Raw genomic sequence first — 54,702 nt, forward strand, 5'->3', positions numbered from 1 at the left:
CCGAGCGACACCGTCCGTCCAGGGCGCCCTGGCATCGGGTACACGGGCGGCCCGCGCGGTCCTGGACGACCTGCGGTCGGGCACGGCCTGAGGACGGTTCTCTCGGTACTCCGAACGGCCGTGCCGACGTCCCGTGGCGTGCCCTGCCGGGGCGATGCGGCTCCTGGAAATGGCGGCGCTTCCGCCGCTTGAGATGCCGGCCGCGAAACGGTACGCGCACAGGAGCCTCCGACACCATCCGCTGAAACAACCCCCACAACCCGTCCGGCACCAGACGCTCGGCAACCGCCACCACGCCTCGCAGCCCACCGACCCGTAGGAAGCGTGCCGTAAACGCGACGCCTTGCGATGACAGGCCATGGCAGGATCACCGGATGTCCAACGATGTTGCCTATCCCGTCTTCCGCACCCCTGACCCGGCACTCGCCCTGCGCACCGCGCGCCGTCTCATGGAGTTCGGCCGCTGCGAGCATTCCGAGGTCTCCGCGTACGCGGAGCTTTCCTCCGTCGCCGAGGTGCGGCGGATGGCGAAGGCCATGTCCCAGGGACGATTCTGCGGGGCATCTGAACTGGACGAATTCGAAGGGGTGCCGTTCGAGGACCAGCCTGCTCTCGTCGTCGGTGTCGAGGCGAGCGGCTTGCCGACCGAGGAAGCCGCGTTCGAGGGGCGGCTGCCGGTGGAGTGGGAGGTGTGGAACCTGCCGATCGGCAGTATCGAGGCGGATCTGACCGCGGCGATCGGTCCGAATGTGGGCTTGATCAATTGGGATGCGCTGCAATGGCCCGCCGCTCCCGAGGCCGGATTCCACGGCGAGTCCAAGCATGCCGAAGTGACGCTCCTCTTCAACACCGACACCCGCGAGCTCGATGAGCCCGCCGATGACCACACCGTCCTCGTCCACGTCCGCAGTGCCGTCGTCGACGGCCGCCAGAGAGACGAGCCGTATGCCCACTGGCTCGCCGCGCAGGTGGGCCTCACCGTCATCGGGCCCGCGCAACGGTGCTGAAGGAACCCGCCAGCCCTCGGGAACAGCTCCCACAACTCGTCCGCTACCAGCTGCTCGACGATCCCCGCCGCGGCCTGCCGGCCCCCGGCCGCCGGCGGCCCGAATAGGCCGGGCCGATCAGCCGCTCAGCACTATCGTCTGCGGACAAGAGCCTTACGCCCCGGGGGGGAAGTGCCTTGAGACAACGGATTCTCACGAGCGTCGGCGCAGTCACGCTGCTGGTGACAACGGCCGGTTGTACGTCGGGCACGGAACAACTACGGGACTCCTCGAAGCCCGCGGCCGTGAAGTCCTCGGCCACGACACCGTCGGCGGCCGCCCAGCGGGCGTACGACAAGATGCCGGCGCGGCCGCTGGGCCGGGCGGCGGTCAGCGGCCGTGACCACGCCTTCCTGCGGGAGGCGTTCGCTATCCAGATGCCGGCAGGACACAAGGTTCCACCGGCCGACGAGGTGGCCGTGATCCGACGCATGGACGCCAAGAACGGGGATCTGGCCTGGATGTCCGACGGGCGCACCTTCTGCTACGGCAAGATCCGGGAAGGTTACAGCTCGCTCAGCTGCGGCCAGCTCCCTGAGGAGCCGCCGGCGCCCGGACTGCTCTTCGCGATCTGGGGCGAGCCTGACCGGGTGACCAACGGGGAAAACAACGACGAGGTCCGTGTCGTGGGCTTCGTGATCGCCGAGGGCGGTCCGGCACGGTTCGACCACGTGAGGCGGAGCAAGGGGACGGGGCCGGTGCATCAGGCGGTCGCGAGGTTCCCTTCCGGTCGTATGGTCACCTTCCTGACGATCGACCGTGCCTATGGGCCCATCGACCCCGAGGCGGAGATCTGCAGGAGTGACCGGAAGATCTGCTTCCCGTCCGAGGACCTGCCGCACTGACCCGGCGGCGGTGCGCGGCCGTCAGCCGCGTACCGCTCCGCGAGGCCCTGCGCTCTGGTTCAGTCCCACCAGAGCGACCACACCGTCGAGCGGGCCATCGTGTCACCGGTCTTCACCGCATCGTCCACGGTGTCGTGGCAGTAGGCGCGCAGCTCCGCGGCGGCCTGTGCGGCGCCCCGAGGATCCAGGGGCGGCCGGTCGACGACCAGCTCCAGGTAGGAGCCGTAGGCGAAGAAGAGCTCGGCGCTCCACCGCTCGTGCCAGCGGCGCAGGAGCGCGGAGGTGTCGAGGGGCGTCAGGCCGCGGTCGCCGTACCCGGCCCAGCCCCACGTCGTGTAGACACGCGGCAGAAGCACCGGAACCTCGTGGCCACCGCGCGCGGCCACCAAGTTCACCCACCGCCAGTCCTTCTCGAAGAACTCCCGGGTGCCGCTCGCCCACTGCGACACCCCCGGCAGCGGCCGTTCCACGGCCGGTGCGAGCAGGGGTGCCAGCCGGTCGGGGTCGTAGTCGGACCGCCAGAGGTCGAAATCGTCGTCCACGCCTGCGACCTCCTCCACCGCCCACCGGCAGGCCGACACCACTATGGACGCCGCCCTCGCGTCGTAGTCCTGAGACGCGGCTTCGCCGACGCACCGCTCCAGCACGTCGGCATCCCACGCCTCATGCCCGTGCCACTCCGTCGCATCACTCGGCGCGCTCAACGTGACGTACGGCCACCAACCGGTCCGGTCATGCCTGCCGCGCCACTCCTCCCACACCGCACGGGCCTGCTCGCGGGGCACGCGGACGCCAAGGATCTCGACACGCGCCGCGGTCACAGCCCGCTCGGCCTCGGCGGCGGGAAAGGACATCCGCAAGCGGTGAAGGAGGTCATCGGAGGAGACAAGCGGCGCGCGGAGGAACGATGTCATGAGATCAGGACCCTAGCCGATCCCGGCATGGTGGGCCCTTCCTCACTGCTTGCAGGAGTTCAGAACGCGTCTGCCCGCCCCCTTCGCGCGAGGCACAGGTTCGGGCGCCTCCTGTTCCGTATCGCCAGGGTTCGTGCTCGTCACCAAATGAGATGACGTCCAAAGCGCCTCGTTCAGAGGTCCGTGGCCCCCGGATAGTGGTGGCGAAGCTCGCTGAGTACGCGCTCGTCGACAGCCCTGACGTCCCACAGGGAACTGTCGAATTCGGTCAGGACGACCACCAGGTCATCCCCGGCGAACCCACATGCTTCGGCGTCGATCAACTGCAGGAAGGGGGTCGTCAGCGACAGAAGCGTCAACGTATCGATGCCGGAGTCGGCGGACCGACTCTCCATTTCGGCACAGCGAGGATCGACGATCTCGTCGAGTTCGACGCGCCATGTCAGGTCCAGGCCGCAGCTGCCGAGGCGAACCAGCAGCTCGGCCAGGGTCACGTAGTGCCTTCCGTGCCAGGCCGGAAACGTGATCCCCTTCATCTTTGCCTCTGCTTCGGCTGTGTAGCGCGACATGCGCCCCCCTTCGTTCAGCGAAGACTAAAGCGTGTTGCAGAAGGTGGTGTCCGGGCAGGTCAGGGCCGGGTTTGTGGCCGGTCTGGTCATGCGGCGAGGGCGAGGTTGTGCATGTGGGCGACGGCCTGGACCGCGTGGTGGAGGCCGCTGCCGCGCTGTCGGCAGTCGCGGAGGATCTTGTAGTGCTTCATGCGGGCGAAGGCGTGCTCGACGCGGGCCCTGATCCGTCGGTGTTCGGCGTTGTCCTCTTCCTCGCCGGGCAGCAGGGCCCGTCCGGGGCGTTTGCGGTGGGGGACGACGAGTCCGGTATTGATGTAGGCACCGTCGCCGAGGACGGTCACGCCGTCGCACTGGCCGGCCAGGCCAGAGTCCCGCCACGCTTTCGCGTCCGCGGTGTTGCCGGGCACCGGCCGGGCCGCGGCGATGACCAGTTTGGTGTCGGCGTGGATGATGAGCTGCACGTTCACCGAGAACCGGTAGTTGCGCGAGGACGCACCGACCTTCCGGTCGCGGACCGGGACCAGGGTGCCGTGCACGCTCCACAGCCGCTCGGCCGCGTCGGCAAGACGGGTGGCCGGCTCGATCGCGAGCAGCGGCCGCAGCCGCTGGACGACGCGGCACGCCGTCGCCGGCGAGACGCCGAACAGCGGCGCGAGCTGCCGCATGACGAGGTTCGCACGGTAGTAGACGGCGGCCAGCAGAACCCGGTCCGCCGACGGCAGACACCACGGACGGCCACCACCGGGCCCTTACCGCCCCGCTCCGCACGACCTTCAGCAGACCCGTGAACTTCTCCACTCACAACGGCTCAGCAAGCCCTCAACACCCCACACATACAAGGGAAACGCCCGGGTCGGAACCTTCTGCAACACGCTTCAAGGGGTGACCCGCTACGTCCTGGAGGGGCCCTGTCGGGGTTCGAAAAAGGTGCCGATCCCGTGCGATCAGTCTGTGTACGGTACCGGCGTGATCGACACTGATTGCGCTCGTTTGGGTGCGGAGGCCGCGCGGCGATTGGCTGAGGCGGACTGCTGTGAGATGGCTCCAGGGCTCACGGACGAAGAGTTCAGCCGGATCGAGGCGACCTATGGGTTTGAGTTCTCCCCGGAGCATCGTGCCTTCCTGGCCGCAGGGTTGCCGATTGCCTCGCCTCCCGAGGAAGGCGCAACGTGGCAGCAGCCCTGGCCCGAATGGCGTCACGCGGATGCAGACGACCTGCGCCATCGGCTGGACTGGCCGGCACGAGAAGTGCTGGGCGACGTCGCTCACGGCAACTGGCATCCGGCCCTGGGGGTACGCCCCGCCACCACTAAAGGGGCCGTGGAGACGGCCCGAGCGGTACTCGCGCAAGCGCCGCGCCTCGTTCCCGTATGCGCGCACCGGTTCGTGCCTGCGGGTCGCAATACTCCGGGACATCCGGTCTTGTCGGTGTGGGGAACCGACATCATCTGTTGCGGCCGTGATCTTGCCGACTACATCGACCACGAGTTCGGCGAGGTGGACAAGAACGCGCCTTGGGCTCCGAGACAAGCAGGCCGGCGGCCAGCATCGTAAGTCGCAGCCGGAGTTGTGGCGGTCGCCGAACGAGCATCCCGCGGGGGTCTGAACGGCCGTCCTGTGATGCGGAGCGGGGCCGGGATCCGGGCCGGGAGATGCGGGCTGTACTCGCGCACACCTGCGGCATTCCGTGCGCGCCCCGCGATACTGACATCGTGCGCATCGAGAGCTGAGTGGCCTGGGGGGCAGTAGTGGTTGAGTTTCGCGTGAGTCGAGTGACCCCGTTCGTGGAGTGGAGGCAACCGGCGGTCGCTGCCCGCGTCTACGCGACATGCGCCACGCCCCTCGGGGAGGCGGCCCTGATCCGTGAACGTGGCCCGCGCACGCGTCCCGAGGATCACGCGGATGCGGTGGAGAGCTGGACGGTGTCCCTGCGGGACGGAGAGGCCTCGCTCACGGTTCACCGGCTCGCGGCGGACCCGTTGTGGTTGCGGTGGCGGATCTGGAAGGGGTTCGAGGGGGAGGCGGACGGCGAGCCGTTCCGGTTCGGCGGCACGTCCGCCCTGCGGCGTTCCCGCCGCTCGGTCACCTATGAGGGGACATCGATCGATGTGCGCATCGTGCCGCGCGCGTTCAGTCTCCGCCTTCTTGAGAGAGGCGAGGAGGTCGGGTTCCGCTCCTTCAGTGATCGATGGGTGCTGCCGGACCCCACGGATCACGCCGTGCTCGCCATCTGCCTCTTCGAGTGGGCCGGATTGGAGGACCTGCTCAGAACGCCCCTTCTTCGGGACTTGTGACGGGCGGGCGCGGGGCTTGGTCGTCAAGCGCCGGCACCGCACCCCGGTCCGACCGGCGCGTCCGCTGCACCGGCGTGCCCGCCTCCACCGTCTCGCGCGGGCGTCGAGCAGAATGACGCCATGGCATCGCGCATCTCGTCCCCGAAGGAGTCCTGGCGTCGCATCGACGCCTGGCTGGCTGCTCACGCGACGGCCGATTTCGTCGTGCTGAACCCGCCCGCTTCACGGGACGACATCGAACGTGCCGAGCGCGTCCTCGGGATCCCGCTTCCCGCTGACCTTGTCGAGTCGCTGCGGTGCCATGACGGCGTCAGCAGCTGGACGACGCTCCTGCCGGAGCAGTCACCGCTGCCGGTGCGGGGCATCGTGGAGCACTGGCAGATGTCCATGGGTGTCGCTGCGGAGAACGACGGGCTGACCCGTCGGCCCTGGGACGACGAGCCCTGGTGGCATCCTCTGTGGATTCCCTGGGCGGAAAGCGCCGACGGCGGCGCGCAGGTGATCGACCAGCGCCCTGGTGCGCACGCGGGCCGCCTCGGCTGGGCAGGCCACAGCGGCGGAGGCGACTTCTCCGATACGTGGCCCGATCTGGCGAGCGTCCTCCACGCCGTCGCCGACGCACTCCACGAAGGTGGTGGGGTACGCGGGATGTATCCGTACCTCACCAACCGCGGCGGGCTCTGGTGGGACGAGGAGAGCTGTACGGAGCTCAACGGAGAACCGCTGCGGGAGGCGCCCGTCGGGACGGCCTGACCGGCGCGGGTGGAGTGGGGTGCCGTGCCTCAGGAGGTCCGATCGGGCCCGTAGTCGATGACTTCAGGGGCAGGCGTGGCCGGCCGTCCGGTGACTCATCCACACCGCCACATCGCAGACGCGCAGGGCGCTCACCGTCTCCGGGAGGCCCGCTGTTCGCCGCACGTCGAGGAGTCGGTGGTGCAGCGCCGCGTCGTCCTCGCGCAGCGCGGTCCGGAGGGAGAGCCAGAAGGACTCGGGACGGCCTACCGCGCAGCGGACGACGCGGTCGTAGACGGGGAGCAGTCGGGGGCGCTTGCGGGCCAGGAGCTTTCCGGCGATCACCCAGTTGACCCCGTGCTGTTCGCACAGCAGGTTCCAAGCCTGGTCGGCCGCTGAGCCCTTGGACAGGTGGAGCGCGTCGGCGTCGACCATGTCGACGTCCGTCGGAATGGCCCGCAGCAGGTCGGACAGCCGTCTGCCGAGATCGCCCTCCAACAGGTCCAGCGCGACGGGCGCCGGCACGACGACGGACAGCGTCTGCACCGCGATCAGGTCCTCCGCCGTGATCCGGTCGGCGGTCTCAGGGCGGTCTCCCCCACCGCCCAGTGACTCGAACCGGGCTCCGGTCAACGGGACTTCACCGTCCGGCGCATCGTTGCCGAAGTAGCGCCGCAGGTCGGCGACGACACGCTCGGAACCCAGGAGACTATGCAATTGCTGCGCCAGCGGCGACGACGACGCGGTGCCGGTATCGATGTCGGTATCGGAAACAGTCATGGAAGCTCCGTCCTTCTTCGGGTCCGTCGGATCTGCGCTCGGGCGCCGAGCGCGGACCATCGCGTGAGGGGGGGCGCCCTGGCGTCGCCATTGTCGCCGCTCTTTCCGCGCCTTGAGGGAGAATCCAGGCTCCAGATCGCTGACGAAGCTGACGAAGGGGCATTGCCGGCCGTGAGGAACACGCTGAATCTGTGGCGTCAGGAACTCAGAGACGTACCCGAGTCCGTCTGGGAACGGACGGAGCTGGAGGTGCTGATCCTCGCGGACACCGGACTCACCGCGCTCCCTCCGGACATCGGACGGCTCCGCCGGCTGAGGACGCTGGACCTCGGCCACAACGCCCTGTCAGCGGTTCCCGAAGAGATCGGCGCCCTCAGCGAGTTGAGCGACTGCCTCTATCTGCACGACAACGCACTGTCCCGGCTCCCCGACTCACTCGGGCGTCTGAACCGTCTCCGGTACCTCAACGTCGGCGAGAACCGCCTCACCATCCTGCCGGACACCATCGGCGCGATGACCGGGCTCATCGAGTTGCGGGCGCAGCACAATCGGCTCACCGCGCTGCCCGACTCCCTCGGAAGCCTGCGATGCCTGCGTGAGCTGTGGCTGCGAGGCAACGCGATCGAGGACTTACCGTCGTCGACGGCCCAACTGCGGGAACTGCGCCACCTGGACCTGCGCGAGAACGCTCTGTCGGAAGTGCCCGCACCCCTCGCCGGTCTCCCCCGGCTGCGGCAGATCGATCTGCGCAGCAACCGTCTCCGCCGACTGCCCGACTGGCTCGCCCGGATGCCCTCGCTGGAGAAGCTTGACCTGCGCTGGAACGAGGTCGACCCCTCCCTGCCCCTCGTGGGTGAGCTGGAGCGACTGGGGTGTGTCGTCCTGACCTGACCCGACCTGACTCGACCCAATCCGACCTGCCCCGCCCCGTCGACAGATGCGCCGTCGGCGGGCACGGGGACGCGTACGAGCACACGGGCGCGGGCACGGCTTCAGTGACAGCGACTCATTCTCCCCTACTCGGGGATGATCGCCGTCGCCTCGATCTCCACGAGGGCACCCGGACGGGCGTGGCCCGCGGTGGTGACGACGGTGACGGCCGTGCGGTGGTCGCCCCATACGGAGCGCGACGCCGCGAATCCCGTCTCGGCGTCTACCCCGTCCACGAGGTAGATGGTGAGCTTGACGACGTTCTCCGGGCCGGTGCCGGAGGCCGCCAGCACAGTCAGCACGTTGCGCAGGGCCTGTTCGGTCTGCGCCTCGATGCCCTCCAGCAGGTTTCCGTCGCTATCCGTGCCGAGTTGACCTCCGACGTAGAGCGTCCGGGCGGCGGGCGCGATGACGCCCTGCGCGAAGGCCGGGTTGTAGTGCAGCTCTTCGGGGTCGAGGTGGGTCGTCTTCACGGTCATGGACAGTCTCCTCGTTGCAGGTACAGCGTTCGGTTGCGGGTGGGCGTCACCCGGCGGAGCCGGCGCCCGCATACCGATCGGCTTCCCCAGACTGCCTCACCCAGGCGCCGAGGGCCGGTAGGCCGTACGCGTACGTTGCACAGCGTGTCGGCGCGAATGCGGTGCGCGCACGCGCGCCGCACACAGGGGCCGCGCGACAGCCGTGGGCCGTTCACCCTCCCTCCCCGCGGACGACGCAGCCTGTAGACACTGTCTACGACGGCTGGTAGACAATGTCTATGAATACTGAGGGGTCCCTGCGTGAGCGACTGGTCGACGCCGGTGTCGAGCTGGTGCTGTCCGAGGGCAGCGCATCGGTCGGTCTCCGGGAGATCGCCCGCCGGGCCGGGGTGTCGCACGGCGCTCCGCGGCGCTACTTCCCGACACACCGCGCGCTGCTGTCGGCCATCGCCCGCAGAGGTTTCGAGGAGCTGGCCGCGCGATCCGCCACGGCCACCGCCGGGAGAAACGCACCTCGCGAGGAACTGGCGGCTCTGGCCCGGGTGTACGTCGCCTACGCACGCGATCGCCGCGGCATGTTCGAGCTGATGTTCCGTCATGATCTGCTCGACAGCGCCGAAGAGGGCGGGTCGCCAGACGGTCCTCGGCTGCGGGAGCTGACCCTCCCGATGTTCCAGCGCAGCACGGAACTCGTCGCCCGGTGTCGGACAACGCCGGCTGAGTCGTCGGCCGCGATCACCGCCGCCGCCCTGTGGGCGAACGTGCACGGCATCGCCCAACTGTGGTCCTGGCGCAGCCTGCGCCTCGCCCTCGGCGACCAGGGCCCCGACGGCCCCGACGATCCCGACGGACCCGACCGTTTGATCGAGGCAGCGCTGGACGCCCATCTCGGGCCGGTGGCCTCCTGACCGCCGCCGGAAATCCGCGGCATTCGGCCTCGCCTTCCGACGGCGCGACCGGGCGGCGACCGTCGCGGCGCACGGCGCCGTTCCGCCGCAGGCGCGACCCGGCCCGCAGCATCCGCTCGCCGCGAGCGCGGCACAGAACCCATGGGGGAACGCATCGATGTATCAGCACCTGAAACACCTGGTCGGGCCGGTACTGCGCACCGCAGTACGGCTCGAAGCCATGGGCCTGGAGAACGTGCCGCGGTCGGGCGGCGTCATCCTCGCGTCCAACCACCTGTCCGTCGTGGACTCCACGTTCCTGCCGCTGGTGCTGGACCGGCAGGTCACCTTCATGGCGAAGGCGGAGTACTTTGAAGGCGGCCCTTGGCCGACCCGGATCATCTCGTCCTTCATGCGGGGCAGCGGGCAGGTTCCGGTCGACCGCGACGACCAACGAGCCGCGGTCGCCTCGCTCGAAGCGTGTCTGCGGGTGATCGAGGACGGCGGCCTCTTCTGCATCTACCCCGAGGGCACCCGGTCCCCGGACGGCCGGCTCTACCGGGCCAGGACGGGCGCGGCCTGGCTGGCCCTCCGATCCGGCGCGCCGGTGGTGCCCGTGGCCATGAGCGGCACCGATCGCGTCCTGCCGCCCGGACGCGCGCTTCCGCGTCCGGCAAAGGTCACCGTCACCTTCGGCAAGCCCGTCGACCTCTACCTGCACGAGGGCTCCGCCGCTGACGCCCGCGCCCGGAGAGCCGTGTCCGACCTGATCGCCCAGGCCATCGCGGAGGTCTCCGGCCAGGAGTACGTACCGGTCTACGCGCCGAGGGCCCGAGCGAACGCGCGAGGCTGACCCGGCCGCTAATCGTGTCTGACGGGCTTCGGCGCCGCCTCGCGTTCTCCCCGCGCCGCACCCCGACGCCGCACGGCCACGCCCACGGCCCCCCACCGCAGAGCCGTCACCGCGACCCCGGCGACCGCCGCAACGCACAACGCCATGAACGCGTCAGGCGTCCACGTCCCCAGCGGCCCGGCGCCCACAGAGGCGAGGGCCGCCGCCAGGGCGAGCACGGGGGTCACACCGACGAGGGACCAGAGGAGGGTGGAGGCGGTACGGGGGCGGCGGGCCGCGGGGCGGACGAGCAGGCGGTACGCGTGGGCGGACCCGGCCAGGAGGAGCACCGCCAGGGCGGTGAGGGCCCCGACCGTGGCGTAGTAGGGCGTGGCGGCGGGGGCGTCCGCGGCGGCGGCCCCGGCGAGGATGCGGGCCGCGCCGAAGCCGACCTCCATGACGGCGGAGTCGTGGAGGAGGCCGTGGAGGTTCTGCTGGAGGACCAGAGCGAGGCCGCGGTCCGGCAGGAGGAAGACCATGGCGGAGTAGCCGGGGGTGGCACCGGTGTGCCAGACGGCGGTGTCGAGCGGGGGTTCCAGGCCGCCGACGCGCCAGCCGAGACCGTATCCGGTGCCGGCGCCGGACGGGTGGAGCCGGCCCTCCTGCCGCATGAGGCGGACGGATTCGGAGGTGAGCACCGACCCGCCGTCGGCCGTCTTCCCCGAGCGGAGCTGGAGTGCCGCGAAGGCGGCCAGGTCGTTCAGGTCGCCGCCCGTGTAGCCGTAGGCTGCGCCGGCGTCGTCCACGCCGTCCACGATCGCGGACGGCACGCCCCAGAGCAGCTGATGTCCCGGCGGCAGGTGGCGTGCCCGGGCGGACACGCGGTCGGCGATCGCGCCGTCCATGCCCGCCGGGCGCAGGACGCTGCCCTTGAGGTGGTCGGCGAAGGGACGGCCGGTGACGGACTCGACCAGGGCGGCCAGGACGAGGTAGCCGGCGCTGGTGTAGGCGTACGTGGTGCCGGGCGGGCCCAGGGGTCGTACGCCGTCCAGTGCGGAGAGGCGCCGGGTCGCCTCCGGACAGTCGGCGTCGACGCAGTCCGCGACCTCGAAGGTCGCCGACTCGGGCAGGCCCGCGGTGTGCCCCAGCAGGTGACGTACCGTCACCCGACGGGCGTGGCTGGGGCCTCCGAAGCGGAAGGCCGGCAGGTGGTCTGCCACACGGTCGTCCAGCCGGAGCCGGCCGTCCTGGACAAGCGTCATCACGGCGGTGGCGGCGATCGGCTTGGCGACCGATCCCCAGAGGAACGGGGTGGCGTCCGTGACCGGTTCGCCGTGTCCGTCCGTGCCCCAACTCCTCGTGTGGACCGGTCCGTCAGGGCCGACGACGGCGTAGGCGAGGCCGGGCGTACGGGTGGCGGACATGCGCTCGCGTACGTACGCGTCCACCGCCGCCACCCGGTCGGGCGGCACGGGTGCGCGCGCCGCGGCCGATGCCTGGCCGGCAGCAACCGGGACGAGCAGGGCGAGCAGGAGGGCGGTCACCGCGGCGGCGGCGCGCCGAAGCGTGCTGGGCATCAGGTCCTCGTTCGGTCGTGGACGTCGGCGGCAGGGCGGGCACGAGGGAGGGGCGGCAGCCCTAGGTGAAACCGTATGGACGTATGGTTATAGCCGTACAGTGGTACGGTTATCAAGTGCCGCGAACCGCCGATCACGAACAACGCCGCCGTCAGATCGCCGACGCCGTCAGCCGGTTGATCACCGAGCAGGGCCTCGACGCCGTCACCGTCGCACGGACGGCCGCCACCGCCGGCATCTCCGTCGGGCTCGTCCAGCACTACTTCCGCACCAAGGACGAGATGCTGCTCCACACCTTCCGTGCCGTCTCGGCCCGCATCCGCGCCCGCGTCGACGAGCGCATCAGGGAAGGCACCGCGCACCAGCAGCCTTTGGCGCGGGTGATGGCCGCCGTGATGACCGAGTACATCCCGCTGGACGAGGCCCGCCGCGCCGAGTACCGCGTCGCGCGCGCGTTCGCCGGCCGGGCCCTCGACGCGCCCGCGCTCGCCGAGGTCGACACGGAGAGCGCCCGGCGGCTGCGCGAGGACATCTCCCTCGCCGTCCACAACGGCAAGGAGTGCGAGGAGGTCGACCGGCAGCTCGATCCCCAGGCCGCCGCCGTGCGCCTCGCCGCCGTGATGGAGGGACTGGCCCTCCAGGTCTACCGCGAGCCCGGGGGCGCCGCCGGCGAGTCCGTCACTCGGTACGTGCAACCCGTACTCGACGCCGAGATCGGAGCCGTCTTCACCGGCACCTGTCGCCAGTACACGACTTGAGACGGCGGCGGCGACGGCAGCCGCCGTGCGGCGCGGATCGGCACCCGCACAGAGGGGCATCACCCCGTGCGCCCGGGCGGAGCGGCGGCCCGGGCCCCTCTTCGGATCATCCGATCGCCGATCGGCGCACGCTATACGGACCTATTACCTCTAATCGGACATGAGTGCCTATGTTGGGCGAACTGCATCATGGGTTCCCCAGGAGTTGAGGCTGATGGCCGTGCCCGTTTCCGAGTCCGCGCTGGTCCGAGGAGCTCGCGAAGCGCAGCGTCCGTCCCGCTGGTGGATCGGCTGGCTCGTCGTCTTCCTCGGCGGCGTGATCGCCATCAACATCGCCGTCGAGCCGGCCGCCCGCGCCCTGCTCGGCGACCCGGCGACAGGGTCGCCGAAGGCGCAGTGGGTGGAGCTGTTCACCAACGCGGCGACGCTCGCCGTGGTCGCCGCCTGGGTCTGCCTCAAGGAGCGCCGCCCCTTCGCCTCCCTCGGCTTCCGGGGTACGCACCGCCTCGCCTCCCTCGCGGGCGGCTTCGCCGCCGGCGCCGGCATGCTCGCCCTCGGCGTCCTCGTCCTGACCCTCACCGGCCAGTACGACACGCACGGCTCCGCCCACACCACCAGCGGCGCCGCCGCCCTCGGGACCGTCCTCCCGCTCCTGATCGTCTGGATCGTGCAGGCGTCCACGGAGGAGACCGTCACCCGCGGCTACATGCTCCAGACCGCCGCCTCACAGATCCGCGGCCCCCTCGCCGTCGCCCTCGTGGCCGTCGTCTTCGCCGTCGCCCACGTCGACCTCCGCCCCCTCGTGCTCCTGAACATCGTCCTGTTCTCCCTCATGGCCAGCTTCCTCTCCCTGGCCCGCGGGTCGCTGTGGATCGCCATCGGCGTCCACATCGGCTGGAACGCCTTCCAGGGCAACGTCTTCGGCCTTCCCGTCAGCGGCAACCCCTACGGCGCCTCCCTCTGGACCTTCGGCCCGACCACCGGCTCCGACACCTGGATCACCGGCTCCGACTTCGGCATCGAGGGCGGCATCGTCACCACCCTCATCTGGGGCGCGGCCACCGTCCTCGCCTACGCCTACTGGCGCCGCGCCGGCCGGCGCGCACCCCTGGAAGTCCCCGCATCCGGCACCGCGTCGCGCACGCGTCCAGCAGGCGAACCCGGCGCGGTCTGATCCGGAAGAGGCCGCCTGGCCCCTCGGTCGCTCAACTTGGCTTGCGCCACACGGAGATGTGCTTGCTGGAGTCGTCCGTGAACGGCGAGCCGTCCCAGTCGGCCACGCGCCGTTCCAGCTCCAGGCCGGCGATCCGGGCCATCAGGTCGAGCTCGGCCGGCCAGGCGTAGCGGTGGCGGGAGGCTTCGCGGCGGTAGTGGCCGTCGGCGCCGTCGCGGGTGAGGTGGTGCGAGACGAGGATCTGCTCGACCAGGTCGAAGGTGTCGAAGCCCAGGTGCCGGTCGGACACGTTGAACGGCACCGCGACCTGGCCGGGCGGCAGGAATCGCAGCGGCGGCACGCTCAGTTCGATGACGAACCGGCCGCCGGGGCTCAGATGCCGTGCGGCGTTGCGGAAGCACTCGACCTGCTCGTCCTGCGTGAGCAGGTTCGACACGGTGTTGTAGACGAGGTAGACGAGGGAGAACGCGCCGGGGACGACGGTGGTGGCCATGTCCCCGAGGGTGACCGGCAGCGTGTCCTCGTCCACCTTGCACCGCAGCACCGCCGCCATGTGCGGGGACAGTTCGATCCCGGCCACCGGCACGCCGCGTTTCCGGAGCGGTACGCCCACGCGTCCGGTGCCGATGGCGAACTCCAGGGCCCGGCCGTCGCCGGCGAGTTCGGCGAGGAAGTCGAGTGTCGGGCCGAGGACGGCGGCCGAGGACATCTCGGTCTCCTCGGCGTCGTAGCGCTCGGCGGTCGCGCGGGTCCACAGCTCACTGCTCGTCATGCGGACCACTCTGCCCGTCGGCCGGGGGCGCTGTCGAAGCGTTTACGGTCCCCTCCCCCGGTCCTCGTACCGTCGCCGCTCAGCCGGACGCGGCGGCTGCCAGGAGCACGTCGACGAGCCGGTCCGCCGCGTCCGGCCTGCCGTGTTCCCGGGACCGCCGTGCCATGTCCGCGCGCCTCGCCGGATCGGTCAGGAGGGGGCCGACCGCGTCCTTCAGGCGGTCCGCGCTCACGTCGCCGAGGAGCGCGACGGCGGCGCCGGTCTCCTCCAGGTGGCGGGCGTTGTGGGCCTGTTCGCCGCCCGCCGAGGTGGGGAGCGGGAGGAACACGGCCGGCTTGCCGAGAGCGGTGAGTTCGGCGAGCGTGCCCGCGCCGGAGCGGGAGACGACGAGATCGGCGAGCGCCAGGACGTCGGGGAGCTCCGGGCCGACGAATCCGGTCAGGTGGTACCGCGCTGCCGCCGTGGCGGGCAGGGCGGCGGTGTCGGCACGCAGGGCGTCGACGTGGTCGGGGCCGCACTGGTGGATGACGTTCGCCCGCTCCAGGAGCCAGCCGAGCGCGTCGCGTACGACGTCGTTGATCTGCCGGGCCCCTTGCGCGCCGCCCGTGACGTACACGGTCGGCAGTCGGCGGTCGAAACCGTGCAGACCGAGTGCGTCGACCGCCTTGCCGGCGTGTCCGGCGAGCACCTGCGGGCGTACGGGGTTATCGGTGACGACCGCGAGGCGGCGGACGTTCTCCGGGAGCAGCGGCACGGAGGACTCCGACGACACGGCGATCCGCGACGCGGAGCCGGCCAGGCGACGGTTGGCGAGGCCGAGGCGTACCGTCTGTTCGTGCAGGACGAGCGGCCGTCGGCACATCCGGGCCGCCAGACCGGCGGGGACGGCGACGTACCCGCCGGTGGCGAGGACCACGTCCGGGCGGAAACCGGCGACGAGCTTACGGGCCTGCGCCACGCCCAGCGGAACGCGTGCCATGTCCTTCACGTTCTCCGCCGAGAGCATCTTCAGCGGATGGGCCGCACGGCGGATCTTGCCGGTCGCGACGGCGGCGAACCGGATGCCTTCGGCGGGCGCGACGCGCGCCTCCAGACCGTTGGCGCTGCCGATCCACAGCACGTCCAGCGCTCTTCCCTCGGCCGCCAGGCGGTCCCGGAGCGCGTGGACCGCGGTCAGGGCGGGGTAGGTGTGGCCTCCCGTTCCTCCTCCGGTGACGACAAGGCGGAAGGAATCGGCGGGTGCGGTGTTCACCCCCGGGACCCTACTGGCTCGCGATCCCTTCGTTAGGACTTGTCCGGCCGATCATGTGACTACTTCGTGCCCGAGTCGTTTTTGTGGGCATGGGGCGGGGTGATCTGAGTGATGCCGAGTGGGAACGGCTTCGGCCGTTCCTGCCGGTCAGCAACGGGCGTTGTGGCAGGTGGCGCGATCACCGGCAGGTGATCGATGGGATTCTGCACCGGGTGCGGACCGGAGTGCAGTGGCGTGATCTGCCCGAACGGTTCGGACCGTGGGAGACCGTTTACGAACGCCACCGCCTGTGGTCGGCCGACGGCACCTGGGAACGTCTGCTCCAGCAGGTTCAGGCCGCGGCCGACGCTGCCGTCGAGATCGACTGGGACATCGCGGTCGACTCCACGATCGTCCGCGCGCATCAGCATGCGGCCGGTGCCCGCACCGACCCGCCGCCGGCCCCCGCCACAAAAGGGGCGGCATCGGCAGAACACCAGGACGAGACACCGTGGCAGAGCCTCGTCGCCCGCCTGGTGGAGGTGGTGCTGGAGGCGAGGGCCTGGGCCGCTCGCGCGGCGGGTTCACCAGCAAGCTCCACCTGAGCGCGGACGGCCGCTGCCGCCCGTTGTCCCTGGTCGTCACTCCTGGCCAACGAGCGGACTGCACCCAGTTCCAGCCGGTGCTGGAGAAGATCCGTGTTCCCAGACCTGGCCCAGGCCGACCGCGCAAGAAGCCGGACAGTGTCGCGGCCGACAAGGCATACAGCAACCGCCCGTGCCGGGAGTACCTGCGGCATCGGAGCATCCGTCACCCGATTCCCGAAAAGACTGACAGCCAGGCGGCCCGAATTCGCAAGGGCTCACGCGGAGGACGGCCCCCGGGCTTCGATGAAGAGCGGTACAAGAAGCGCAACACCGTCGAACGGGCGATCAACCGACTGAAGCAGTCCCGTGCGGTGGCCACTCGTTACGACAAGCGCGGCTACGTCTTCCTCGGCACCGCCACCGCCGCAGCCGTAGTCATCTGGCTTCGGAGCTGATGGCCGGACCGCTCAGCCACGGCCCTGGGCAGGCCGCTGATGCCCGCACGGCACCACGTCACCGTTCTTGTCGCGGACCTCGGCGTCATGTCCCGCGTTCACCCACACCGTGATGCCTTGATCATGCACCACAACGTTGAACGGCGACTGCTCCGGCTCCGCCTCGGTCACCACCGTGAACTCCTCCCCCGGACGCATCCAGTGGTCAGTTCCCCATGGCTCGACCCACAGGCAGACCATGCTGCTGGTCTCGTTGCTCACGCTCGTCTTGGACACGCTCGAACCCTAACCAGCAACATGATCGGCCGGACAAGTCCTAGAACCCTCTGAGGAGTAGCACCACGAGGACGATCAGAAGCAGAACGAGGCCGATGCAACCGTTCTGTACAGCGGAGTCTTCTCTACTGACGGGCCGGGGATGTCCCCGCTTGGTGAACCGCATTACACCGCCCTCCAGGCATAGGGTCTTAGCTCAGGGATCCCCCATACAACAGGCATGTAATCGGGACGGGACCCGAGGATCGCTCCGGCTTTTCACTTCTTGGGCCCCGAGAGGGTATCCCGAGGCCCAAGGTAGCGCAATCTGCGGTGGTTACGTGCAACGGTTGCGCAGGACGCACTGTCGCGGTGCGCCGGCAGCACGCGCCGTCAGGCAATGATCCTCACGCAGGGGTACCCCTCGATGGTGTGGATCCACGCGCAGACGCCGTCACCGTCCTTCAGGTGGGTCGAGGGGTGGACGAGACCGTTCCAGCCGGGGCTGATCTTGCCCAGTCCCCATCGCCTCACCTCGTTGACGTTGATGTACCCGTACGCCTCACGGTGTCCGAGGTTGGACGCTCCTACCGCCTCGACGTAGGTCCCCTTCCCTCTGACGATGACGCACACATCCTTGTTGCAGCCCTTGGCGGTGAAGGGCTCTATCCTCTCCTCCAGGCGGAGCGTGAGGACGGTCACGGGCTGGGGCTCACTTTCGGCGGCTGCGGCCGTACCGCTGCCCGCAAGAGGGAGCAGCAACGCGGCAGCGACCATGGCAAAGCTCTTTGTGATCTTCATGTCGGTAATTCTTTATCGGGTACTCGATTAACCTCTAGGTGGTATTGGTCAAGAAACGGCCGAGAGTATTGCGTTCAATAGAAGTGGAGGCTCCTCTTCGGAATGTGATGCTCCCCTTCTGTTTTTCTCCTTGCTTCAGCGGGGCGTGCGTGGCGCCTGAGAGTTTTCCCGTAAATGATCTCCGAGTCGCTTCAGGTATGGCTGCCCGCAGTGAAGCCCGTTGCCCTATCCGTCAAGGGTGATGTTGTGCATCCGCGTGATGCCGGGCATGGCGTGGTGGGCGCCGTCGAGCCAGCGGCGTGCCGCCACGCTCAGCGGCAGGTCGTTCGGATCGCCCATGTCGTCCATGGAGCCGTCCGTCAGCCCCTCCGCCCAGTGGCGGAGGACATGCGAACGGTGCGGCGCCTTCAGCACCGAGGTGCTGATCGCGTGCTCCCACGTCGTGGCGAAGCACAGCACGTTCCCGTCGAGCGACAGCATGCTGAACTCGGGCCGGTAGGGGGCGCTGCCGAGCAGCCCGTCAGCGCCCTTGCCCATGATGTCCCACTCGCTCTGCAGCTCGACGCAGTGCCATCGCGAGAGGCGGTCCCGGCCGGGGCTGAGGGCGATCAGGAACCTGCGGTCGGTCTCGGAGAAGAGTCCTCCTTCGACCGCCAGCCGGTACCAGTCGGCGTTCCCCTCCTCCTGGAGGAGCGGATCGAGGAAGTCCCTCTAGACCTCGACGCGCCCGTCCTCGAACGGGACGCTCGGCGCCTGTCCGATGACGGTGGGCGGAACGAGCCCGTCGGGCGCGGTCCACTCCTCCACGATGCGCAGCCCCGCCGCGGTGAGAGATTTCATAAACCCCATCATGTCTCCGCTGATCAGCACGCGGGGCAGGGCGGTGCTTGGGTTCGCGCCTGGGCCGTTGCCGCCCGTTGCGGCAGACGCGGCTATGCGTTCCTCGGTACCACCATCGCAGCGATTGGGGTCATCCCACTCCGGACATGATCGGCCGGACAGCTCCTAGGCGGCCTCGTACTCGTGGGCGCGGCCGCCGCGCCACTCCACCCAGCGGGGGTCGTCGAGCAGGGTCTCGGCGTCGTCGAGGCCGGCTCGCCGCAGGAATTCGACGACGTCGCGGTCGCTGTGCGCGAGGCCGAGGATCCCGCCCTGCCGGACGGTGACCCGTCTACCGCCGCTGGGCGAGGGCGGGTGCACGACGATCGGGGCTGAGCTCGTCATGCCTCCAGGGTGCTCCTGTTCGGGCGGCGCTGCCGAGCCCCGGCGCCGTGCTGCGCCCGGTCGTCACGCGCTGTGACCGGTCATGGCGTCAGTCGGCGTCGAGCTGGTGGTCGGCCCAGACGTACGTCTCGGGCAGCAGCTCGGTGACGGGGACGGACCTGAGGCTGTCGGCGGCGCCGACGATGACGTGCACGGCCGGGAAGTAGTCCAGCAGGACCTGGCGACACCGGCCGCACGGCGGCACCACCCCGCGGTCGCGGTCGCCCACCGCGACGATCGTCCTCAGGTCGTACGCGCCCTGGGCGGCGGCGGCGCCGATGACGACCAGTTCGGCGCAGGGGCCGCCGGTGAAGTGGTAGGCGTTCACGGCGGTGACGATCCGGCCGTCCTCGGCGCGGGCGGCGGCGGCCATGGTGTGGTTGTCGCCGCGGCAGCGCGTCCGGGCGACCTGTGCGGCGGCCTGGACGAGCTCGTGGTCGACGGGGGGGTCCTGCGTGCTCACGTGTGCTCCGTTCGTTTCGGGGTCACGTGACCTTGTCGCGGGCGGCTCCGGAGCGCAAGCGGAATTCTGTGCGCGTCCGGCCCGCCGGTCCCCGGTCCCTGGGGGCCGGAGCCTCAGATTGCCGTTCAACCTCGTGGACGGTTCGCGCTTACCGTGAGCGCGTGAACGACATCAACACCGAAACCCTTGGGTGGGACCTCATCGGCTGGGACAGCGACGAGCAGGCCGCACATGTTACTGGCCTCAACCGAGTTGAGATCCTGAAGATCAGGGACCTGTTCCCCGCTCGGGACGACGACTTCCTTGAGACCGCGGTCTACGAGGTGCCGCCCGCGCTGTACTCGGCAATGCGCAGTGCCATCCCGCACCTGGAGTTCCGTGAAGGGCTGGATTACCAGATCGGTGGGTTCCTGCTGTCCGTCTGAGCTTGCCGACCCGCCGGTGCGTCGGGGCTTCGTGCCGACGTTGTGGTGTGCGGGTGGGTGTGGGACTCGCCAGTGGCAAGGACGCGTCCGACGTCGTAACGGGGAGCCGGTCACCGGTTCTTCGAGCCGGGAGGGGGCCGGGGTCGGGTCGGCTGGGTTGCGGGGCACGGGCTGGCGTGTCCGTCTTCGCGTGCAGGTGCCTGAACCCGCGGCGGACGCGGGCGGGAGCGAGTCTGTTCGGTTCCGCCGGCCGCTCCCAGGGCCGGCGCAGGTCCTACGCGAGCGGGCGGCCGGGCGGGCGGGCGGAGTTCGGCGTGGACGGCCAGGACGAGCCAGGTCCAGCGGTCGGCCGCGCCGGAGTCCCGGAGCTTGGGCCGGGTCCATCCGAGGGCCTGCTGGAGCAGGCGGAATGTGCGCTCCACGTCGAAGCGGCGGAGAAGCGCCCTGCCAGCACCGGTCATCGTCGTCCGTGCGCAGCGCCCGTGCCCGACCACCACAGCCAGACGGGCTTGTTCACCCCGCCGCTGGGCAGTCTCTCGACCTCCGACCGGATGGCCATGCCCTCGATGATCGGCAGCGGGCCCAAGTGGTCTCTCCACGCCGCCCTGCGGGTCAGCCGGGGATGGAGCCGGTCCCACGCCTGCGCGGTCGCCGTCCCGTACCGTCCGGTGTCGGTGACGGTGACGGTGACGGTCACCACGGTGACCTCACCCCAGGTCTCGGCCCGGCCGAAGACGCACCCACCGCCGTGCTTGGGCGGGCGTCCGCACTGCAGCGGGCAGATCCACGGCACCGGGACCGGCATGCGCATGACCCGGTCGTGCTCAACCGGCCCAGCACTTCGACCGGCAGATCACTCGGGAGGTGAGCGATGCGGGGGGACGTCGCAGCCGGCATCGAGCACGCCGTCCATGCGGTGCGGCCGGTCTCCAGTGCGGCGACGAACGAGTAGGACCAGCCGGGCACCACCTGGTGTTTGCCCAAGCCGCGGCCGAAGGTGTGGCAGAAGGAGCGGTCCGAGCAGGTGTCGGCATCCGGCCGAAGCCGCGGGGACACGTCCACGGCCAGCGCCAGGCGGCCGTCGCTCGCCCGGGGCAAGGGCACGCCCGCCAGCGCGCGACGAAGCCGGGCGACGTCGATCCGGCGCCGGTTGAACCGGGAGTACAAGGCCCTGTGCCCGCGTCGGTGTTCCGGCGCGAGCGCCCGGTCCACAAGGGTCCGGACCGGTCCGTCGGTGCACGGCAGCGCGTCACCCGAGTCGAAGAGGGCATCCGCCCGCGACGACAGGCACGCGTACAGTCCGGTCCGGAACCCCGACAACGTCGACACCGCGTCTCGTTGGACGCTGTGCTCGGCCAGTCCCATGGGTCGCCCAGTTCGACGCGGGTGCTCGTCCGTCAGGTCCGACGGACATCCGCCCCCAGAACCACTCTCAGACGGTTGGACGGCAGATCTCAAACGCGCCCCCAGGCGAGGTCGCGCCGGCGGCCCACCCCGCTGGCGTACAGGTAGAGCGCCGGGAGCGAGGCCGCCGCGCAGACGGTCCAGAGGGCGGTGTGGGCGCCCACGGCCGTGGCGAGGACGCCGGCGGTGAGGGCGCCGAGCGGCAGCGCGCCCCAGGAGACGAAGCGGACCGTGGCCATCACGCGGGACAGCAGTTCCGGGGGCGACTGGGTCTGCCGGTAGGTGCGGGTGGTGATGGAGCCGATGACGGTGCCGAAGGCGAAGCCGGCGTTGCCGAGGGCGAACCAGTACGCGTCCCCCGCCGAGGTCGTGAGCGGGGCGAGCAGGAGCAGCGCGGCGCCGGCCAGGTCGGCCACGACGATGCCGCGCGCGGTGCCGAGGCGGGTGGTCACGCGGACCGCGACGGCCGCGCCGGCGAGGGCGCCGACGCCGTCCATGGCGAGGACGAGGCCGAGCTGTACGGAGTCGAGGCCGGCTTCGCGGACGAGGTAGAGCGGGGTGAGGGCGACGAGGGCCGCGTTGAGGAAGTTGGCGGCGGTGGCCCAGATCATGCAGGGCCGCATGACCGGGTGCCGGGTGACGTACCGCCAGCCCTCGCGCATCAGCCGCAGCGCGCTCTCGCCGGTACGGGGGCCGGGGCGGCTCTCGGGGAGCGTGCGCAGGAGCACGGCGGAGGCCAGATAGCTGGCGGCGTCCACGACGAGCGCGCCGACCGGGCCGGTGGCACTGACGAGGACGCCGCCGAGGGAGGGTCCGCCGGTGTCGGTGACGGCGTGGGTGCCGGACATGACGCTGTTGCGGGCGGCGAGCTGGCGGGCGGGGACGACGGCGGGCAGGAAGGTCGAGTTGCCGATGTCGAAGAGCACCGTCGCCGCGCCGGTGACGAGCGCGGCGCAGAGCAGGTGCGGGTACGTGAGCGCGTCGAGCCACCAGGCGAGCGGCAGCGACCCGAGCGCCGCGAAGCGTACGAGGTCGAGCGCGACCTGCAGGCGGCGCAGCGGTACGCGCTGGGCGACGACGCCCGCCGGGAGGCTCAGGAGCAGCCAGGAGACCTGGCCGGCGGCGGCGAGGAGGGCGACTTCGAAGGCGGTGGCGTGAAGCACGGTGAGGGCGACGAGCGGCAGGGCGAGGGCGGTGACGGCGGTGCCCGCGCTGCTGACGGTGGCGGCGGCCCAGTAGCGCCAGAAGACGCCTGGCGGGGCGGCCTCCGGTGCGTCTTCGCGCCGGTCGTCCTCGGGTATCGCTCTCGTTCCGTTCGCCATGTGGCGCCCACCCCCTGGGTTCGTTCAAGCCATGAGCTTGTCGGTCTCTTTTCGGAACTCAGTCGTTCCAGGTGGGTTTCTATCGGGAACTGACCTCATGGCGCAAGATGGTGCCCATGAGCGGCCGCGAGGTGCGCGGCGCGTGGTGCGCGCGGTGCGTGGTGCGCGGTGCAGCGGAGAGGCGGAAAGGTGGACACGCCGTGGTGAGGTCGGTGCCCGAGCGGGACTCCGCCTGCGCGATCGCGCAAGCGGCGGCGGTGGTCGGCGACTGGTGGAGCCTGCTCCTGATCCGGGAGACCGCGCGCGGGCACCACCGCTTCGACGCGCTCCAGGAGGAGCTCGGCATCTCGCGGAAGGTGCTCACCGAACGCCTGGCGCACCTGGTGGAGACCGAGGTCCTGGAGAAGGTCCCCTATCAGGACAGGCCGGTGCGGTACGAGTACCGGCTGACGGAGAGCGGGCGGGGACTGCTGCCCGTGCTGCTGTCGATGCAGGACTGGGCGGACCGGTGGATCTTTGGCGACGGCTCGCTGAGCGGCACCGCCGACGAGGCGAGCGCGGAGGCCCGGCGCGTCGCGGCCCTGGCCGGCGAACGGCTGCCGCGCCTGGAGCTGCCCCGGCACCTCGACGGGGCGCCCGTGGATCCGGTGGCCCCGGCGGCGGACAGGACCGCCACCGTCCTGTTCTGCTACCCGGCGACCGGGCGGCCGAGCCCCCTGCCCGACGACTGGTCGGGCATCCCCGGCACCGTCGGCTGCACCCTGGAGAACCGGCTCTTCCGGGACGCGTACGAGGACTTCCGCGCGGCGAACGCGGAGGTGTACGGCGTCAGCACCCAACGCCCCGACGAACAGAGGGTGTTCGCGGTCGAGGAGGGCCTCCCCTTCACGCTCCTCTCGGACGTGGACCTCCGCCTCGCCGCCGCCCTGCGCCTGCCCACCTTCCGCGCGGGACAACTGCTGCGGCTGAAGCGCGCCGTCCTCGTCGTGGACCGCGACCGCGTCGTCCGGCACGCGCGCTTCCCGGTCACGGACATCCCGGGAGCGGTGAGCGAAGCGCTCGCGGAGGTACGGCGCCTGGACACTTAAGAGACGGCGCTTTTCGCGCTGGGCGCCTGAGGGGCGGCGGCGTACGGCCCGGGGTACCGGTGGCGCCGACCCGCACCACCCACACCGCCGGCGCGCCGGAGGGCGCGGCGCACCACGCCGGGGCTCGGCCGATGTCACGTAGAGTGCCGTCGCCGGGGTGTCGGGGGGCGGGCGGTCGTCGAGGAGCGCCTGCCGTGCCCCGCGCTTCATGGCCGAGCGACCGACAGGCCGAGAGGCTGAGAGGCTGAGAGGCTGAGAGAGAGGACCCTGGCATGACCGGCGACCGCCTCATGCGCATCCACAGCCCGGAGTTCCAGGCCATGGCCGAGCGGGTCCTGCGGGTCACCGAGCTCACGTCCCGGCTGAACGTCCTGCCGTTCGACGACGAGGCCGGAAAGGCGGACCTGTTCGCGCAGATCCTCGGCAAGCCGCTGCCACCGCGGGTGACGATCTACCCGCCCTTCTACACGGACCACGGCCTGAACCTCGACCTCGCCGAGCGCGTGTTCATCAACCAGAACTGCACGTTCCTCGACTACGCCGGGATCCGGATCGCGCAGCGGGTGATGATCGGTCCGAAGGTCACGTTCATCACCAGCGGCCATCCGGTCGACCCCGAGGAGCGGCGGCATTACCTCACCGGCGCGCCCATCGATGTGGCGGAGAACGTGTGGATCGGGGCCGGCGCCACGATCCTGCCCGGCGTCACCATCGGCCGTGACGCCGTGATCGCCGCGGGCGCGGTCGTCGCCGACGACGTCCCGCCGGCCAGCCTGGTCACGGGCGGCAAGGCCACCGTGCGCCGGACGTGGTGAGTGTCGCCGCGACCCGGGTGACCTGAGCCCTCAAGGGCCGGCCGTCCATGTGCGTCACCTTCCTGTACGCGGCCGACCCCTCGGCCTCACGCGAGCGGCCCGGGGCCCGGGGGGACACCCCCCGTACCAGAAAGGTGGCCGGCCCCATCGCTGTCCGTACCAGGGCGGCGTGAAGATCATTCCAGCGGCTCGGGGAGCCGTCACCCATGGGACGAGGAGTGATCAGCATGCAGGAGTACGGGAGGCCGATCGGCCGGCGGGGACTGCTCACGGCCGGGGCGGCGGCCCTCGCCGTCACCGCTGCCACCGCCCCGGTGGCCTTCGCGTCCCCGCCGCCCTTCCGGCCCCTCGTGCCCGGTGCCTCCCGCGCCGACGCGACGGCGCCCGCCGGGGTCGTCCGCGCGCTGCGGCGGGTCGCGCACCCGCTGCGGTCCACGGAGCCGGGCGGCGCCACGGCCGACCTGCGGGCGCTGGGCACCATGGTCGGAGGGGCGAGCGTGGTGGGGCTCGGCGAAGCCACGCACGGCTCGCACGAGTTCTTCGCCATGAAGCACCGCGTCTTCCCACTCCTCGTCGAGAACCACGGCTTCACCACCTTCACGCTCGAGATGAGCTGGGCGGCCGGGCTCACCATCGACGCGTACCTCCAGGGCGGCTCCGGCGATCCCCGGCGGATCGCCCGGGAGACGCTGGCCGGATCCCCGTGGGAGCGCGCGGAGTTCGCGCGCCTGATCGGCTGGATGCGCGAGCACAACCGGCGCCACCCCGGCCACCGGGTCCACTTCATGGGCGACGACCTGGGGGCACCGAAACTCGGCGACCCGATCTTCGAGCGCGTCCTGTCGTCCGTCGCCGCGGTCCGGCCCGGCGCGCTGCCCCGGCTGACGGAGCTCTACGCGAAGCTGCGCCCCTTCGACGACGTCTTCGCCCACCTGCGCAAGCCGCTCCGGGAACGCCAGGAGGACGCCGCGCGCGCCCAGGAGGCCCTCGACCTGGTCGCCGGGCACGAGCGGGCAGGCGACGAGGCGTACGCGTGGACCGTGCAGCACGCCCGGAACATCGCGCAGACCTTCGCCTTCGCCACCGTCGACCTCTCCGACCCCGCGTCGGTCACCGCCGCCGAACGCCTGCGCGACCAGGCCATGGCCGACAACGTGCTGTGGTGGCGGCACCGGACCGGCGACAGGATGCTGCTGTCCGCGCACAACGGTCACGTCGGCTACCTGTCCACCCATCCCGACATGTACCCGCGCACCCAGGGCGCCGTGCTGCGCGACCGCCTCGGCAGCGCCTACACGGCGATCGGCTTCACCTTCGCCGGCGGCACCTTCCTGACCAAGGACACGTCCCTGGACGGCGCCTGGAAACCGGTCACCGTCCCGGCGGCGCGCCCCGGCATGCACGAGCACACCCTGGACCGGGTCGGCCACCGGAACTTCTACGTCGACCTGCGGACGGCCCCCGCCGAGGTCCGGTCCTGGCTCGACCGGCCGCGCCCGGTCTACGACGCCGGATCCACGTTCACCCCCGACCCGCTGCCCCGCCTCGCCGTCGGCCGGGCGTACGACGTCCTCGTCCACCTCCACCGGGTCCGGGCGGCCGAACCGCTCTGAACCGCGTCCCATAACCGGCGATCCGTGACCCGCGAGCCCGGAGACGCAGGGGACCGACCTGGACGCCACGGCGCCACGACGCCACGACGCTGAAAAGGGTGGATATGGGCGGTGTACGTGGCAGCCTGTCCGTCGTCATCACCCGTACCGCCTTCGAAGGGGAGAGCAGCACCATGACCGCACTCCACCAGGAACACGCCTCCCACGCCCACGGCCACGGTCCCGGCTGCGGCCACACCGAGGTGCGGCACGGCGACCACGTCGACTACGCGCACGACGGCCATCTGCACCGCGGCCACGCCGGCCACTGGGACGAGTGCGAGCCCGCCGGACACGTCTCGCACGAGGGCCACGACCACCAGCACGGGCAGGACTGCGGGCACGAGAGCGTCGCGCACGGCGACCACGTCGACTACCTCCACGACGGTCACCGGCACGCCGCGCACAACGGTCACTGGGACGACCACTGACGGACGCCGGCCCCGGCCCTCTGGGTAGCCAGGGCCGGGGTTCGCGTACGTCAACAAGTGGGGCGGTACGGAAGGCCGTTCACGAAGGCCTGCCATTCCCGCCGGTCGAGGCCGCCGCCCGCGCGCCGGCAGATGTCGGCCGCCGCGGCGGTCGGGGTGACGTCGATCGCCTGGACCGAGGTGCGCGCGCCGGCCACGTACAGCGTCGATCCGTCGGAGGAGAAGGCGAGGTCGTGGACGCGGTCGTCGGCGTTGGGGAGCGGGGAACCGAGAGGCAGGCGGGAGTCGAGGTCCCAGAGCTGGACGACGCCGTCGAGGTAGGCGACCGCCAGGGTGCGGCCGTCCGGGGAGAAGGCGAGAGCCTTCACGTGCATCGGACCCGTGTCGGCGCGGGTGAGCACACCGAGACTCCGTTCGAGTCCGCCGTCCCAGAGGCTGACGCGCCCCGCTCCTTCGCCGACGGCGAGAAGGCGGCTGTCGGCGCTGAACTCCATCGCCGCGATGTCCCTGCCAGGACTCCGTGCCTCGGGCACCCTGGTCAGGTCCGGCAGCCTGACGGTCTCCCCCGCGAAGGTGACGAGGAGCCTGCCGTCCGGGCGGACGGTGTAGGCGCGCCCCTGGAGGCCGGACACCTTGCCGGTCGCACGGCCGCGCGCGGGGTCCCACAGCTCGATCCCCGACGGGCGGCCCCACATCGCCACGCGCCCGTCCGGCACGAGGGCGATGTCCGTCCAGCGGTGCGGCGGCTGCGTGGGCAGGGCGACCGGCCGCCGGCGCTGGAGGTCCCAGAGGCCGACGCGCAGGTCGTTGCCCAGACCCGCGGTGGAGTAGGCGAGTTCCCGGCCGTCGGGACGGAACGCGAGGACGGCCTCGCAGGGGGGCTCGTCCGGTATGTCCGGCACTCCGGGGATCGGTCGGGAGCGGCACGGCAGCCCCGGCAGGGCGGCGATCGGCCTGCCGGTCGTCCCGTCGGCGATGCCGAAGCGGGCGTTCTCTTTCCCCTTCCCTTCCCCGTTCCCTTCCCCGTCCGGCGGGTCCGCGGTGGCGAGCACGCGCCCGTCCGGACTGAACCGGGCGTTCATCGTGGCGACCGGCCGGCGGGGGGCCCGTACGGCACGGCTGACGTCCAGCGTGTGCACGGCGGGCTCCGCTCCCCGCTCCGGCCCGGCGAGGAACCGCAACCGGCCGGTCGCGGGGTCCGCCCGGGGCTCGGCGGGGAACGCGCCGTTGGCCGGGTGGATCACGACCGGCCATCCAGGGACGTCGAGCCGCCAGAGCAGCACGTCGGTCGAGGTGTGCGCGGCGACGTACCGGTCGTCCGTGCTGTGACCGAGCCGCACCTCGCCCTGATACGACAGCGGCGGCAGCTCCGTCCCCGCGGCGAGGTCGCGCAGCCGTACGCTCCCTTCCTGCGCGTGAGCGAGCACACGACCGCCGGCCACGAACTGGTACCTCTCCTCGAAGCACGCCCGGTCGGAGGTCCAGCCGACGGCCGGCCTCGATCTCTTCCGCCGGGCGATGTCCCAGAGTTCGAGGGGTCGTCCGGGGACGCAGCCGGCCGTCCGGCCGTCCGGGCTGACGGTCACGTCCGGGCTGTCGCGGGCGAGCGGTCGCCGCTCCCTCCCTTGTCGCCGCGACGTCGCATCGGTCACCTCGGTGCCTGTCGGATCCGCGTCCGCGTCCCTCGGAGCCCGCAGCTCCAGCAGCGACCGGCCCGTCGTCGCGTCCCACACGGTGACCTCGTACGCGGTGGGCGTGTGGTCGTACGCGATCACCTGCCGGCCGCTCGGGCTCATCTCGGCGCCGGCCGCCGCCGGCCCGAGCAGGAGATCCGGCCGGCGGCCGGACAGGTCGCGGACGGCCACCCGTCCGCCGGTCTCGCCCCCGACGCCTGGACGGGCGTCCGGGAAGTACGTGACGAGGTCCCCGTCGCCTCGTTTGAGTCCGACCCGGTCCACGTCGTCCCCGAGCCCGGGATGGGTACGGAGGACCGCGCCGGTCGCGACGACGCGGATGGTCACGCGGTCACGGCCGACGCTGGTGAGGGTGCGGCCGTCGGAACTGAGGGAGCGGACCGTGCCGGGGTCGCCGTCGGGGTCCGTGAAGACGTCCAGTTCCTGCTGGGCCATGCCGCTCAGCACCGCCGACCGGGTCTCCGGCAGGTCGGCCAGGCGCCAGGCCGCCAGGCCGAGGCGCATGGCGGCGCGCGGGTCGGAGAGCCGCAGGCTGCCCGCGACGCCGGCCAGGCGGCGGGCCTCGGCCTCGACACGCCGCCGCTCGCCGACCTGGTTCTGCTGCCAGGCGATCAGGCCGGCCGTCAGGGCGAGGACCACGACGGCGCAGAGGACGGCGACAAGGGAACGGCGCCGGCGCCGTTCGCGGCCGTGCGCGGTCATGCTCGCGGTGAGGAACTCCCTTTCCAGGGGAGCCAGATCCTCCGGTCCGCCTCCGCCTCCGTCGCTGTCGCTGCCGCTGTCGCTGTCGCTGTCGCTCAGGAAGTGTTCCGCCGCCGTGGAGAGGCGCACGCCCCGGTACAGCGCGCCGGCGTCCCGGTCGAGGGCCAGCCACGCGTCGGCGGCCTCGGTGAGGCGGCGCTGGGTGTGCAGGCGCTCGCGGTCCTCGTCGATCCAGCCGCGCAGCCGGGGCCACGCGGTGAGCAGCGCTTCGTGCGCGAGGTCGACGGTGGCGTCGGCGAGGGTGATCAGACGGGCGCGGGCCAGCTGCTCCAGGACGAGCGCGGTGTCCGGGTCGTCCGTCTCGAACTCGGCGCGGTCGGCGGGGCGTCGGGTGTCCTGGGTGCCCCGGCCCGGCGCGACCAGCCGCAGCAGCACCCGGCGCGCGGTGGCGGCCTGGGCCGGGGTGAGCCCGGAGTGGAAGTCCTCGGCCGTACGGGCGAGCGCGCCGTGCAGGCCGCCCGCCGCCTCGTACGCGTCCTCGGTGAGCGTACGGCCGTGCCGGCGGCGCCAGGTCTCCCGTAACGCGTGCGACAGCAGGGGCAGGCCGCCCGGTTCGCCGGCGAGGTCGCGGACGACACGGGCGGTGAGCGAGCGCTCGACGACCAGGCCTCGGGCGGCCGCGGGCCGCACGACCACCTCGCGCAGCTCGTCGGGGCTCATCGGGGTGACCAGCTGGGTGGTGTCCCGGATGGCTTCCGCGAGGGGGCCGTGGGCGGCGCAGTGCCCGAAGAAGTCGGCGCGTACGGCGATCACGAGGCGGGCGCCGCGCTCGGAGCCGGGGCCTGACTCGGCCCCCAGCCCCGGCCCGGGCTCGGACTCGGGCTGGGCGGTGACGGCGGCGAGGAGGCGGTCGATGAAGCGGGTGCGCTCGGCGGCGTCGGTGCAGAGCGTGAACAGTTCCTCGAACTGATCGACCATCAAGACAGAGCCGGAAACGACTTGTTCGGCATCGAGGAGGTGCGCGTGGGTGCGGGCCGGGTGGGGGCCCGGGGTGAGGATGTGGATCCGTGGGGGGCGGTGGGGGCCCGGTTCCTCGCGCAGGGCGGGAATCAGTCCGGCCCTCAGGAGGGAGGACTTGCCGGTGCCGGACGGTCCCACCAGGGCGATGACCCGCCGTTCGCGGACCAGTGCGGCGAGGCGGGCGAGGAGGCGGGTGCGTCCGAAGAAGAGTTCGCGGTCCTCGGGTTCGAACCGGGCCAGGCCGAGGTAAGGCGCCCCGGCGGGGTCGTCGGTCGCCGCCGCCCGCTCGGTGGCGTCGCGGCTGACCTGCCGCCAGCGTTCGGTCCATTCGTCCGGGTCGCCGCCGCACGCGCCGACGTAGGCGCGTACCACCGGCCGCGTCGCCAGCCGGTCGCCGGAGGCGGCCTGGGCGAGGGCGGCGGCCGAGTAGTGCGCGCGGGCCGCCATCGCCCGGTAGGTGAGGCCGCCCGCTTTCTGCCGGAGCAGGCGTAACTCGTACGCGAACTGCTCGACGGGCCCGTCCGCCGGATCCAGCGGCCGTTCTCGACGTCCCACTCCGACCCCCCGTAGCCGTGGCCGTACCCGACACCCGTGCCGCTTCGGCGCCGGTGTCCCGGGCCCCCGTTCGGGCCACGGTAGGCACGTGATCACAGGCCCGACAAGGGCGCCGAACGCGCCCCCGGCGCATTGTCCACACTGGTCGGAGGGGTCTGCTGGACAATCCTCCGCCGTCCAAGACTGGGGTCACGGCGACAGTCGCCGACCGGATCGACGCGATCCGCAGACCGAGGGGGAACCCCACATGAACGCACGCAGGAAGGCCGCGATGGCGCTGGCGTCGGCCGCGGCGATGGCCGGCACGCTGCTCGGGACGGCGGCACCCGCCCACGCCTACGGGACGCTGGACATCCGCCACGCCCGGGTGGACACGGACGACTGCGAGAGGCTCAGCGGAACCCTCGCGGTCACGGCGGCCAGCAACGGCTGCTACCTGTACGACTCCGTGGACAACACGTTCTTCGAGAAGGACGCGGGCGGCGAGGCGCTGAAGGTGGAGCTCCGGAACGCGGGCACGCTCGTCTCCAAGGTGGAGTTCCACCCGCAGGGCGAGAAGCTGTGGATCTACGACACCGCCGCCGACGGCGACACCGTGTACGTCCGGCTCTACACGGCGACCCACGGGTGGTCGGCCGTCTTCTACGCGACGGCGGGAAAGAACCCGCACGTGGTGGACTTCGACTTCGCGGAGGGCGAGCCCGTCCTCGTGGAGATCTACGACAACTCCGACGCGACCGACCGCATCACGGGCTACTGGGGGCGCGCCTGACCTAAGGCGCTCGGCCGGCCCCGGGGGCGCGTCCCCGGGGCCGGCCGTGCCCGTCCCACGGCCGACGCTTGGCCCCGCGCGGGGGGCGGGGTCAGGCGCGGGCCAGGGTCGCGGCGCCGAAGGAGACGTCGAAGCGGTCGCACCAGATGCTGACGCTGGGGTACGCCGACCAGTCGACGTCGGCGGGCAGCGGGTAGTTCTGGTCGCCCTTGTTGCCCTTGAGCTTGGCGACGTTCACGTAGCGTCCGTCGTCGAAGACGCCCCAGCCCGCCTTGCCCGGCTTGACCGGGGAGTCGCTGAGCCAGACGCGGAGGTCGGGGCCGTTGCTGGTGTCGAGTCCTTCGAGACGCAGGGTGTGGGTGCCGTCCGTGAGGCGGACGACCTTCGCGGTGCCGGTGGTGTCGTGCTCGTGGCTGATGAAGGTGCCTTCGGCGAGGGTGACGGGGCCGGTGGGCGCGGGAGACCCGCTGGGGCCGGCCGTCGCGGTCGGGGCCGTACCGCCGCTCGGCGACGGGGCCGTCGTCCCGGTGGCCGACGGCGCGCCGGTGGGCAGCGCTTCGTTGACAGTCTCGTCCACCCACAGGGCCCACGGCTTGAACCAGACGAGGCCAGCCGCGACGGCGAGGGCGACGGCGATCCCGAGACCGGCCCGGACGCCCTTCCGGGTCCTCCTGGTCGTACCCGTCGTCCTGGCGGTCGCGCCGTCGTGCGTGGCGTTCTCGCCGCCGCCTTCCCCTTGCGCGCCGTTGTCGCCGTTCTCCCGGCGGGTCCCTTCCATGGGCTGTTCCCCCTTCACAAGCCGATCTCCCTGTCCGGGTCCATCCAACGCGACAGCGCGCGCCTGCGGAAGGGCCGGCGGCGGCGGTGCTCGGGAGACGCCGACGGTGGCGACGGCACGCCACCGTCGGTGCCGCCGGAGGTCCGCACGTACGGTCACGGAGCGCTATCGTCCGGTGACCATGAGGACGAACACCTTGGCGTTCGCGGGCGCGGCAGCGGCGGCCGTGCTGCTGGCGCTCCCGGCGCCCTCCTACGGAGCGCGGGCCGCCGCGCCGCACCGGTGCGAGGGCGGCCAGTCCGACTCGCGCGGGCGGTCGTCGGTGGACGGCTCCGAGGTCGCGTGGGACGACGAGTCGCGGTTCGACGACGCGCGCAAGCACGCGGTCAGGGTCTGGACGGCGGGCACGCTCTCGAAGGTGAGGATCGTGCCGGACGGCGCCACGGCGTACGCCGACGTGGAGTGGCGGGACGCCGACAGTACGAGCGGCCAGTGGCGCGACGTCTACGGCAAGTGGGCAGCGCGGCACGGCACCGACCACCTGCTGCTGAACCGGGCGTACCTGGACACCGGGAAGAGGTACGGCAAGGACGAGCACCGCGGACGGGTGGCCGCGCACGAGCTGGGGCACGCGCTCGGCTTCTGCCACAAGGCGTACGGCTACGGCATGTACCCCTCGTTGCTCTGGGCCGCGTACGACCACATCTCGGGCAAGAAGATCGACGGCCCGACGGAACACGACATCAAAGCGTATCACGCGCTGTGGGGATGAGCTGAGCATGAGGCAGAAGAAGACGGCACCGGTGGCCGTGGCGGCGGGCGCGGTGGTCGCGGCGGCGCTGGTGGTGGGCGGCTGGTTCGGGTACCAGCAGTGGACGGAGCCCGTCGGCGGCGGTCACGCGCTGCGCGGGTACGACGCCACCAGCCCGGCGGGCACCGCGCCCCACACGGAGAACGTGTTCACGGGGCGGGTGGCGGCGTTCGAGGAGCGGCGGGTGGTCGAGGGGTGGACGCAGGACGTCTACCGGATCGAGGTCGGTTCCGTGCTGCGGGGTACGGTCCGGGGGACGGTGCGCGTCACGTACGGGCGGGACGACGGGACCGCCGACCGGCTCCGGGAGGGCAGCACGTACGTGTTCGCCACGCACGCCTGGGCGGACACGGTGAAGGACGGCCACGCGCAGCTGTACCAGGGGGAGATGAGGCCGGTGGACGACGCGGTGCTGGCGGTGTGGCGGGAGGCGGCCGGGCTTCCCGTGGTCTCGGACGGGTAGCCGGCCGGCCCCGTCCCGGGACCGGGCGGTGGAGAGGCCCGTTCGCGCGGCCGGGCGGTGGGAGCCCGTTCGCGTGGCCGGGCGGGACGGACCGTTCACGGGGCGGCCGGGTGGTGGAGAGCCGTTCGCGTTGCTTGTCCCTCCTCATGGCCGAGCCCGCGTGGCCGGGCGCTGTGGCGCGCCGAAGGATGCTGCTGTCGACCGCCCCGGTCGGCGGCAGGCACGGCCCTCAGGGCGAGCGTGCCGAGCGATGCGCGGCAGCCCTGTCGGGAGAGAGCCATGCACACCGTCCCGGAACGTCACGGTCACACGGACGAGAGACCCCCGCGTCGCGGTCCGGCGCCGCCGTCGGGACGGCGGCGGACGCGGTCCGGAGGGCGGCGCTGGGCGGGCGCCGGCAGGCGGTGGCTGCTGCTCGGCGTCTGTCTGGTCACGGGTGCCGTCGGCGCCGGGACCGCGTCGACGGCCGCGGCGGGCACGACCGCGGCGCAGCCGTGCGACCGGGTGCCGACGGGTGTCGCCGCCAGTGATCACTGGCTGAGGTTCCGGGTGCCGCCGGGGCTGATGCCGGACAGCCGGTTCGACGGGCTTCCGGCGCGGATCCTGGTGCACCGCGTGCGGCCGGTGTACGCGAACGGCAAGTGCGCCGACGTACCGAACCGGGCGGCGGTCATGGTCCACGGCCGCACCGGCTCGGGGCCGTCGACGTTCGACCTGCGGCATCCGGCCCCGGAGGGCGGCGAGCTGAGTCTGCAGCGGTCGCTCGCGCGGGCCGGCGTCGACAGCTTCGCGCCCAGTCTGCTCGGGTACGGTCGCTCGACGCGGTTCGAAACGGCCTGGACGATCCGGCGAACGCGAGCCTTCGGCCTTACGAGGCGGACGGCTCGTGTGCTCATCCGGAAGGCTGCGACCGTACGCACGTCCCGGTGTTCCCGCTCGACCAGCAGGGCACGCAGCTCCTGACGAACCCGCTGGGCGGCGAGCGGCGCCCGCATTCGAGCAACGTCCGGTTCGCGCGCGTCGACACGTTCGTGCGGGACATCCGGCAGGTCGTCGTCGACGCGATCGCGCGGGCGCGGCCGACGGACGGCAAGGTGACGCCGATCGGCTTCTCGGCCGGCGGGCAGCACGTCGGGCGCACGCTGTACGCGGTGAACCCGAATCCGCTGCTGCCGGGCTCCGCCGGTTACGTCGCGAAGGTGAACCGCGCGGTGTTCCTGTCGTCGCTCTTCGGCACGCCGACCGAGAAGACGCCGCCGCCGGGCGGCTTCGCCACGTTCCCGCTGCACGTCTTCAGCGACATGTCGCCCACGTGGCGGATGCCGACGCCCGCGCGGGACGCCGCCTGCACCGGTCACGTCGTGCCCGGCAGTCCCGAACGGTGGCGCGGTCAGCTGATGCGGGAAGAGACGGTGGGCCGCGAGAGGGGCTGGAGCGATCCCAGCGAACCGACCGGCGTCATGCGTTCGCCGATGTTCTCCAGTTACGGCTGGAACACCTCCGTCCCGGCGCAGCTGACCCCGCCGACGCTGGTCGTCCACGGCGTCGAGGACACGACGACGCCCGTCACCCACGCGAGTGCCCTCTACGGCGCCCTGCCGACGGCGATGGCGAACAAGGTGCTGGTACGGGTCGAGTGCGCGAGCCACGCCCTGCTGTTCGAAGGCTGTACGGGCCCGCGCTGCACCCGCCGTCGGGGATCCCGTACGGCGGCGCCCCGGCGAGCCGTGGGCGGGCCCGCACGCGACGCTGAAGGCGGCACTGACGGAGTGGATCACCGACGGCACCTTCGCGGGCGCCGCGAGCGGCAGGTTCACGGTGGACGCGAGCGGGGTGGCGAGCGCGAGCCCGTAGCGACGTGGCGACGTGGCGACGTGGCGGCGCCGGATCCAGCGCCCTACCAGTGGCGCCAGACCTCTGCGGGGGCCACGTCCCAGGAGGTGTGCGCGATGTCTCCGGGACGGGAGAACAGCGCCCAGGTCACCACGGCGTCACCGGCCCGCTGGGCACCCAGGTGGACCTCGATGCCCTCGGCGACCAGCTCCCCTCCCCCGGTGGACCGGAGTCCCACGCCGTGCCTGGTCGGCGTAGGACTCCATCTCCGCCAGGAGCTCCGACGGAGTCCGGCCGATCAGACGCATGCCCTCATGGGTGACCTGGGGGCCGAACCGTCCGTCCACCAGCACGCACGTCAGCCCCGCGCCGTCGACGAAGTAGCACTTCACCGCCGGCCGCCTCCTCCAGGTCTGCGGCTGTGTCTGTGGCTTGGCGAACTCGGCTCGCCACTGCGTACGCCCCGTCAGGTGCCAGCCGCCCATGTCGTGCTCTTCCGCCGCGAAGCCCAGCCCGGCCATGGCGGCGACGGCGTCCTCACGGCTCATGCCGAAGTCGAGGGGCCCAATGCTCTGGAGCGGGACGTACCGCCACTGCTCCCGTTCGGCGTCCTCGAGAACCGCCCAGTGATCCATGCTCATGCCTTCATGATCGTCCGAGCCCGATCCTGGAGGCATCGCGCTGCCGGGGCGCCCGCCGCACGCGACGGGGCGCGATCCGGCCGCGCCGCGGCGGCGCCGATCAGCGGTGGGGCGCCGGGCGGGGAACGCCTCGACGGGGTCGGCGGGGCCTGGGCGGCTCGTTCGCCGGGGGCGGTCTCAGCTCAGGGTCTTGAGGGAGGACGCGTCGTACGGCTTCAGTTCGTCGAAGCGGCCCGTGAGGACCTTCGAGGCCCACTCCGGGTCCTGGAGCAGGGCGCGGCCGACGGCGACCATGTCGAACTCGTCGCGCTCCAGGCGGTCCAGGAGGTCGTCGATGCCCTGGACCGGGGAGCCCTCTCCCATGAACGCGCCGATGAAGTCGCCGTCGAGGCCGACCGAGCCGACGGTGATCGTGGGCTTGCCGGTGAGCTTCCTGGTCCAGCCCGCCAGGTTCAGGTCCGAGCCGTCGAACTCGGGGATCCAGTAGCGGCGGGTGGAGGCGTGGAAGGCGTCGACGCCGGCGGCGGCCAGCGGGGACAGGATGGCCTCCAGCTCCTCCGGGGTCTCGGCGAGGCGGGCGTCGTAGGCGTCCTGCTTCCACTGCGAGTAGCGGAAGATGACGGGGAAGTCGGGCGAGACGGCCGCGCGGACGGCGGCCACGACCTCGGCCGCGAACTTGGTGCGGGCGACGGGGTCGCCGCCGTAGGCGTCCGTGCGGCGGTTGGTGCCGGCCCACAGGAACTGGTCGATCAGGTAACCGTGGGCGCCGTGCAGTTCGACGCCGTCGAAGCCGATCCGCTCGGCGGACGCGGCGGCCTCGGCGAAGGCGCCGATGACGTCGTCCAGGTCGCTCCGGGTCATCGCCTTGCCGGTGCCCTCGGTGCCGTCGGTGCGGATGCCGGAGGGGCCGACGGCGGGGGCGTCGGGGTACGGCGCCTGGCCCTGCTGGCGGACCATGCCGATGTGCCAGAGCTGCGGCACGATCGTGCCGCCGGCCTCGTGGACGGCCTCGGCGACCTTCGCCCAGCCCGCGAGCTGCTCCTCGCCGTGGAACCGGGGCACACGGTCGCTCTGCCCGGCCGACTCGTGGCCGACGTAGGTCCCCTCGGTGACGATCAGGCCCACGCCGGCGGCGGCACGGCGGGCGTAGTACGACCGCACGTCCTCGCCCGGCACGCCGTTCGGCGAGAACATGCGCGTCATCGGCGCCATCGCGATGCGGTTCGGCACGGTCAGGCCGTTCAGCGTGACGGGCCGGGACAGGATCTCGGCCGCGCGGGACGCGGACGTCGCGGGGGACGCGGTGACGGTCACGGGGAGGCTCCTCATGGCTGTTGCTTGCCGTAGTGGATGGTTGAGGTCTTCATGCTTTCGCACTGACGGAGACGGTAGAGGGCGATATTTGAAGTAGTCAAGTATCTCCGGGTAGCGTGGACCCATGACCGAAGGTTCCCGCGTCGACACGGCCGAGCTCATGGAGCTGCTCTCCGTCTCCCTCGGTGTCTACTACGGCGAGTTCACGGTCGCGGCGGCGAGCGAGAACCTCACCGCGAGCCAGGGCAAGGCGCTGGCCGTCCTGCGCCGGGGCCCCGCGCCGATGCGCGCCCTCGCCGAGACCATGACGTGCGACGCCTCGAACATCACCGGGATCGTCGACCGGCTGGAGAAGCGGGGGCTGGTGCGCCGCGAGGCCGGTACGTCCGACCGGCGCGTCAAGAACGTCATCCTCACCGCCGAGGGCGAACGCGTCGCCGACACGATCCGCGCGAAGATGCGCACCACCCGGGACGGCCTGGAGCGCCTGGACGACGAGGACCGCCACCGCCTGCGGAGCCTGCTGCACCGCGTCTTCCTCGACGGCCCCGCGTCCTGAGCGCGCCCCCGGACGCAGGGGGCACGTCTACCGTACGACCGGCCGGTTGGCGCCGGTGTACTCGTCCGCGACGCCGAAGACGCTCCCGCACAGCGGGCATTCCGCGCGGCCGAAGAGGTACGCGATGCCCTCGGCGACCTTCTCCCGGCCCGCCTGGACGGCCGTCTCGTACATCCACCTGCCCGTTCCGGTCAGCTCGTCCCGGGCCGCCGGCCTCAGATCACGCCGACGCACATCGCCCAGGTCCCAGTCTCGAATAGCGGAGTACCGCCCGTGGTCGCCGATGGCGACGGTGACCTCCGCGTCGCAGTGGGGGCAGTTCACAGCGTAGAAGTCGTCCACGAAGTCCCCGAGGACCGCCGCCCAGTGGTACTCCCCCACCGTCGCCAGCAGGGCGCGCAGCGACGTGAGGAAGTCGTCGGGTCGCGTACGCAGGTGCTGGACGAGCAGGTCTCGGAGGTCGGCGATGGCGCCGGCGCACGCCGCGAGGAGGTCGTCGCGGCCGTGGGGTCCCGCCGCCCGTTCGACGATCTCGCCCGCCAGGGCGCGGGCCTCCGCACTGCGCGGCGCGAGGCGCACCAGACGCGGCAGAGCCGCGAAGCCGGCCGGGGACACCAGGTCGTGCTCCAGAACGAGCCGGTACCCCAGCTCCCGCCACGCCTCTGCGTCGTCCTCGCGCTCGACCCGCTCCAGGAGCCGCGGAACACGGCCGGTCTCCCCCCGGCAGTCGGCCATGTCGTCCCAGGCTGCTTCCATCCCGACAGTGAACACCGGACCGCCTCGACGACGTACGGGCGGGGGTCAGGCGTGGGCGTCGGGACGGCCGGTGCCGGAGAAGTCGGTGTCGGTGGCCAGTCGGGAGTAGACCGTCATGTCGCGGCGTGCGCCGCCCACCACCTGCCAGGCGCGGAGGAGTCCTTCGTACGCGAAGCCCGCTCGGGCGGCGGTCTTGCGCGAGGCGGCGTTCCAGGGCTCGGCGTAGAGCTCCAGCCGCTCGAAGCCCTGCTCGCGGAGCGCCCAGGAGGCGACGGTGCGCAGGGCCGTGACGGCGATGCCGCGTCCTCGGGCCGAGCCGGCCAGCCAGTAGCCCACGGCCGCCCGGCCTTCGTCGGCGGGGTTCGGCCACAGACCGATCGTGCCGAGGCCGCGGTCTCCCTGGCGCTCCGCCACGACGAAGGGGTAGCCGGTGCGGCTGAGCGCGCGCTGCTCCTGGCGGAGGACGAATGCCACACCTTCGTCGTGGGTGTAGGGGCTGGGGACGGTGGTGATCAGGGGGATGTAGGCGTCTTCGGCCGCCTCCCGAACCAGCGGCAGATCTCCGAGGTGCCAGGGCCTCAGCAGCAGGTCGTCACCTGCGGCGATCCGGGGAACGAGGAAGGGTGTCCGCATCCTTCTCCTCTACCATGCCCGGCGGCTGTCCGCGCGCCGGGCCGGCGCCGTTCCGGTCGGCCAGGCTCGGGCGTCCACCGTCAGGAACGGTTCGCGTACCACCGTCGTGGGGGTCGTGCCGGTGAACTCCGTGATGTCGCGGTGCAGATGGGACTGGTCGCAGTAGCCGCCGTCGGCGGCGGCCCGGGCCGTGGGGGCGCCCGCGACCATGCGGTGGACCGCGCGGTCGAAGCGGATGAGCTTCGCGGCGCGCTTCGGCGGGATGCCGAGGTGGGTGGTGAAGCGGGACCACAACCGCTTGCGGCTCCAGCCGAGTTCGGTCGCCAGGTCCTCGACGCGGACGAGGCCGCCGTCGGCGACGAGGCGGTGCCACACCCACGCGACCGCCGGGTCGGCCGGTGGCCGGAACGCGCCGCGGCGGGCGAGCAGCGCTTCCGTATGGGCGAAGCGGCCCTGCCAGGAGGGGATGCGGCCCAACTCCTCGCGGACGCGCGCGGCTTCGCCACCCCACAGGTCGTCCAGGGTCACCATGGCGCCGGCGAGTTCCGTCGGGCCGACGCCCAGGACCGCTGCCGCGACGACGGGAGAGAGACGTACTTGGACGCACTCGACGTGCTCGCCCCAGGCCCGGACCCCGCCGCCGGCGCCGAAACCGGGTCCGGCGACGAGGCTTCCCGGCTGTCGCCGCCCGGTGCCGTCGTCCACGGTGGAGGTGCCGTCGCCGCACTCCAGGATCAGCATCACGGACGGGTGCGGGATCAGCCGCAGGCCCTCGCCGAGCAGGCCCGGCACCCGGAACCCGGCCATGTCGACGCCCGCCGTCCGGCCGGGCGACCGCGGGCGGGCGACGTCCCACGCGGTCGGATCGACACGGTCGTTCATGAAGAGGCACCCCTGTCCGATCCTACGCGGGGCCTGGGACGGAACATTTCTCCAAGCCGTCTGCCCCCGGCGGCCGTGACAGTGGGCCCATGACCGCACACCACACGGACACTCCTGCGCCCACGCACACGCCCTTGTACGTCCGCGAGGACGGCCCCCGGGACGCCCCCGCCCTCCTGCTCCTCCACGGATCCGCCGCGACCAGCCGCTCGTGGGACGCCCTGGTGCCGCTGCTGGCCGCGTCGCACCGCGTCATCCGGGTCGACCTGCCGGGGCACGGCCGCTCCGCCGCCCCGGCGGACGGCCGGTACGAGACCTCCCTCCAGGCGGCGGCGGTCGGCGCGGCGATGGACCGGCTCGGCGTCGCGCGCGTCACCGTCGTGGGCCATTCCAGCGGCGGCTACACGGCGACCGCGCTCGCCGAACAGCGGCCGGAGCTGGTGACGGCGCTGGTGCTCGTCAACACCGGGCCCGCCATGGACGCCTTCCTCGCCCCTGACGGCGCCGCGCTCGATCCCGCGCGGTGGCCGCCGTCCGACGCGGAGGTCCGCGCCTTCGCGAGCACGGGGTTCCGTGCGGGGTTCGAGGTCCCGCGGGAACTCGTCGACGAGCTGCGGAAGATGAGCTTCCCCGCGCTCGCCGCCTCGATGCAGGCGTCCGTCGCGTACCTGACCGCGCGGTCGCTGCCGGAACGGCTCGTGTCCGTGGGCAAGCCGCTGCTGGTGGTCTTCGGCGACCAGGACCGCCGGTGGCGGCCGTCGTCCGCGGCCGGCTACCGCGTCGTGCCGGACGCCCGCGTCGAGATGCTGCCAGGCGCGGGGCACACGCCCATCCTGGAGGAGCCGCGGCGGACGGCCGCGCTGATCCTCGCCTTCACGGGGCGGGACACGTCGGCGGGGTGACCGGGGGCGGTCGGGTCAGGGCGTGCCGAGGGTGCGGCGCATGGCGCGGCGGGCGCGGTCGGGGGCCGTGGTGTCGTGCTGGAGCTGGATGGCCTGGTTGGCGGCCATGGCGATGCCGTTGAGCTCGAAGGCGATCTGTGCGGGGTCGGTGTCGGGGGGCAGGTCCCCGGCCGCGACGGCGTCCTCGGCGAGGCGCGTGAGGTGGGAGCGCCAGTGGTCGGCGGTGTGCGCGATGGCGTCGCGCACCGGTCCCGGGCGGTTGTCGAACTCCAGGGCGGCGGCGGTCAGGAAGCAGCCGCCGCCGGCGATGCCGTCGCGTTCGAGGTAGTCGACCCAGGCGTCGCACAGGTGCAGCAGGCGCGCGGCGCCGGGGCCCGCGGCGCGCGCGGCCCGGGCGGGCACCAGCTCCTTGAACTGTTCGACGGCGACGTCGAAGGCGGCGAGCTGCAGCGCCTCCTTGGAGCCGAAGTGTCCGTGCACGCCCGCCTTGCTCATGCCGAGGTCTGTGGCGAGCCGGCCGATGGTGACGCCCTCCAGGCCGTCCGTCGCGGCGATGGCCACGGCACGGTCGAGGATCCTGGCTCGGGTGTCGAGGGCGTCGGCGGCGGAGCGTCGGGGCATGCGGGGATCTTAGCTCACGACCGTTCGTATGACACGGGCGCTCGCATGGCAGGGGGGCTCGTACAGCGGGGCGTTCGTGCGGCAGGGGCGCTCGTGCGGGAGGGGCGTCCGAAGGCAGGGCGCTCGTGTGGCAGGAGCGCCCGTAGGGCACAGCGCTCGTGCGGCAGGGGGCGCATGCGACACGGGCGCGCGCGGCACTCCCAGGTGGGGCGGCGGGGCCCCTGCCCGCGCCCGGCCGCCGCGCTTGTCACGCCGGCCGCCGCGTTCGTCACACCAGTCGCCGCGTTCGTCACGCCAGGAACCGCGTGAGCAGTCGGTTGAGCTCGGCGGGCTGCTCGGTGGGAAGGGAATGGTGGGAGGCGCCCGGTAGCACGGTGACGTCCGCGTCGGGCAGGAGGTCACGGGCCGCGGCCGCCACCCGCCGCACGTCGTGGGCCCGGCTGTCCGCCGCCAGCAGCACCAGCGTCGGAACGGCGCAGGCCCTCAGGGTCTCGGGCCGGGGGCGCCGCATGGCGACGACCGTGGAGCGGGGCGCCGTCGCGGCACGGTCGAGGAAGTCCCGCCAGGTGGGGTCCTCGGGGAGGCGGCCGCCGGTCTCCCACGCCATCAGCGCCCGCAGGCGCGCGGCGGAGGGCCGGAGGAGCGTCGGGAGCGCGCGCAGCAGATAGCGCGCGCCGAGTCCGGCGAAGCAGCCGGTGGGGTCGAGGAGGGCCAGCCGGCTGACCCGGTGGGGCGCGCGCAGCGCGTGGTGCAGTGCGACGGCGGCGCCGTAGGAGTGGCCGCACAACCGCGTCTCCGTCAGGCCGAGCCCGTCCAGCACCGCGTCCAGCCACGCCGTCAGGTCCCCGGTGCCGCGCAACGGCGCCCCGTCGTGGACGCTGCGGCCGACGTCGCCCATCAGGTCGACCGCGTACACGCGGTGGACGCGGGAGAGGTCCCCGACGTTGGCGAACCAGGCCAGGGAGGTGGTGCCGCCGCCGGGCAGCAGCACGAGCGGGGCGCCGTCCTCCGGACCGCTGACGTGGACCCGCGTGCTGCCGTACGGCGACGGTACGTCGATGACGGTGACGTCCACGGGCCAGCGCCGCAGCATCGTGTCGTACGCCGTGAAGAACGCCGCCTGATCCCCGGTGTCCCCGGTGCCGCCCTGTCCCATGCGTGACCCCCTGATGTCGTGACGCCGCTTTCGCGGCGGCCTGCGCAACGTCCGGCTCACCGATTGTCCCGCTCCTCCGTCCAGGTGGAGAGGAGGGTCGCGAGGGCCGTGCGCGCGCGGGTGGCCTCGCGGGTCTCGGGGGCGGCGGACCGGGCCTTCGGTGCCAGTTCGACGTGGAGGAAGGGGGCTCCGTGGCGCTGGGCCGACCTGCCCTGGACGTTCGTGCTGCCTTCCAGGGGGCAGGGGGCGGACCAGGCCCGGCAGACGCGGAGGTCGCGGCTCTCCATGAGGGCGGCGAGGCGCGCGGCGTCCTCGGTCGACGCGCGCGCGGCGCCGGTGGAGACGACGGCGTCGTAGGGGCGGCTGCGGGTCTGCGCGAAGCCGTGCAGCTGCACGCCCGGGACGTCGCGCTTCTGGAGTTCCCGGACGATGGCGTGGAAGGCGCTGTCGGTGCGGTGGGCCACGTCCGCCGCGTCGCCGCGGCCTGCGGTGCGGTGGGCGCCCGCCAGGACGAGCGCGCCCTGGGGCGTGTCCTCCAGGAGGCGGGCGCCCAGGTCTTCGGTGTGGCGGTCGGCGACGGGGTGCGGCACCTGGACGCTCCAGCGGATGCCGGTGCCGGCGCTCACATACAGGCGCCCCCAGCGGGCCTCCGGGCCGCTCCCGCGCGCCGCGACCTCGTCGTACCGCCGCCCGGAGACGGCGTCGGTCAGCCGGGTGACGCGGAAGCCGGCGTCGGCGAGGGCGCGCTCGGCGCCGGGGCGGTCGCCGTCCAGGAGGTGGCCGACGCCCCGGGCGAGGCGTTCGCGGTCCGCCGCGCTCGGGGGCCGGTAGGGGGCGCGGTCGGCCGCCTGGCGGGCGTAGGCGATCACCCGCTGGTTCACATCCACCAGTTCCGGACTATCCGGACGAGTACGGGCATTACGGTCGCTTCCCGGCGCCTGGCAGGCGATCAGGACGAGCGACACGCACAGGACGCCGAGAACGTGAAGGAAACGTGACGGCCCCGTGATGAACTGACGGAGAGTTACCCGATTGCTCGTGTGAAGATTCGTCGGTGACATCGAGCAGATCTCTTCCCCTAGGGCGTGCGCTGGCGGCGACCGCTGCCTTCGCCGTTCTCGGGGCCGGTTGTGCGGGGCCCTCGAATCCGCAGGTCAAGCCGGGCGGGCGAGCCTTCACCGTCGCCGCCGCAGGAGATGTTCTCATCCATCCGGAGCTCGTCGAACAGGCCGCCGCCGACGCGGAGGAGACCGGCGGGGGCAGCGCCGGACTGGACTTCGGGCCTTTGCTCGCCGGTGTACGCCCCGTGATCAGCAAAGCCGACCTGGCCATCTGCCACATGGAGACCCCCGTCGGCAGGCCCAAGGGGCCCTTCCAGGGCTACCCCGAGTTCCTGGTCCCGCCGCAGATCCTCACGGCGCTCAAGGACGTGGGGTACGACACCTGCTCCACCGCCTCGAACCACACGTACGACCACGGTCTCAAGGCCGTACGGCGCACCCTGGACGCCATGGACGCGGCCGGGCTCGGACACGCCGGCTCGGCCCGCACCCCCGACGAGGCCCAGAAGATCACCATCCGGGACGTCAAGGGCGTCAAGGTGGCGCACCTGTCCTACTCGTGGGAGTCGTTCCTCAATCCGACCCCCGCGAAGGAGCGCTGGGCGTTCAACCGGATCAGCACCGACGCGATCAAGAAGGCGGAGCAGCGGGCCCGGCAGCAGGGCGCCGAGGTCGTGATCCTCTCGGTCCACTGGGGCCTGGAGCACTACAACGAGCCGAGCGCGCCCCAGCTGCAGCTCGCCGAACGGCTGACCCGCGAGACCGGCATCGACCTCGTGATCGGCCACCACGCGCACGTGGTGCAGCCGATCCAGAAGCTGAACGGCACCTGGGTCGCGTACGGCCTCGGGAACCAGGTGGCCCGGCACTCGACGCCCACCGGTCTCACCGAGGAGGGCGTGATCGGCTGGTTCGAGTTCCGGGAGACGGACGACGGCTGGGACGTCGCCGCCCGCTACCGGACCACGCTCGTCGACGTCCCTCCCGAGGTGGAGCCCGGCGAGCGGCGGCCCCGCGGAGCCGTCGAGGACCACCGGCTCGTGGACGTACGCCAGGCCCTCGACCACCCCGGCGACCTGACCGCCGACCGGCTCGCCCGCTACCGCCTCGCCGCCGACCGGACGCGGGGCTTCCTCTACAACCGGGGCGCTCCCGGCGGCGACGGCCTGACCGAGCTGTCCTCGGCCGAGCTGTCCCTGACGGAGTGACCGGGTGAGCCGTGCCCGGCGGACCACGCCGGGCCTCTGACCGCGCTGGGCTCCTGACCGAGCGGGGCTCCTGACCGCGCCGGGACGGGGGCGGAAGCGGGCGGCCCGGCTGCGCGCCTCTCATCCGGCGGCACGTCCCCGTCTCCTAACCACGCCCCTGACCACGCCCCCGGGCCCGTCACGTCGCCCGCACGGCCCCGCCGACCCGCGGCCCTCGTCCGGGCCGCCCGGCGCCCCCCAGACCCACGAAAGAAAGCCGCAGTGACCGAGAAGAACGCAGCGTACGCCGTCCGCGGAGGACGGCGGCGCAGCCGCAGGCGCGCGGACATGCCGCTCCTCGGCGGCATCCGGCCGCCGATCGCCGTCCTGTGCGTCCTGCTGCTCGCCCTGGCGGGGCTGACGGCCAAGGTCCTCGGGCCCTCCGAGGAGGCCGTGGTCCCGGAGGCGGTGCTGTCCTCGCAGCGGTACTTCGCCGAGGACGGCGCGATCGCCCTGCGCGCCTCGATCGACGAGCGGGTCGCGGACCTGGAGCGCACCGCCGCCGCGCTGAACGCCGGCCGGCCCGTGAAGCCGGGGCGGGTGCTGTCGGACCTGGGGCGGACGTACCAGAAGTGGACGGGCACCACCGTCGTGGACCTGGAGAGCGGGGACGTGCTCGCCGCTCGCGGCGAGACGATTCCGCTGGCCTGGCTGGACCGGGACGTCCTGGTCGGCGAGCGGGCGCTGACGCCGCGGATGGTGCGCCTGGAGACGGGTGACGTCCGGCTGATGACGATGGCCGTCCTGGACTGGCCCGACCGGCCGCAGCAGCTGCTGGTCGCGTCGAGCAGCCTGTCCGTGCCGGCCGTCGGCCTCGGTCCGTTCCGCAGCATGTCGGTGGTGGCGGAGGACGGCGAGGTGCTGGCCACCGCCGGGTTCGAGCAGGCCGAGGCGCTCAACTCCGACCAGGAGCGCAAGGAGCTCGCGTTCCTGCACCGGCAGATGACCCGCCTGGCCGACCAGGCCGCCGTGCGGACCGAGGAGCATCCCGTCCGGGCGCGCGAGCCCGGGTCGCGCGGCTATCCGGGGGTCAGTGGCACCCTGCTCGGCGGCGCGTACAACGGGCGGGTCGCCACCGCCGGGTACGCCTCGCTGGCCTCCTCGGACCCCGAGGAGAAGCAGAGCGTGGCCGCGGGCCTCGGGCTGACGGTCGTCGCGCTGCTGCCGGTCGTCGAGCAGCAGCCCGAGGGCCAGGACCGCAGGCTCCTCGGCCTCGTCGCGGCGGGCGCCCTGCTCGTCGTGGGGATGATCGCGGCGGGCGTGCTGTGGAGCACGGTCCAGCGGCCCCTGCTCCGGCTGTTCCTGGAGTCGCGCCGGCTGGCCCGCGGGGACCTGGCCCGTCCGGTCGCCGTGCCGCGGCGGGGCGAGGCCCATCGGATCGGCGTCGCGCTGGAGCGGCTGCGCCGCCGGCTGAACGGCGAGGACGAGGGCGGCGTCGCCGCGCGCAAGGTGTGGACCGGCGCGCGCGGGCCGCTCGTGGTGACGGGTGTCCTGCTGCTGCTCTGGTGCGTGCCCGTCGGCCTGCTGCTGAACCGTACGGACGGGTCGGTGAGCGTGCCGGCGACCATGGTGAACGACCAGCGGGAACGCACCGACCTGATCGCGGACCGGCTGCGCCGGGCGCTCAACGAGGCGCACGCCGACCTAGTCTCCGTCGCGCGGCTGACCGGGAGCGCCGACCGCGGCGCCGCGGACCGGCTGCTGGCGGAGGCGCTGGTCACACACCCGCGCTACCAGTCGCTCGCGCTGGTCGCCGCCGACGGTTCGGTCACCGCCCGCGCGGGCGCCGAGCCGCACGCCTGGGACGGCGGCGCGGACGCGCCGCCGGTGCGGGTGACGGGGCACGGCGGCAAGAAGCCGGTCGTCCAGGCGTCGGCGCCGCTGCCCGGCGGCGACGGCACGACGCTGGTCGGCGAGATCCGGGTGGAGTTCCTCAGCTCGCTGCTGGTCCGTCCCGGTCTGGGCGAGGTCCGCGTGGTGGACTCCGCCGGACTGACCATCGCCGCCAGTGACGGTTTCCGCGCCTTCGAGGAGCTGCCCGACGAGGCGCTGAAGGACCTCGTGCGCGCGGCCGGCGTCCGGGTGGGCGCGGGCCCGGTCGAGAACGGGCTGCTGCTGCGGGACGGCGACGGGATCACCGTGGCCGCCGCCGCGCCGTTCTCCGGCGGCGGCGTCACCGCCGACATCGGGTGGACCGTCGTCAGCCGGCAGGACGCCGCCGGGTTCCAGATCAGCCCGTACGAGCGCGAGGACCGCGCCGTCCTGGCCGGGCTGCTCGGTCTGGCCGCCGCGCTGCTCTGCCTCGGCTGGATCCACCTCGTGGTCGTCCGGCCGCTGCGCGCGCTGGCGCGGAGTGCCGAGCGGCTGGCGGACGGCGACCTCAGGACCGTGCTGTACCCGCGGTACCAGGACGAGGTCGGGGCCGTCGTCCGCAGTCTCGAACTCCTGCGCCAGCGGGTGCAGGCCCATCGACACGACCAGGCCCGCCGTTCCCCGGACGCCCCGTCCGGCGCCGGCGCGGGCGGAAGGTGACCCGGCCGTGCTCTACCTCTACTTCGTACTGCTGATCAGCAGCGTGTCCCTGCTGGTCGCGGGCATCGTGGAACAGCGCAGGCACTACGCCGCCCTCCACGCGATCCCGGCGCGGGTGCTGGTCAACGGCATCCGCGGCAAGTCCTCCATCACCCGGCTGTGCGCGGGCGCCCTGCGCGGCGGCGGTCTCGTGACCGTCGCCAAGACCACGGGCACCGCCGCGCGGTTCATCCACCCCGACGCGACCGAGGAGCCGGTCTACCGGAAGTTCGGCATCGCGAACGTGGTGGAGCAGATCGGCATCGTGCGGCGGGCCGCCGCCTACCGGCCGCACGCGCTCGTCATCGAGTGCATGGCGGTGATGCCGGCGCTCCAGGAGGTCAACCAGAGCAAGCTGATCCGCTCCACGATCGGCGTGCTGTGCAACGTGCGCGAGGACCACCTGGCCGAGATGGGCCCCACGCTGGACGACGTGGCCCGGTCGCTGTGCCGCTCGATGCCGGAGAACGGCATCTGCGTCACCGCCGAGAAGGAACGTTTCGCCATCCTCCAGGAGGAGGCCGACGCCCGGAACTGCCGGCTCGTCTACGCCGACCCCGAGTCGGTCACGGACGCGGAGCTGCGCGGCTTCAGCTGGTTCACCTTCAAGGAGAACGTCGCCATCGCGCTCACCGTCGCCGAACTCCTCGGCGTCGAACGGGAGGTCGCGCTCCAGGGCATGTACGACGCTCCGCCGGACCCCGGGGTCCTCTCCGTGGAGCGGTACGTGACGCCGGAGGACAAGCGCCTCGCGTTCGCCAACGTCTTCGCGGCCAACGACCCCGAGTCGACGCTGATGAACGTCAACCAGCTGCTCGACCTCGGCGCCATCAGCCGCCCGCTGAACGTCGTCGTCAACTGCCGGCCCGACCGCGTCGAGCGCAACGGGCAGATGGGCGAGATCGTCCCGGACCTGAAGCCGGACCACGTCTTCGTCATCGGACACCCCGCCAAGAGCGCCATCGACGCGATCCCCGCCGCGTGGCGGGACCGCGCGGTCGACCTGGGCGGCGAGCGGCGCCCGGCGGAGGAGTTCATGCCCGCCATGCTGGCCGCGATGCCCGACGGGTCCTCGCTCGTCGCCATCGGCAACATCCACGGCCAGGGCGAGGAGCTGCTGGAGTACCTGGCCGGGCTCCCGGCGGACGAGACCCCGGCCGGGACCGCCGCGCCGTCCGGCTCCCCCGAGCCGCCGCGCGGAACCGGCCGCCCGGAATCCGTGGCGTACGAGCACGGGAACGAGACCTCGCAGACGCTGCGGATCCCGCGCCTCCGGATCCCGGAGCGGCAGCACGCGGAGCCCGTGCAGCACGCGGAGCCGGGGCGGCCGGAACGGCCGACGTGGCCGGTGCGACCGGGTCGGCCGGGGCAGCCGCCGGAGTCCTTCCGGCCGGCCGACGCCCCCGCGCCGGCCGGCTGGAACCCCCCGTCGGCCGACTGGTTCGGCGGTCCGGCCGGTGGTGACGGCCTGCCGCCGGCCCGCGGCTGAACCGCCCGCCGCGGCGCGCCCGCCGCCGCCCGCCCGCCCTCCTCCCTCCCCGTCCACGCTCCCGGAGCCCCCGTTGACCACCGCCGCCCTGACCCCCGAGATGGCCGCCCTCGGCATCGCCATCGGGCTGCTCTTCTCCCTGCTGTGCTACCTGACCACCAACCTCTCCCCCGGCGGGATGATCACCCCGGGCTGGCTCGCCCTGACTCTCATCGAGGACCTGCAGCGCGCCGCCATGGTCGTCGGCGTCACCGCCCTGACGTACGCGGGCACCAAGCTGATGCAGCGGCTGGTGATCCTGTACGGCAAGCGGCTCTTCGCCGCGGTCGTGCTGCTGGGCGTGCTGCTCCAGGCGACGGTGATGATCGTGCTGTCGATCGAGTTCCCGCTGCTGTACGGCAACCAGACGCTCGGCTTCATCGTCCCGGGCCTCATCGCCTACCAGCTGGTCCGCCAGCCGAAGGGGCCGACGCTGCTGGCCACGGCCACCGTCTCGCTGACCGCCTACGTCGTCATCGCCGCCGGGCTGCTGCTCGGCGTCATGCCCGCCGCCTGAACCCGCCCCGAGAGACAGAGGAAGAACCATGACTGGGATGCCAGGGAAGCCGGGGACGCCGGGGAGGAAGAGGTCCCGTCCCGTCCTCTCGGGCCTCGTCGTCCTCGGGCTCGTCGCCGCCTCCGGGTACCTCACCGTCGAGCTGCGCGCGCGGGAGGACCGGGGCGTCACCGAGGTCCGCGACGTCGGGGTCCTGAACGGGACGCGCGCCAAGGCCGCCGGCACGTCCGCCGACGCGGCCGAGGAGCGCTGGACGCGGCTGGAGAACCCGGCGCGGAGCGTGCTCCGCGGCGCCGACGGGCAGGTCAGGGCGGTGCTGACGGACGGCGCCCGGACGGCCGTCCTCAAGGGCCCGGCGCGCACCTTCGCCGAGCCGGCGTCGACCGCCTCCAGGGTCTCCACGACCGACTGGGTGCGCCTGATGCCGAAGCGCTGGACGAAGGACGCGCAGAACTCGGCGTGGTTCAAGGAGTGGTACGCCGCGTACGCGACGAGCCGCGAGGACGACCTGTTCGCCGTCGCCTTCCAGTACGTCGCGGGCGCCGCGCCCCGCAAGGACGCGCAGGGTCTCGTCATCGCCGGCGACGCCGCCTTCGGCCCGCTGAACACCTCCGGCGCGGAGGGCGGCGACCTGCGGCTCGAACAGTCGGACTTCTACGACTTCCTGGGCGTCCCGTACCCGTTCCGCGACGGCGCCGTCGGCACGCCGGAGGCCATGCGGGCCCGTTCGCTGGACTGCTCCGGCTTCATCCGCATGGTGATGGGGTACCGCGCCCGCTACCCGCTGATGTCCTCGGACACGTCGGGCGACGGTCTGCCGCGTACCGCGAACGGCATGGCGCGCTCCCGCGAGGGTACGGACGTGCTGCCCCTCACGGGCGTCGGGGCCCAGCACCGGCCCACCGCGATCGATCAGCTCCAGCCGGGCGACCTCGTCTTCTTCAAGCTCGACGGGCGCACCGGGCAGCGGCTCGACCACGTCGGCATGGTCCTCGGCCACGACACCGAGGGGCACCTGATCTTCGTCTCCAGCCGCGAAGAGGTGAACGGCCCGACCATCGGCGACGTCGGCGGGGTCTCCCGCCTGGACGGCAACGGCTACTACGCGAAGGCCCTCCGCAGCGCCAAGCGCCTCTGAACGCCGTCAGGCGCGCGGGGACCAGGTGCGCAGCAGGGCGGCGATGGCCGCGGCGCCGCAGGCCGGGTCGCGGAGGAGGTCGCGCAGGGCGAGGGCGTCCTCGCGGGTCGGCTGGACCCTGACGCCGGACGCCTCCAGGTAGAGGACGCCGGTCGCCGCGGCGACGGCGAGGTTGGAGCGGTCCAGCCAGCGGCAGCGGCCGAGGACGTGGACGAGGGCGGCGGCGCGCGCGTAGACGCCGTCGTAGACGGGCTGGTCCAGCAGCTCGGCGCGGTGGCAGGCGACGGCCGCGACCGGGACTCCGTAGTCCTCGGGTGCCGGGTCGTCGGCGCCGGCGAGTTCGGCGACCTGGAGGATCCAGGGGACGTCGATGTGGAGTTCCATCAGGCGGCCTGCGGCCCGGTGGAGCGCCGCGCCTCGTCCTCCGCCTCGTCGAAGAGCGCCTGGTGCTCGTCGAGGAAGCGGCGCGCCGCCTCCAGTCCGCGCCGGCGCATGCCGTCGGCGTCGTCGCGCACGAGGGAGGCGATGTAGTCGCCGAGGCTCAGTCCGCGGTCCTTCGCGCGGGCCCTGGCGAGTTCGGCGATGTCGTCGTCGACGCGGGCGCCCAGCTGTGTCTTTCCCATGCGTGGATGGTAACAAGTGTTACCGGGCCGGGGAACCCGTCGCGCGGCTCACGTCCCTGCCCCGCCCTGCTGTGTGGTGCAGTGTGGTGCAGTGTGGTGCTGTGCTGTGCTGTGCGTCACAGCGGAAGGTGTCACGTCCGGGTGGTCCGGCGGTGTCCTGAGGGCATGACAGAACACGCCACACCGCCCCGGGGCGGCGCGTCCCGCACGGCCGCCCGCGGGTCTCGGACCGGGGACGCCTCCCGGTCCGCCGACGCGCACGCCGAGCGGTTCACGAAGCTGCGGCCCCTGCTGTTCACGATCGCGTACGAGATCCTCGGCTCGGCGGCCGACGCCGACGACGTGCTGCAGGACGGCTATCTGCGGTGGGCGGCGGTGGACCTCGCGACCGTGCGGGACGCCCGGCCGTTCCTGGCGCGGCTGGTGACGCGTCAGGCGCTGAACGCCCTGCGGGCGAGCGCCCGCAGGCGCGAGGAGTACGTCGGGCCGTGGCTGCCGGAGCCGGTGCTGGTGGACGAGAACGACGCGTCGGCGGACGTGGTGCTCGCCGAGTCGGTCTCCATGGCGATGCTCGTGGTGCTGGAGACGCTCAGCCCCGACGAGCGGGTGGTGTTCGTGCTCCGTGAGGTGTTCGGGTTCACCCACCACGAGATCGCCGCCACCGTCGGCCGGCCCGAGGCCACCGTGCGGCAGGCGGCGCACCGCGCCCGCAAGCACGTGCACGCGCGGCGCAGGCGCTTCGAGCCGGCCGACGGCGCGGCGACGGCCCGGCTCACGGACCGGTTCCTGAAGGCGGCCGCCACGGGCGACGTGGCGGGGCTGCGCGAACTGCTGGCGGAGGACGCCGCGTTCACCGCCGACGGCGGCGGCAAGACCCTCGCGGCCCTGCGGCCCGTGGTGGGCGCGCGGGCCGTGGCCGCCCGGCTCGCCTCCCTCTTCCAGAAGGGCCGGGCGCTGGCGGACCTGCGGATCGAGAAGGTCACCTGCAACCACGCGCCCGCGCTGGTCGTCCGTCGCGGCGACCGTCTGGAGGGCGTGTTCCTGATCGAGATCGCGGACGACGCGATCACCCACGTCTACGCCGTCCGCAACCCGGAGAAGCTGCGCACGCTGGCCGTGCCGCGCCGGATCAGCCGCTGACGGCCGGGGGCCGTGACCCCCTCCGTCCACGAACGACCCCGTAGCCGAAGAACCGAGGAGAGCCGAGATGACGCACGTCCGGACGACCGACGACCGACAGGACGCGACAGGCCGAGAGCGGGCCGGAGCGAGCCGGACGCGCCGCCGGGCCTCGTGGGCCTTGTGGGGCCTACTGGGGCGCCACCTTCTTCGTCGTCTTCGAGCTGACCGCCGGAGCGGCGTGGAACCTGGTGACGATCGACTGGATCGACGCGCAGCTGGACCACCTCGGCTACCCGGACTACTTCGCGCCGCTGTCGGGCGTGTGGCAGCTGGCCGCGGCCGTCGCCCTCGCCGTGCCGGGATTCCGGGTGGTGAAGGAGTGGGCGTACGCCGGGGCCGTACTGATGTGGTCGGGGGCCGTGGTGTCGCATCTGGCGCTGGGCGACGGCCCCGTGTCGTGGGGACCGCCGCTGATCTACCTCGTGCTGGCCGTCGTGTCGTGGTCCCTGCGGCCCGCCGGCCGGCGGGTCCCGGAGACGCGGCTCCGCAGGGTCCGGCCGGTCGCGCGTTCCCGGGAGTGGGCCGTGTCGGTGGGGCTGCTCGTCGTCCTGGCGGCCTTCTCTTTCCTGACGCTGCCGGCGGCGGAGGAGCTGACGGGCGACTGGGCGGAGCGGCGCGGCTGGGTCGGCGGGCAGCAGCCGTGACGGGGACGTCCTCCGTCAGCGCCGGGTGAGGCTGCGGTGCAGGGCGCTGTCGGGGCGGGCCGTGAGCTCCTCCCAGGTGCCCTGCTCCGTGACGCGGCCCGCTTCGAGGACGGCGACGCGGTCGGCGCGGCGGATGGTGGTGCGGCGGTGGGCGATGACGACGGTGGTGCGGTCGGGGTCGTGGAGGGCGGCGGCGAGTTCGGCGTCGCTGCTGTTGTCGAGGTTGGCGGTGGACTCGTCGAGGATCAGGACGCGCGGCCGGGCCAGGAGGGCGCGGGCGAGGGCGATCCGGGCGCGCTGCCCGCCGGAGAGGGTGGCGCCGCGTTCGCCGATGACGGTGTCCAGGGGGGCGATCCGGTCGACGCCGCAGCGGCGGGCGGTCTCGGCGAGGAGGGCGTCGTCGGCGTCGGGGGCGGCGAGCCGCAGGTTCTCGGCGAGGGTGCCGTGGAAGAGGGGGGTCTCCTGGCCGACCAGGGCGACGGCGCGGCGGAGTGCGGTGTCGTCCAGGTCGCGCAAGTCAACGGGGTCGCCGTCGGCGGGGAGGAGCTGGGCGGTGCCGTCAGCGGGGTCCCAGAAGCGGGCCATGAGGTGGGCGCAGGTGGACTTGCCGGCGCCGGAGGCGCCGACCAGGGCGAGGGTCTGCCCGGCGGGGACGGTCAGGTCGAGGCCGTCGAGCACGGTCGCGCCGCCGTAGTCGAAGCGGACGCCGCGCAGCCGGATGCCGAGCGGGCCCGGGGGCAGGGGGCGGGGGTCGGCCGGAGGCGGGGCGAGCGCGGGGGCGGTGACGGCGGCGCCGACGCGGGCGGCGGCGGCGCGCAGCGAGACGGCCTGGCTGAGGGCGCGGGCGGCTTCCGCGACGGGGCCGAGGACGGCGAGGGCGAGGGCCATCGCCGCGGGGGCCCAGGCGCCGTGCAGCCGCCCCGAGGTGACGGAGTGGGCGGCGGTGGCCACCACGCCGAGGACCGCCGCCACGATGACGAGGTCGCGGAAGGCCGCGGCGACGGCTTCCGCGGTCGCCTCGGCGCGCTGGGCGTCGCCCACCGTCCGTCCGGCGGCGGCGAGCCGGCGGCGGCGGGCGCCGAGGGCACCGAAGGCGAGCAGTTCGCGCAGGCCGTCGACGGTTTCGACGGTGTCGGCGGAGAGCGCGGCGAGGGCGTCCCGGGTGCGGGCGCCGCGGACCGCGCGCCGGCGTGCCTGGGCGAACGGCGCGGCGGTGAGGAGGGCGGCGGCGGGCAGGACGGCGGCCAGCAGCCAGGGTTCCGCGAGGGCGAGGACGGTGGCGCCGCCGGTGAAGACGGTGCCGGCGGCGAGGATCTGG

At 72.7% G+C, this 54,702-nt stretch carries 55 protein-coding genes and 4 pseudogenes (1 of these 59 only partly in view); 28 read left to right on the plus strand and 31 right to left on the minus strand.

All coding sequences use genetic code 11. The features are described from left to right. Positions 1–374: 374 nt before the first annotated feature. The gene (locus ACFVQZ_RS00005; RefSeq protein WP_383618429.1) at positions 375–1,007 is read left to right on the plus strand and encodes a hypothetical protein; all 633 of its coding nucleotides are present in this window, start codon (positions 375–377) and stop codon (positions 1,005–1,007) included. A 176-nt stretch (positions 1,008–1,183) separates the two neighbouring features. Further along, entirely contained in the window at positions 1,184–1,891 is a 708-nt protein-coding gene (locus tag ACFVQZ_RS00010; protein ID WP_383618431.1) for a hypothetical protein, read from the plus strand. A gap of 59 nt (positions 1,892–1,950) precedes the next feature. Here ACFVQZ_RS00010 and ACFVQZ_RS00015 read toward each other — a convergent pair whose 3' ends face one another. The 3 genes and pseudogenes from ACFVQZ_RS00015 to ACFVQZ_RS00025 all read right to left on the minus strand — a co-directional run bounded on the left by ACFVQZ_RS00015 (position 1,951) and on the right by ACFVQZ_RS00025 (position 4,172). After that, on the minus strand, positions 1,951–2,433 hold the full coding sequence (locus tag ACFVQZ_RS00015; RefSeq protein ID WP_383618432.1) for a DUF4253 domain-containing protein: 483 nt from the start codon (positions 2,431–2,433) through the stop codon (positions 1,951–1,953). Between the two features lie 545 nt (positions 2,434–2,978). Then, complete coding sequence (locus ACFVQZ_RS00020) at positions 2,979–3,374, minus strand: hypothetical protein (RefSeq protein ID WP_383618433.1); 396 nt, start codon at positions 3,372–3,374, stop codon at positions 2,979–2,981. 86 nt (positions 3,375–3,460) lie between these two features. Next, positions 3,461–4,172 (minus strand): annotated as a pseudogene (locus ACFVQZ_RS00025) (transposase family protein). Positions 4,173–4,340: 168 nt separating this feature from the next. On the opposite strand from ACFVQZ_RS00025, the gene ACFVQZ_RS00030 reads away from it, so the two are divergent. The 3 genes from ACFVQZ_RS00030 to ACFVQZ_RS00040 all read left to right on the plus strand — a co-directional run bounded on the left by ACFVQZ_RS00030 (position 4,341) and on the right by ACFVQZ_RS00040 (position 6,421). After that, positions 4,341–4,928 (plus strand): hypothetical protein, encoded by a 588-nt coding sequence (locus ACFVQZ_RS00030; RefSeq protein ID WP_383618434.1) that lies wholly within the window; start codon positions 4,341–4,343, stop codon positions 4,926–4,928. Between the two features lie 218 nt (positions 4,929–5,146). Next, entirely contained in the window at positions 5,147–5,668 is a 522-nt protein-coding gene (locus ACFVQZ_RS00035) for a hypothetical protein (RefSeq protein ID WP_383618435.1), read from the plus strand. 120 nt (positions 5,669–5,788) lie between these two features. Then, entirely contained in the window at positions 5,789–6,421 is a 633-nt protein-coding gene (locus ACFVQZ_RS00040; protein ID WP_383618436.1) for an SMI1/KNR4 family protein, read from the plus strand. Positions 6,422–6,484: 63 nt separating this feature from the next. Here ACFVQZ_RS00040 and ACFVQZ_RS00045 read toward each other — a convergent pair whose 3' ends face one another. Beyond that, positions 6,485–7,180 carry a DUF6308 family protein gene (locus ACFVQZ_RS00045; RefSeq protein ID WP_383618437.1) on the minus strand — a complete coding sequence of 232 codons (696 nt, stop codon included), beginning with the start codon at positions 7,178–7,180 and terminating at the stop codon, positions 6,485–6,487. A gap of 171 nt (positions 7,181–7,351) precedes the next feature. Between ACFVQZ_RS00045 and ACFVQZ_RS00050 the strand changes: the two genes are divergently transcribed. After that, on the plus strand, positions 7,352–8,071 hold the full coding sequence (locus ACFVQZ_RS00050; protein WP_383618438.1) for a leucine-rich repeat domain-containing protein: 720 nt from the start codon (positions 7,352–7,354) through the stop codon (positions 8,069–8,071). A 125-nt stretch (positions 8,072–8,196) separates the two neighbouring features. On the opposite strand, the gene ACFVQZ_RS00055 is transcribed toward ACFVQZ_RS00050, so the two are convergent. Then, the gene (locus ACFVQZ_RS00055) at positions 8,197–8,589 is read right to left on the minus strand and encodes a RidA family protein (protein WP_030497704.1); all 393 of its coding nucleotides are present in this window, start codon (positions 8,587–8,589) and stop codon (positions 8,197–8,199) included. Positions 8,590–8,867: 278 nt separating this feature from the next. Here ACFVQZ_RS00055 and ACFVQZ_RS00060 point away from each other — a divergent pair, with 278 nt between their 5' ends. After that, on the plus strand, positions 8,868–9,497 hold the full coding sequence (locus ACFVQZ_RS00060; protein ID WP_383618439.1) for a TetR/AcrR family transcriptional regulator: 630 nt from the start codon (positions 8,868–8,870) through the stop codon (positions 9,495–9,497). 157 nt (positions 9,498–9,654) lie between these two features. Next, positions 9,655–10,329, plus strand: coding sequence for a lysophospholipid acyltransferase family protein (locus ACFVQZ_RS00065; protein ID WP_383618440.1), 675 nt, complete (start codon positions 9,655–9,657; stop codon positions 10,327–10,329). Positions 10,330–10,337: 8 nt separating this feature from the next. On the opposite strand, the gene ACFVQZ_RS00070 is transcribed toward ACFVQZ_RS00065, so the two are convergent. Beyond that, positions 10,338–11,885: a serine hydrolase domain-containing protein gene (locus ACFVQZ_RS00070; protein ID WP_383618441.1), complete on the minus strand. Its 1,548-nt coding sequence runs from the start codon at positions 11,883–11,885 to the stop codon at positions 10,338–10,340. 116 nt (positions 11,886–12,001) lie between these two features. Here ACFVQZ_RS00070 and ACFVQZ_RS00075 point away from each other — a divergent pair, with 116 nt between their 5' ends. Together ACFVQZ_RS00075 and ACFVQZ_RS00080 are read left to right on the plus strand one after the other, a co-directional pair. After that, positions 12,002–12,643: a TetR/AcrR family transcriptional regulator gene (locus tag ACFVQZ_RS00075; protein ID WP_383618442.1), complete on the plus strand. Its 642-nt coding sequence runs from the start codon at positions 12,002–12,004 to the stop codon at positions 12,641–12,643. 214 nt (positions 12,644–12,857) lie between these two features. Further along, positions 12,858–13,817: a CPBP family intramembrane glutamic endopeptidase gene (locus ACFVQZ_RS00080; RefSeq protein WP_383618444.1), complete on the plus strand. Its 960-nt coding sequence runs from the start codon at positions 12,858–12,860 to the stop codon at positions 13,815–13,817. 31 nt (positions 13,818–13,848) lie between these two features. Here the strand turns inward: ACFVQZ_RS00080 and ACFVQZ_RS00085 are convergent, their stop codons facing one another. Both ACFVQZ_RS00085 and ACFVQZ_RS00090 read right to left on the minus strand, forming a co-directional pair. After that, positions 13,849–14,589, minus strand: coding sequence for a class I SAM-dependent methyltransferase (locus ACFVQZ_RS00085; RefSeq protein WP_030497698.1), 741 nt, complete (start codon positions 14,587–14,589; stop codon positions 13,849–13,851). A 79-nt stretch (positions 14,590–14,668) separates the two neighbouring features. Next, positions 14,669–15,841, minus strand: a complete 1,173-nt coding sequence (locus ACFVQZ_RS00090) for a glycosyltransferase (RefSeq protein WP_383618445.1) — start codon at positions 15,839–15,841, stop codon at positions 14,669–14,671. A gap of 89 nt (positions 15,842–15,930) precedes the next feature. On the opposite strand from ACFVQZ_RS00090, the pseudogene ACFVQZ_RS00095 reads away from it, so the two are divergent. Further along, positions 15,931–16,862 (plus strand): annotated as a pseudogene (locus tag ACFVQZ_RS00095) (IS5 family transposase). Positions 16,863–16,874: 12 nt separating this feature from the next. Here ACFVQZ_RS00095 and ACFVQZ_RS00100 read toward each other — a convergent pair. The 6 genes from ACFVQZ_RS00100 to ACFVQZ_RS00125 all read right to left on the minus strand — a co-directional run bounded on the left by ACFVQZ_RS00100 (position 16,875) and on the right by ACFVQZ_RS00125 (position 19,644). Next, positions 16,875–17,138 (minus strand): hypothetical protein, encoded by a 264-nt coding sequence (locus ACFVQZ_RS00100; protein WP_030497695.1) that lies wholly within the window; start codon positions 17,136–17,138, stop codon positions 16,875–16,877. A gap of 372 nt (positions 17,139–17,510) precedes the next feature. Then, complete coding sequence (locus ACFVQZ_RS00105; protein ID WP_383618446.1) at positions 17,511–17,918, minus strand: hypothetical protein; 408 nt, start codon at positions 17,916–17,918, stop codon at positions 17,511–17,513. 225 nt (positions 17,919–18,143) lie between these two features. Then, entirely contained in the window at positions 18,144–18,455 is a 312-nt protein-coding gene (locus ACFVQZ_RS00110; RefSeq protein WP_383618447.1) for a hypothetical protein, read from the minus strand. Positions 18,456–18,629: 174 nt separating this feature from the next. Beyond that, positions 18,630–18,758, minus strand: coding sequence for a hypothetical protein (locus ACFVQZ_RS00115; RefSeq protein ID WP_383618448.1), 129 nt, complete (start codon positions 18,756–18,758; stop codon positions 18,630–18,632). 165 nt (positions 18,759–18,923) lie between these two features. Next, on the minus strand, positions 18,924–19,142 hold the full coding sequence (locus ACFVQZ_RS00120; RefSeq protein ID WP_030495487.1) for a hypothetical protein: 219 nt from the start codon (positions 19,140–19,142) through the stop codon (positions 18,924–18,926). 88 nt (positions 19,143–19,230) lie between these two features. After that, positions 19,231–19,644 (minus strand): cytidine deaminase, encoded by a 414-nt coding sequence (locus ACFVQZ_RS00125; RefSeq protein ID WP_030495486.1) that lies wholly within the window; start codon positions 19,642–19,644, stop codon positions 19,231–19,233. Positions 19,645–19,805: 161 nt separating this feature from the next. On the opposite strand from ACFVQZ_RS00125, the gene ACFVQZ_RS00130 reads away from it, so the two are divergent. Beyond that, positions 19,806–20,069, plus strand: coding sequence for a hypothetical protein (locus tag ACFVQZ_RS00130; protein WP_383618449.1), 264 nt, complete (start codon positions 19,806–19,808; stop codon positions 20,067–20,069). A 113-nt stretch (positions 20,070–20,182) separates the two neighbouring features. Here ACFVQZ_RS00130 and ACFVQZ_RS00135 read toward each other — a convergent pair. Together ACFVQZ_RS00135 and ACFVQZ_RS00140 are read right to left on the minus strand one after the other, a co-directional pair. Further along, positions 20,183–21,434, minus strand: a pseudogene (locus ACFVQZ_RS00135) (transposase); the annotation flags it as partial. Positions 21,435–21,523: 89 nt separating this feature from the next. Next, a complete protein-coding gene (locus tag ACFVQZ_RS00140) occupies positions 21,524–22,795 on the minus strand; it encodes an MFS transporter (RefSeq protein WP_383618450.1) in 1,272 nt (423 codons plus the stop codon). A gap of 200 nt (positions 22,796–22,995) precedes the next feature. On the opposite strand from ACFVQZ_RS00140, the gene ACFVQZ_RS00145 reads away from it, so the two are divergent. From ACFVQZ_RS00145 to ACFVQZ_RS00160, 4 genes are all read left to right on the plus strand, one after another. After that, positions 22,996–23,883, plus strand: a complete 888-nt coding sequence (locus tag ACFVQZ_RS00145) for a winged helix-turn-helix transcriptional regulator (RefSeq protein WP_383618451.1) — start codon at positions 22,996–22,998, stop codon at positions 23,881–23,883. A gap of 272 nt (positions 23,884–24,155) precedes the next feature. Continuing rightward, the gene (locus ACFVQZ_RS00150; RefSeq protein WP_030495483.1) at positions 24,156–24,698 is read left to right on the plus strand and encodes a DapH/DapD/GlmU-related protein; all 543 of its coding nucleotides are present in this window, start codon (positions 24,156–24,158) and stop codon (positions 24,696–24,698) included. 206 nt (positions 24,699–24,904) lie between these two features. Next, complete coding sequence (locus ACFVQZ_RS00155) at positions 24,905–26,311, plus strand: erythromycin esterase family protein (protein ID WP_321192869.1); 1,407 nt, start codon at positions 24,905–24,907, stop codon at positions 26,309–26,311. A 173-nt stretch (positions 26,312–26,484) separates the two neighbouring features. After that, on the plus strand, positions 26,485–26,781 hold the full coding sequence (locus ACFVQZ_RS00160) for a hypothetical protein (protein WP_383619504.1): 297 nt from the start codon (positions 26,485–26,487) through the stop codon (positions 26,779–26,781). A gap of 50 nt (positions 26,782–26,831) precedes the next feature. On the opposite strand, the gene ACFVQZ_RS00165 is transcribed toward ACFVQZ_RS00160, so the two are convergent. Further along, positions 26,832–30,752 (minus strand): hypothetical protein, encoded by a 3,921-nt coding sequence (locus ACFVQZ_RS00165; RefSeq protein ID WP_383618452.1) that lies wholly within the window; start codon positions 30,750–30,752, stop codon positions 26,832–26,834. 247 nt (positions 30,753–30,999) lie between these two features. On the opposite strand from ACFVQZ_RS00165, the gene ACFVQZ_RS00170 reads away from it, so the two are divergent. Next, the gene (locus tag ACFVQZ_RS00170) at positions 31,000–31,524 is read left to right on the plus strand and encodes a hypothetical protein (protein ID WP_383618453.1); all 525 of its coding nucleotides are present in this window, start codon (positions 31,000–31,002) and stop codon (positions 31,522–31,524) included. A 91-nt stretch (positions 31,525–31,615) separates the two neighbouring features. On the opposite strand, the gene ACFVQZ_RS00175 is transcribed toward ACFVQZ_RS00170, so the two are convergent. Then, the gene (locus ACFVQZ_RS00175) at positions 31,616–32,302 is read right to left on the minus strand and encodes a DM13 domain-containing protein (protein ID WP_383618454.1); all 687 of its coding nucleotides are present in this window, start codon (positions 32,300–32,302) and stop codon (positions 31,616–31,618) included. A 181-nt stretch (positions 32,303–32,483) separates the two neighbouring features. Between ACFVQZ_RS00175 and ACFVQZ_RS00180 the strand changes: the two genes are divergently transcribed. Both ACFVQZ_RS00180 and ACFVQZ_RS00185 read left to right on the plus strand, forming a co-directional pair. Further along, on the plus strand, positions 32,484–33,074 hold the full coding sequence (locus tag ACFVQZ_RS00180) for a hypothetical protein (RefSeq protein ID WP_383618455.1): 591 nt from the start codon (positions 32,484–32,486) through the stop codon (positions 33,072–33,074). 7 nt (positions 33,075–33,081) lie between these two features. Next, on the plus strand, positions 33,082–33,576 hold the full coding sequence (locus tag ACFVQZ_RS00185) for a hypothetical protein (RefSeq protein WP_383618456.1): 495 nt from the start codon (positions 33,082–33,084) through the stop codon (positions 33,574–33,576). 530 nt (positions 33,577–34,106) lie between these two features. Here ACFVQZ_RS00185 and ACFVQZ_RS00190 read toward each other — a convergent pair. From ACFVQZ_RS00190 to ACFVQZ_RS00205, 4 genes are all read right to left on the minus strand, one after another. Next, complete coding sequence (locus ACFVQZ_RS00190) at positions 34,107–34,706, minus strand: hypothetical protein (protein ID WP_383618458.1); 600 nt, start codon at positions 34,704–34,706, stop codon at positions 34,107–34,109. 56 nt (positions 34,707–34,762) lie between these two features. After that, entirely contained in the window at positions 34,763–34,927 is a 165-nt protein-coding gene (locus ACFVQZ_RS00195) for a hypothetical protein (RefSeq protein WP_383618459.1), read from the minus strand. A gap of 546 nt (positions 34,928–35,473) precedes the next feature. Continuing rightward, a complete protein-coding gene (locus ACFVQZ_RS00200) occupies positions 35,474–35,647 on the minus strand; it encodes a hypothetical protein (RefSeq protein ID WP_383618461.1) in 174 nt (57 codons plus the stop codon). Positions 35,648–36,227: 580 nt separating this feature from the next. Then, positions 36,228–37,379 (minus strand): NADH:flavin oxidoreductase, encoded by a 1,152-nt coding sequence (locus tag ACFVQZ_RS00205; RefSeq protein WP_383618462.1) that lies wholly within the window; start codon positions 37,377–37,379, stop codon positions 36,228–36,230. A 109-nt stretch (positions 37,380–37,488) separates the two neighbouring features. Here ACFVQZ_RS00205 and ACFVQZ_RS00210 point away from each other — a divergent pair, with 109 nt between their 5' ends. Then, positions 37,489–37,923, plus strand: a complete 435-nt coding sequence (locus ACFVQZ_RS00210) for a MarR family winged helix-turn-helix transcriptional regulator (protein WP_383618464.1) — start codon at positions 37,489–37,491, stop codon at positions 37,921–37,923. Positions 37,924–37,950: 27 nt separating this feature from the next. Here ACFVQZ_RS00210 and ACFVQZ_RS00215 read toward each other — a convergent pair whose 3' ends face one another. Genes ACFVQZ_RS00215 through ACFVQZ_RS00225 form a run of 3 tightly spaced genes read right to left on the minus strand, consistent with a single transcriptional unit; the run spans position 37,951 to position 40,194 of the window. Beyond that, on the minus strand, positions 37,951–38,679 hold the full coding sequence (locus tag ACFVQZ_RS00215) for a hypothetical protein (protein ID WP_383618465.1): 729 nt from the start codon (positions 38,677–38,679) through the stop codon (positions 37,951–37,953). Positions 38,680–38,724: 45 nt separating this feature from the next. After that, entirely contained in the window at positions 38,725–39,312 is a 588-nt protein-coding gene (locus tag ACFVQZ_RS00220; protein WP_383618466.1) for a GNAT family N-acetyltransferase, read from the minus strand. 9 nt (positions 39,313–39,321) lie between these two features. Then, the gene (locus ACFVQZ_RS00225; RefSeq protein ID WP_383618467.1) at positions 39,322–40,194 is read right to left on the minus strand and encodes a helix-turn-helix domain-containing protein; all 873 of its coding nucleotides are present in this window, start codon (positions 40,192–40,194) and stop codon (positions 39,322–39,324) included. Between the two features lie 89 nt (positions 40,195–40,283). Between ACFVQZ_RS00225 and ACFVQZ_RS00230 the strand changes: the two genes are divergently transcribed. Continuing rightward, entirely contained in the window at positions 40,284–41,096 is an 813-nt protein-coding gene (locus tag ACFVQZ_RS00230) for an alpha/beta fold hydrolase (RefSeq protein ID WP_383618468.1), read from the plus strand. Positions 41,097–41,111: 15 nt separating this feature from the next. Here the strand turns inward: ACFVQZ_RS00230 and ACFVQZ_RS00235 are convergent, their stop codons facing one another. The 3 genes from ACFVQZ_RS00235 to ACFVQZ_RS00245 all read right to left on the minus strand — a co-directional run bounded on the left by ACFVQZ_RS00235 (position 41,112) and on the right by ACFVQZ_RS00245 (position 43,760). Further along, entirely contained in the window at positions 41,112–41,717 is a 606-nt protein-coding gene (locus tag ACFVQZ_RS00235; protein ID WP_383618469.1) for a TetR/AcrR family transcriptional regulator, read from the minus strand. Positions 41,718–42,006: 289 nt separating this feature from the next. Beyond that, positions 42,007–42,873, minus strand: coding sequence for an alpha/beta fold hydrolase (locus ACFVQZ_RS00240; RefSeq protein WP_383618470.1), 867 nt, complete (start codon positions 42,871–42,873; stop codon positions 42,007–42,009). Between the two features lie 56 nt (positions 42,874–42,929). Then, positions 42,930–43,760: a hypothetical protein gene (locus ACFVQZ_RS00245; RefSeq protein WP_383618471.1), complete on the minus strand. Its 831-nt coding sequence runs from the start codon at positions 43,758–43,760 to the stop codon at positions 42,930–42,932. 203 nt (positions 43,761–43,963) lie between these two features. On the opposite strand from ACFVQZ_RS00245, the gene ACFVQZ_RS00250 reads away from it, so the two are divergent. From ACFVQZ_RS00250 to ACFVQZ_RS00270, 5 genes are all read left to right on the plus strand, one after another. Continuing rightward, positions 43,964–45,142, plus strand: coding sequence for a CapA family protein (locus ACFVQZ_RS00250; RefSeq protein WP_051787963.1), 1,179 nt, complete (start codon positions 43,964–43,966; stop codon positions 45,140–45,142). Positions 45,143–45,469: 327 nt separating this feature from the next. After that, the gene (locus ACFVQZ_RS00255; RefSeq protein WP_383619505.1) at positions 45,470–47,713 is read left to right on the plus strand and encodes a HAMP domain-containing protein; all 2,244 of its coding nucleotides are present in this window, start codon (positions 45,470–45,472) and stop codon (positions 47,711–47,713) included. 7 nt (positions 47,714–47,720) lie between these two features. Further along, on the plus strand, positions 47,721–49,241 hold the full coding sequence (gene pgsB / locus ACFVQZ_RS00260; RefSeq protein ID WP_383618472.1) for a poly-gamma-glutamate synthase PgsB: 1,521 nt from the start codon (positions 47,721–47,723) through the stop codon (positions 49,239–49,241). A gap of 73 nt (positions 49,242–49,314) precedes the next feature. Further along, positions 49,315–49,797: a poly-gamma-glutamate biosynthesis protein PgsC/CapC gene (locus ACFVQZ_RS00265; protein WP_030495463.1), complete on the plus strand. Its 483-nt coding sequence runs from the start codon at positions 49,315–49,317 to the stop codon at positions 49,795–49,797. Between the two features lie 28 nt (positions 49,798–49,825). Then, positions 49,826–50,935 (plus strand): NlpC/P60 family protein, encoded by a 1,110-nt coding sequence (locus ACFVQZ_RS00270; RefSeq protein ID WP_321192863.1) that lies wholly within the window; start codon positions 49,826–49,828, stop codon positions 50,933–50,935. Between the two features lie 6 nt (positions 50,936–50,941). Here the strand turns inward: ACFVQZ_RS00270 and ACFVQZ_RS00275 are convergent, their stop codons facing one another. Together ACFVQZ_RS00275 and ACFVQZ_RS00280 are read right to left on the minus strand one after the other, a co-directional pair. After that, the gene (locus ACFVQZ_RS00275; protein WP_030495461.1) at positions 50,942–51,319 is read right to left on the minus strand and encodes a hypothetical protein; all 378 of its coding nucleotides are present in this window, start codon (positions 51,317–51,319) and stop codon (positions 50,942–50,944) included. Beyond that, entirely contained in the window at positions 51,319–51,558 is a 240-nt protein-coding gene (locus tag ACFVQZ_RS00280) for a hypothetical protein (protein WP_030495460.1), read from the minus strand. Before ACFVQZ_RS00280 ends, ACFVQZ_RS00275 begins: the two co-directional genes overlap by 1 nt. A gap of 165 nt (positions 51,559–51,723) precedes the next feature. Between ACFVQZ_RS00280 and ACFVQZ_RS00285 the strand changes: the two genes are divergently transcribed. Both ACFVQZ_RS00285 and ACFVQZ_RS00290 read left to right on the plus strand, forming a co-directional pair. Beyond that, entirely contained in the window at positions 51,724–52,698 is a 975-nt protein-coding gene (locus ACFVQZ_RS00285) for an RNA polymerase sigma-70 factor (protein ID WP_383618473.1), read from the plus strand. 194 nt (positions 52,699–52,892) lie between these two features. Further along, positions 52,893–53,384: pseudogene (locus ACFVQZ_RS00290) on the plus strand (DoxX family protein); the annotation flags it as partial. Positions 53,385–53,399: 15 nt separating this feature from the next. Here the strand turns inward: ACFVQZ_RS00290 and ACFVQZ_RS00295 are convergent. After that, on the minus strand, positions 53,400–54,702 hold the 3' portion of the coding sequence (locus ACFVQZ_RS00295; RefSeq protein WP_383618474.1) for an ABC transporter ATP-binding protein. It continues 440 nt past the right edge of the window; 1,303 of the gene's 1,743 nt are visible here — the last part of the coding sequence; its start codon lies off the right edge, out of view; its stop codon occupies positions 53,400–53,402.

This window comes from Streptomyces sp. NPDC057854 (genome assembly GCF_042797055.1).
Classification (GTDB): Bacteria; Actinomycetota; Actinomycetes; order Streptomycetales; family Streptomycetaceae; genus Streptomyces.

Bases quoted from the DNA above. Each gene is read 5' to 3' on its own strand.
- ACFVQZ_RS00160 (WP_383619504.1), top strand. From the start codon at position 26,485: ATGACCGCACTCCACCAGGAACACGCCTCCCACGCCCACGGCCACGGT.
- ACFVQZ_RS00215 (WP_383618465.1), bottom strand. From the start codon at position 38,679: ATGGAAGCAGCCTGGGACGACATGGCCGACTGCCGGGGGGAGACCGGC.
- ACFVQZ_RS00060 (WP_383618439.1), top strand. From the start codon at position 8,868: ATGAATACTGAGGGGTCCCTGCGTGAGCGACTGGTCGACGCCGGTGTC.
- ACFVQZ_RS00055 (WP_030497704.1), bottom strand. From the start codon at position 8,589: ATGACCGTGAAGACGACCCACCTCGACCCCGAAGAGCTGCACTACAAC.
- ACFVQZ_RS00070 (WP_383618441.1), bottom strand. From the start codon at position 11,885: ATGCCCAGCACGCTTCGGCGCGCCGCCGCCGCGGTGACCGCCCTCCTG.
- ACFVQZ_RS00230 (WP_383618468.1), top strand. From the start codon at position 40,284: ATGACCGCACACCACACGGACACTCCTGCGCCCACGCACACGCCCTTG.
- ACFVQZ_RS00225 (WP_383618467.1), bottom strand. From the start codon at position 40,194: ATGAACGACCGTGTCGATCCGACCGCGTGGGACGTCGCCCGCCCGCGG.
- ACFVQZ_RS00040 (WP_383618436.1), top strand. From the start codon at position 5,789: ATGGCATCGCGCATCTCGTCCCCGAAGGAGTCCTGGCGTCGCATCGAC.
- ACFVQZ_RS00085 (WP_030497698.1), bottom strand. From the start codon at position 14,589: ATGACGAGCAGTGAGCTGTGGACCCGCGCGACCGCCGAGCGCTACGAC.
- ACFVQZ_RS00210 (WP_383618464.1), top strand. From the start codon at position 37,489: ATGACCGAAGGTTCCCGCGTCGACACGGCCGAGCTCATGGAGCTGCTC.
- ACFVQZ_RS00045 (WP_383618437.1), bottom strand. From the start codon at position 7,180: ATGACTGTTTCCGATACCGACATCGATACCGGCACCGCGTCGTCGTCG.
- ACFVQZ_RS00255 (WP_383619505.1), top strand. From the start codon at position 45,470: ATGCCGCTCCTCGGCGGCATCCGGCCGCCGATCGCCGTCCTGTGCGTC.
- ACFVQZ_RS00120 (WP_030495487.1), bottom strand. From the start codon at position 19,142: ATGACGAGCTCAGCCCCGATCGTCGTGCACCCGCCCTCGCCCAGCGGC.
- ACFVQZ_RS00115 (WP_383618448.1), bottom strand. From the start codon at position 18,758: ATGAAATCTCTCACCGCGGCGGGGCTGCGCATCGTGGAGGAGTGGACC.
- ACFVQZ_RS00110 (WP_383618447.1), bottom strand. From the start codon at position 18,455: ATGGGCAAGGGCGCTGACGGGCTGCTCGGCAGCGCCCCCTACCGGCCC.
- ACFVQZ_RS00080 (WP_383618444.1), top strand. From the start codon at position 12,858: ATGGCCGTGCCCGTTTCCGAGTCCGCGCTGGTCCGAGGAGCTCGCGAA.
- ACFVQZ_RS00020 (WP_383618433.1), bottom strand. From the start codon at position 3,374: ATGTCGCGCTACACAGCCGAAGCAGAGGCAAAGATGAAGGGGATCACG.
- ACFVQZ_RS00170 (WP_383618453.1), top strand. From the start codon at position 31,000: ATGAACGCACGCAGGAAGGCCGCGATGGCGCTGGCGTCGGCCGCGGCG.
- ACFVQZ_RS00220 (WP_383618466.1), bottom strand. From the start codon at position 39,312: ATGCGGACACCCTTCCTCGTTCCCCGGATCGCCGCAGGTGACGACCTG.
- ACFVQZ_RS00065 (WP_383618440.1), top strand. From the start codon at position 9,655: ATGTATCAGCACCTGAAACACCTGGTCGGGCCGGTACTGCGCACCGCA.
- ACFVQZ_RS00150 (WP_030495483.1), top strand. From the start codon at position 24,156: ATGACCGGCGACCGCCTCATGCGCATCCACAGCCCGGAGTTCCAGGCC.
- ACFVQZ_RS00270 (WP_321192863.1), top strand. From the start codon at position 49,826: ATGACTGGGATGCCAGGGAAGCCGGGGACGCCGGGGAGGAAGAGGTCC.
- ACFVQZ_RS00175 (WP_383618454.1), bottom strand. From the start codon at position 32,302: ATGGAAGGGACCCGCCGGGAGAACGGCGACAACGGCGCGCAAGGGGAA.
- ACFVQZ_RS00185 (WP_383618456.1), top strand. From the start codon at position 33,082: ATGAGGCAGAAGAAGACGGCACCGGTGGCCGTGGCGGCGGGCGCGGTG.
- ACFVQZ_RS00285 (WP_383618473.1), top strand. From the start codon at position 51,724: ATGACAGAACACGCCACACCGCCCCGGGGCGGCGCGTCCCGCACGGCC.
- ACFVQZ_RS00180 (WP_383618455.1), top strand. From the start codon at position 32,484: ATGAGGACGAACACCTTGGCGTTCGCGGGCGCGGCAGCGGCGGCCGTG.
- ACFVQZ_RS00105 (WP_383618446.1), bottom strand. From the start codon at position 17,918: ATGAAGATCACAAAGAGCTTTGCCATGGTCGCTGCCGCGTTGCTGCTC.
- ACFVQZ_RS00005 (WP_383618429.1), top strand. From the start codon at position 375: ATGTCCAACGATGTTGCCTATCCCGTCTTCCGCACCCCTGACCCGGCA.
- ACFVQZ_RS00155 (WP_321192869.1), top strand. From the start codon at position 24,905: ATGGGACGAGGAGTGATCAGCATGCAGGAGTACGGGAGGCCGATCGGC.
- ACFVQZ_RS00205 (WP_383618462.1), bottom strand. From the start codon at position 37,379: ATGAGGAGCCTCCCCGTGACCGTCACCGCGTCCCCCGCGACGTCCGCG.
- ACFVQZ_RS00140 (WP_383618450.1), bottom strand. From the start codon at position 22,795: ATGGCGAACGGAACGAGAGCGATACCCGAGGACGACCGGCGCGAAGAC.
- ACFVQZ_RS00280 (WP_030495460.1), bottom strand. From the start codon at position 51,558: ATGGGAAAGACACAGCTGGGCGCCCGCGTCGACGACGACATCGCCGAA.
- ACFVQZ_RS00275 (WP_030495461.1), bottom strand. From the start codon at position 51,319: ATGGAACTCCACATCGACGTCCCCTGGATCCTCCAGGTCGCCGAACTC.
- ACFVQZ_RS00240 (WP_383618470.1), bottom strand. From the start codon at position 42,873: ATGGGACAGGGCGGCACCGGGGACACCGGGGATCAGGCGGCGTTCTTC.
- ACFVQZ_RS00235 (WP_383618469.1), bottom strand. From the start codon at position 41,717: ATGCCCCGACGCTCCGCCGCCGACGCCCTCGACACCCGAGCCAGGATC.